At 73.3% G+C, this 55,087-nt stretch carries 52 protein-coding genes and 1 pseudogene (1 of these 53 cut by a window edge); 29 read left to right on the forward strand and 24 right to left on the reverse strand.

Annotated features, from left to right (window positions below):
* Positions 1-551, reverse strand: the 5' end (the start) of a protein-coding gene (locus tag ACFVSN_RS27880; RefSeq protein ID WP_380442121.1) for an ATP-binding protein. The gene continues 694 nt to the left of window position 1, outside the view; the window shows 551 of its 1,245 coding nt (coding positions 1-551); its start codon is at positions 549-551; its stop codon lies off the left edge, out of view.
* Between the two features lie 64 nt (positions 552-615).
* The gene (locus ACFVSN_RS27885) at positions 616-1,290 is read right to left on the reverse strand and encodes a response regulator transcription factor (RefSeq protein ID WP_030290974.1); all 675 of its coding nucleotides are present in this window, start codon (positions 1,288-1,290) and stop codon (positions 616-618) included.
* A gap of 329 nt (positions 1,291-1,619) precedes the next feature.
* Here ACFVSN_RS27885 and ACFVSN_RS27890 point away from each other — a divergent pair, with 329 nt between their 5' ends.
* Both ACFVSN_RS27890 and ACFVSN_RS27895 read left to right on the forward strand, forming a co-directional pair.
* A complete protein-coding gene (locus ACFVSN_RS27890) occupies positions 1,620-3,128 on the forward strand; it encodes a peptide MFS transporter (protein WP_380442091.1) in 1,509 nt (502 codons plus the stop codon).
* Between the two features lie 132 nt (positions 3,129-3,260).
* On the forward strand, positions 3,261-5,345 hold the full coding sequence (locus tag ACFVSN_RS27895; RefSeq protein WP_387956792.1) for a prolyl oligopeptidase family serine peptidase: 2,085 nt from the start codon (positions 3,261-3,263) through the stop codon (positions 5,343-5,345).
* A gap of 59 nt (positions 5,346-5,404) precedes the next feature.
* On the opposite strand, the gene hutI is transcribed toward ACFVSN_RS27895, so the two are convergent.
* Genes hutI through hutU form a run of 4 tightly spaced genes read right to left on the reverse strand, consistent with a single transcriptional unit; the run spans position 5,405 to position 10,836 of the window.
* A complete protein-coding gene (gene hutI, locus ACFVSN_RS27900; RefSeq protein ID WP_380442095.1) occupies positions 5,405-6,580 on the reverse strand; it encodes an imidazolonepropionase in 1,176 nt (391 codons plus the stop codon).
* A 34-nt stretch (positions 6,581-6,614) separates the two neighbouring features.
* Positions 6,615-7,976: a formimidoylglutamate deiminase gene (locus ACFVSN_RS27905; RefSeq protein ID WP_380497242.1), complete on the reverse strand. Its 1,362-nt coding sequence runs from the start codon at positions 7,974-7,976 to the stop codon at positions 6,615-6,617.
* Entirely contained in the window at positions 7,967-9,148 is a 1,182-nt protein-coding gene (locus ACFVSN_RS27910; RefSeq protein WP_387956830.1) for an allantoate amidohydrolase, read from the reverse strand. Before ACFVSN_RS27910 ends, ACFVSN_RS27905 begins: the two co-directional genes overlap by 10 nt.
* Before the next feature lie 17 nt (positions 9,149-9,165).
* Positions 9,166-10,836 carry a urocanate hydratase gene (gene hutU, locus ACFVSN_RS27915; protein WP_380442099.1) on the reverse strand — a complete coding sequence of 557 codons (1,671 nt, stop codon included), beginning with the start codon at positions 10,834-10,836 and terminating at the stop codon, positions 9,166-9,168.
* 179 nt (positions 10,837-11,015) lie between these two features.
* Between hutU and ACFVSN_RS27920 the strand changes: the two genes are divergently transcribed.
* Positions 11,016-11,588: a Uma2 family endonuclease gene (locus ACFVSN_RS27920; RefSeq protein ID WP_380502519.1), complete on the forward strand. Its 573-nt coding sequence runs from the start codon at positions 11,016-11,018 to the stop codon at positions 11,586-11,588.
* A gap of 5 nt (positions 11,589-11,593) precedes the next feature.
* On the opposite strand, the gene ACFVSN_RS27925 is transcribed toward ACFVSN_RS27920, so the two are convergent.
* Complete coding sequence (locus ACFVSN_RS27925; RefSeq protein ID WP_380442103.1) at positions 11,594-11,917, reverse strand: hypothetical protein; 324 nt, start codon at positions 11,915-11,917, stop codon at positions 11,594-11,596.
* A 102-nt stretch (positions 11,918-12,019) separates the two neighbouring features.
* Complete coding sequence (locus tag ACFVSN_RS27930) at positions 12,020-12,889, reverse strand: MurR/RpiR family transcriptional regulator (protein ID WP_380442105.1); 870 nt, start codon at positions 12,887-12,889, stop codon at positions 12,020-12,022.
* A gap of 254 nt (positions 12,890-13,143) precedes the next feature.
* Between ACFVSN_RS27930 and ACFVSN_RS27935 the strand changes: the two genes are divergently transcribed.
* A complete protein-coding gene (locus tag ACFVSN_RS27935) occupies positions 13,144-13,557 on the forward strand; it encodes a hypothetical protein (RefSeq protein ID WP_387956793.1) in 414 nt (137 codons plus the stop codon).
* Between the two features lie 29 nt (positions 13,558-13,586).
* Here the strand turns inward: ACFVSN_RS27935 and hutH are convergent, their stop codons facing one another.
* Complete coding sequence (gene hutH / locus ACFVSN_RS27940; RefSeq protein WP_380442109.1) at positions 13,587-15,170, reverse strand: histidine ammonia-lyase; 1,584 nt, start codon at positions 15,168-15,170, stop codon at positions 13,587-13,589.
* Positions 15,171-15,331: 161 nt separating this feature from the next.
* Here hutH and fdhD point away from each other — a divergent pair, with 161 nt between their 5' ends.
* Positions 15,332-16,177 (forward strand): formate dehydrogenase accessory sulfurtransferase FdhD, encoded by an 846-nt coding sequence (gene fdhD, locus ACFVSN_RS27945; protein ID WP_380497240.1) that lies wholly within the window; start codon positions 15,332-15,334, stop codon positions 16,175-16,177.
* Here fdhD and ACFVSN_RS27950 read toward each other — a convergent pair.
* Positions 16,167-17,351: a macrolide family glycosyltransferase gene (locus ACFVSN_RS27950; protein WP_387956794.1), complete on the reverse strand. Its 1,185-nt coding sequence runs from the start codon at positions 17,349-17,351 to the stop codon at positions 16,167-16,169. The two genes, fdhD and ACFVSN_RS27950, sit on opposite strands and share 11 nt — an antisense overlap.
* A gap of 99 nt (positions 17,352-17,450) precedes the next feature.
* Here ACFVSN_RS27950 and ACFVSN_RS27955 point away from each other — a divergent pair, with 99 nt between their 5' ends.
* Entirely contained in the window at positions 17,451-18,056 is a 606-nt protein-coding gene (locus ACFVSN_RS27955) for a TetR/AcrR family transcriptional regulator (protein WP_380442115.1), read from the forward strand.
* Here ACFVSN_RS27955 and ACFVSN_RS27960 read toward each other — a convergent pair.
* From ACFVSN_RS27960 to ACFVSN_RS27975, 4 genes and pseudogenes are all read right to left on the reverse strand, one after another.
* Entirely contained in the window at positions 18,034-18,357 is a 324-nt protein-coding gene (locus ACFVSN_RS27960) for a hypothetical protein (RefSeq protein WP_380442117.1), read from the reverse strand. The genes ACFVSN_RS27955 and ACFVSN_RS27960 overlap by 23 nt on opposite strands.
* Positions 18,358-19,352: 995 nt before the next feature.
* Positions 19,353-20,489: pseudogene (locus ACFVSN_RS27965) on the reverse strand (diguanylate cyclase domain-containing protein); the annotation flags it as partial.
* Between the two features lie 348 nt (positions 20,490-20,837).
* Positions 20,838-21,962 (reverse strand): adenylate/guanylate cyclase domain-containing protein, encoded by a 1,125-nt coding sequence (locus tag ACFVSN_RS27970; protein WP_380439106.1) that lies wholly within the window; start codon positions 21,960-21,962, stop codon positions 20,838-20,840.
* A 171-nt stretch (positions 21,963-22,133) separates the two neighbouring features.
* The gene (locus ACFVSN_RS27975) at positions 22,134-23,027 is read right to left on the reverse strand and encodes a biotin--[acetyl-CoA-carboxylase] ligase (RefSeq protein ID WP_380439104.1); all 894 of its coding nucleotides are present in this window, start codon (positions 23,025-23,027) and stop codon (positions 22,134-22,136) included.
* Between the two features lie 233 nt (positions 23,028-23,260).
* Between ACFVSN_RS27975 and ACFVSN_RS27980 the strand changes: the two genes are divergently transcribed.
* The 4 genes from ACFVSN_RS27980 to ACFVSN_RS27995 all read left to right on the forward strand — a co-directional run bounded on the left by ACFVSN_RS27980 (position 23,261) and on the right by ACFVSN_RS27995 (position 26,203).
* Complete coding sequence (locus ACFVSN_RS27980; protein WP_387956795.1) at positions 23,261-24,850, forward strand: acyl-CoA carboxylase subunit beta; 1,590 nt, start codon at positions 23,261-23,263, stop codon at positions 24,848-24,850.
* A 41-nt stretch (positions 24,851-24,891) separates the two neighbouring features.
* Positions 24,892-25,113: an acyl-CoA carboxylase epsilon subunit gene (locus ACFVSN_RS27985; protein ID WP_380498889.1), complete on the forward strand. Its 222-nt coding sequence runs from the start codon at positions 24,892-24,894 to the stop codon at positions 25,111-25,113.
* Positions 25,114-25,325: 212 nt separating this feature from the next.
* The gene (gene mmpB / locus ACFVSN_RS27990) at positions 25,326-25,451 is read left to right on the forward strand and encodes a morphogenic membrane protein MmpB (protein ID WP_359972850.1); all 126 of its coding nucleotides are present in this window, start codon (positions 25,326-25,328) and stop codon (positions 25,449-25,451) included.
* A gap of 152 nt (positions 25,452-25,603) precedes the next feature.
* Positions 25,604-26,203: a nucleoside triphosphate pyrophosphatase gene (locus ACFVSN_RS27995; protein WP_380439098.1), complete on the forward strand. Its 600-nt coding sequence runs from the start codon at positions 25,604-25,606 to the stop codon at positions 26,201-26,203.
* A 39-nt stretch (positions 26,204-26,242) separates the two neighbouring features.
* Here the strand turns inward: ACFVSN_RS27995 and ACFVSN_RS28000 are convergent, their stop codons facing one another.
* A complete protein-coding gene (locus tag ACFVSN_RS28000; RefSeq protein WP_387956796.1) occupies positions 26,243-26,815 on the reverse strand; it encodes an alpha/beta hydrolase in 573 nt (190 codons plus the stop codon).
* Between the two features lie 284 nt (positions 26,816-27,099).
* Between ACFVSN_RS28000 and ACFVSN_RS28005 the strand changes: the two genes are divergently transcribed.
* Both ACFVSN_RS28005 and ACFVSN_RS28010 read left to right on the forward strand, forming a co-directional pair.
* The gene (locus tag ACFVSN_RS28005; protein ID WP_380439094.1) at positions 27,100-27,849 is read left to right on the forward strand and encodes a hypothetical protein; all 750 of its coding nucleotides are present in this window, start codon (positions 27,100-27,102) and stop codon (positions 27,847-27,849) included.
* A 220-nt stretch (positions 27,850-28,069) separates the two neighbouring features.
* Complete coding sequence (locus ACFVSN_RS28010; protein WP_380439092.1) at positions 28,070-29,845, forward strand: acetyl/propionyl/methylcrotonyl-CoA carboxylase subunit alpha; 1,776 nt, start codon at positions 28,070-28,072, stop codon at positions 29,843-29,845.
* Between the two features lie 70 nt (positions 29,846-29,915).
* Here ACFVSN_RS28010 and ACFVSN_RS28015 read toward each other — a convergent pair whose 3' ends face one another.
* Both ACFVSN_RS28015 and ACFVSN_RS28020 read right to left on the reverse strand, forming a co-directional pair.
* Positions 29,916-30,872: a DeoR/GlpR family DNA-binding transcription regulator gene (locus ACFVSN_RS28015; RefSeq protein WP_380439110.1), complete on the reverse strand. Its 957-nt coding sequence runs from the start codon at positions 30,870-30,872 to the stop codon at positions 29,916-29,918.
* A gap of 236 nt (positions 30,873-31,108) precedes the next feature.
* Complete coding sequence (locus ACFVSN_RS28020; protein WP_380439090.1) at positions 31,109-32,563, reverse strand: NAD(P)H-quinone dehydrogenase; 1,455 nt, start codon at positions 32,561-32,563, stop codon at positions 31,109-31,111.
* Positions 32,564-32,641: 78 nt separating this feature from the next.
* Between ACFVSN_RS28020 and ACFVSN_RS28025 the strand changes: the two genes are divergently transcribed.
* From ACFVSN_RS28025 to ACFVSN_RS28040, 4 genes are all read left to right on the forward strand, one after another.
* Positions 32,642-33,079 (forward strand): gamma-glutamylcyclotransferase, encoded by a 438-nt coding sequence (locus ACFVSN_RS28025; RefSeq protein ID WP_359972865.1) that lies wholly within the window; start codon positions 32,642-32,644, stop codon positions 33,077-33,079.
* A 178-nt stretch (positions 33,080-33,257) separates the two neighbouring features.
* On the forward strand, positions 33,258-34,079 hold the full coding sequence (locus ACFVSN_RS28030; RefSeq protein WP_380439088.1) for a purine-nucleoside phosphorylase: 822 nt from the start codon (positions 33,258-33,260) through the stop codon (positions 34,077-34,079).
* Between the two features lie 153 nt (positions 34,080-34,232).
* Positions 34,233-35,957, forward strand: coding sequence for a phospho-sugar mutase (locus ACFVSN_RS28035; protein ID WP_387956797.1), 1,725 nt, complete (start codon positions 34,233-34,235; stop codon positions 35,955-35,957).
* Positions 35,958-36,052: 95 nt separating this feature from the next.
* Complete coding sequence (locus ACFVSN_RS28040; protein WP_380439084.1) at positions 36,053-36,331, forward strand: hypothetical protein; 279 nt, start codon at positions 36,053-36,055, stop codon at positions 36,329-36,331.
* Positions 36,332-36,454: 123 nt separating this feature from the next.
* On the opposite strand, the gene ACFVSN_RS28045 is transcribed toward ACFVSN_RS28040, so the two are convergent.
* Positions 36,455-37,144, reverse strand: coding sequence for a PH domain-containing protein (locus ACFVSN_RS28045; RefSeq protein ID WP_380439082.1), 690 nt, complete (start codon positions 37,142-37,144; stop codon positions 36,455-36,457).
* Positions 37,145-37,432: 288 nt separating this feature from the next.
* On the opposite strand from ACFVSN_RS28045, the gene deoC reads away from it, so the two are divergent.
* The 5 genes from deoC to ACFVSN_RS28070 all read left to right on the forward strand — a co-directional run bounded on the left by deoC (position 37,433) and on the right by ACFVSN_RS28070 (position 42,156).
* The gene (gene deoC / locus ACFVSN_RS28050) at positions 37,433-38,419 is read left to right on the forward strand and encodes a deoxyribose-phosphate aldolase (protein ID WP_329927569.1); all 987 of its coding nucleotides are present in this window, start codon (positions 37,433-37,435) and stop codon (positions 38,417-38,419) included.
* 5 nt (positions 38,420-38,424) lie between these two features.
* Positions 38,425-39,900, forward strand: a complete 1,476-nt coding sequence (locus ACFVSN_RS28055) for an aldehyde dehydrogenase family protein (protein ID WP_380505412.1) — start codon at positions 38,425-38,427, stop codon at positions 39,898-39,900.
* Entirely contained in the window at positions 39,893-40,795 is a 903-nt protein-coding gene (locus ACFVSN_RS28060; protein ID WP_380439078.1) for an aldehyde dehydrogenase family protein, read from the forward strand. Before ACFVSN_RS28055 ends, ACFVSN_RS28060 begins: the two co-directional genes overlap by 8 nt.
* 267 nt (positions 40,796-41,062) lie before the next feature.
* A complete protein-coding gene (locus ACFVSN_RS28065) occupies positions 41,063-41,470 on the forward strand; it encodes a hypothetical protein (protein ID WP_380439076.1) in 408 nt (135 codons plus the stop codon).
* Positions 41,471-41,517: 47 nt separating this feature from the next.
* Positions 41,518-42,156 carry an ATP-binding protein gene (locus ACFVSN_RS28070; protein WP_380439074.1) on the forward strand — a complete coding sequence of 213 codons (639 nt, stop codon included), beginning with the start codon at positions 41,518-41,520 and terminating at the stop codon, positions 42,154-42,156.
* 207 nt (positions 42,157-42,363) lie between these two features.
* Here the strand turns inward: ACFVSN_RS28070 and ACFVSN_RS28075 are convergent, their stop codons facing one another.
* Positions 42,364-43,326: a SigE family RNA polymerase sigma factor gene (locus tag ACFVSN_RS28075; RefSeq protein ID WP_380439108.1), complete on the reverse strand. Its 963-nt coding sequence runs from the start codon at positions 43,324-43,326 to the stop codon at positions 42,364-42,366.
* Positions 43,327-43,606: 280 nt separating this feature from the next.
* Here ACFVSN_RS28075 and ACFVSN_RS28080 point away from each other — a divergent pair, with 280 nt between their 5' ends.
* The 4 genes from ACFVSN_RS28080 to ACFVSN_RS28095 all read left to right on the forward strand — a co-directional run bounded on the left by ACFVSN_RS28080 (position 43,607) and on the right by ACFVSN_RS28095 (position 46,973).
* Positions 43,607-44,284 (forward strand): response regulator, encoded by a 678-nt coding sequence (locus tag ACFVSN_RS28080; protein WP_188308557.1) that lies wholly within the window; start codon positions 43,607-43,609, stop codon positions 44,282-44,284.
* Positions 44,285-44,330: 46 nt separating this feature from the next.
* The gene (locus ACFVSN_RS28085; RefSeq protein WP_387956798.1) at positions 44,331-45,875 is read left to right on the forward strand and encodes a sensor histidine kinase; all 1,545 of its coding nucleotides are present in this window, start codon (positions 44,331-44,333) and stop codon (positions 45,873-45,875) included.
* A complete protein-coding gene (locus ACFVSN_RS28090) occupies positions 45,872-46,207 on the forward strand; it encodes a hypothetical protein (RefSeq protein WP_380498883.1) in 336 nt (111 codons plus the stop codon). Before ACFVSN_RS28085 ends, ACFVSN_RS28090 begins: the two co-directional genes overlap by 4 nt.
* A gap of 94 nt (positions 46,208-46,301) precedes the next feature.
* Positions 46,302-46,973 (forward strand): VanZ family protein, encoded by a 672-nt coding sequence (locus tag ACFVSN_RS28095; protein ID WP_380505424.1) that lies wholly within the window; start codon positions 46,302-46,304, stop codon positions 46,971-46,973.
* Here the strand turns inward: ACFVSN_RS28095 and ACFVSN_RS28100 are convergent.
* Entirely contained in the window at positions 46,927-47,604 is a 678-nt protein-coding gene (locus ACFVSN_RS28100) for a PhzF family phenazine biosynthesis protein (RefSeq protein WP_387956799.1), read from the reverse strand. The genes ACFVSN_RS28095 and ACFVSN_RS28100 overlap by 47 nt on opposite strands.
* 143 nt (positions 47,605-47,747) lie before the next feature.
* Between ACFVSN_RS28100 and ACFVSN_RS28105 the strand changes: the two genes are divergently transcribed.
* Positions 47,748-48,254, forward strand: a complete 507-nt coding sequence (locus ACFVSN_RS28105) for a hypothetical protein (protein WP_387956800.1) — start codon at positions 47,748-47,750, stop codon at positions 48,252-48,254.
* A gap of 197 nt (positions 48,255-48,451) precedes the next feature.
* Positions 48,452-48,637: a PspC domain-containing protein gene (locus tag ACFVSN_RS28110; protein ID WP_359972893.1), complete on the forward strand. Its 186-nt coding sequence runs from the start codon at positions 48,452-48,454 to the stop codon at positions 48,635-48,637.
* A gap of 70 nt (positions 48,638-48,707) precedes the next feature.
* Here ACFVSN_RS28110 and ACFVSN_RS28115 read toward each other — a convergent pair whose 3' ends face one another.
* The 3 genes from ACFVSN_RS28115 to ACFVSN_RS28125 all read right to left on the reverse strand — a co-directional run bounded on the left by ACFVSN_RS28115 (position 48,708) and on the right by ACFVSN_RS28125 (position 51,628).
* Positions 48,708-49,082: an ATP-binding protein gene (locus ACFVSN_RS28115; protein WP_380439062.1), complete on the reverse strand. Its 375-nt coding sequence runs from the start codon at positions 49,080-49,082 to the stop codon at positions 48,708-48,710.
* A 225-nt stretch (positions 49,083-49,307) separates the two neighbouring features.
* Positions 49,308-50,465: an adenosine deaminase gene (locus ACFVSN_RS28120; protein ID WP_380439060.1), complete on the reverse strand. Its 1,158-nt coding sequence runs from the start codon at positions 50,463-50,465 to the stop codon at positions 49,308-49,310.
* Positions 50,466-50,656: 191 nt separating this feature from the next.
* Entirely contained in the window at positions 50,657-51,628 is a 972-nt protein-coding gene (locus ACFVSN_RS28125) for a LysR family transcriptional regulator (protein ID WP_380499139.1), read from the reverse strand.
* Positions 51,629-51,720: 92 nt separating this feature from the next.
* Here ACFVSN_RS28125 and ACFVSN_RS28130 point away from each other — a divergent pair, with 92 nt between their 5' ends.
* Complete coding sequence (locus ACFVSN_RS28130) at positions 51,721-52,998, forward strand: MFS transporter (RefSeq protein WP_387956801.1); 1,278 nt, start codon at positions 51,721-51,723, stop codon at positions 52,996-52,998.
* Positions 52,999-53,024: 26 nt separating this feature from the next.
* Positions 53,025-53,579, forward strand: coding sequence for a Uma2 family endonuclease (locus tag ACFVSN_RS28135; protein ID WP_387956802.1), 555 nt, complete (start codon positions 53,025-53,027; stop codon positions 53,577-53,579).
* Between the two features lie 168 nt (positions 53,580-53,747).
* On the opposite strand, the gene ACFVSN_RS28140 is transcribed toward ACFVSN_RS28135, so the two are convergent.
* Positions 53,748-55,025: a thymidine phosphorylase gene (locus ACFVSN_RS28140; RefSeq protein ID WP_380439052.1), complete on the reverse strand. Its 1,278-nt coding sequence runs from the start codon at positions 55,023-55,025 to the stop codon at positions 53,748-53,750.
* Between the last annotated feature and the right edge of the window lie 62 nt (positions 55,026-55,087).

Raw genomic sequence — 55,087 nt, forward strand, 5'->3', positions numbered from 1 at the left:
TCGAGCTCCGGCACGCCGTAGCGGCGGTCGCGCGGGCGGGGGTCGCCGGAGCCGAGCCGCTCGGCGGTCTCGGCGAGGTCGGTGAGCGGCCGGGCGAGCCGCTTGGCCTGCCAGACGGCGAGCGCGACGGCGGCCTGGACGGCGAGCAGGGCGACGACGCCGAGCAGCAGCAGCATGTTGGCGATCTCGTGGTCGACGTCCTCGCGGGACTGCTCGACGGTGACGCTCTCGCCGTTGACGCCGTACTCGGTGGCCTTCAGCAGGTGGCCCCCGGGCGGGCGCACGCCGACCGAGACCACCGCCTGGCCGGGCAGCTGCACCTCGACGTAGCTGCCCTCGGCGACTTGGCTGTCGAAGGAGCGCTCGTTGACCAGCTCGTGGTTCGCGAGGCGGTTCTCCACCAGCCCGAGCACCCGGACGGCGGCGGCGTCCGTCCGCTCCTGGGCCGAGTTGACGATGGTCCGCTTCTCCACCAGGGCGAGCGGCACGCAGAACACCACGACCACCACCAGGACGACGCCCAGCAGCGAGTTGATCATCCGGCGTTTCACGCTGCCGCTCCCCGAGGTGTTGCGCTTCATCGGCCGCGCTCCGGCCATGCTCTCCGTACGGGGGCTAATTCTTCTCGAACCGGAAGCCCACTCCGCGCACGGTGGCGATGTAGCGCGGGTTGGCGGCGTCATCGCCGAGCTTCTTGCGCAGCCAGGAGATGTGCATGTCCAGGGTCTTGGTGGAGGTCCACCAGGTGGTGTCCCAGACCTGGCGCATGATCTCCTCGCGGGTCACGACCCGGCCGGCGTCCCGGACGAGGACGCGCAGCAGCTCGAACTCCTTGGCGGAGAGCGTCAGCTCCTCCTCGCCGAGCCAGGCGCGGTGCGACTCGATGTCGATCTTCACGCCGTGCGCGCCGGTGGTGAGCTGGTCGACGTTGCCGCGCCGGAGCAGGGCCCGGACGCGGGCGAGCAGTTCGGCCAGCCGGAACGGCTTGGTGACGTAGTCGTCGGCGCCGGCGTCGAGGCCGACGACGGTGTCCACCTCGTCCGCGCGGGCGGTGAGCACCAGGACGGGGCAGCTCTTGCCGTCGGCGCGCAGCCGGCGGCAGACCTCAAGGCCGTCCATCTCGGGCAGGCCGAGGTCGAGGACGACGAGGTCGACCTCCTCGGTGAGGCCGGCGGCGAGCGCGGTGGGGCCGTCCTCGCGGACGAGCACCTCGTAGCCCTCGCGGCGCAGGGCCCGGGCCAGCGGTTCGGAGATCGCCGGATCGTCCTCGGCGAGCAGCACACAGGTCATGTGGTGATGGTAGTCCGCCGCACCCTGCCCGATGGACCTGTGAAGTAGTTCACAGAGCGTGATCGTTATATAAGGGCCCACGTCCGCTCAACGGACGCTTCCCGACCGCCTGTTCGGCGAAGATTCCGCCCTTGGATCTTGAAACCGAAGGAAGACATCCCCGTCTACCATGGATCGATCGGGAAGATCGGCTGCGGACTTTGCCATTGCCATACCTGATTCGAGCGTTTTGTCATCTGATACCGCCAAATATCGCCACGTACAGTGGTTCCGTCCACGTCCGCCGCCACCCCCCTAGGCGGACGCTGTCAGGCAAGGAACCACTACACATGGCGTCTACGCTCCAGGACGCCGGCGTCACGTCGGCCTCCCCCAGCGGCAAGACCTTCCTCGGCCACCCCCGAGGTCTCGCGACTCTCTTCATGAGCGAGATGTGGGAACGCTTCAGCTACTACGGCATGCGTGCCCTGCTGGTCCTCTACATGACCGCCTCCATTTCGGAGGGCGGCCTCGGCATGAAGACGGCGGTCGCCGCCGCCGTGTACAGCGTGTACACGGCGATGGTCTACCTGCTGGCCCTCCCGGGCGGCTGGATCGCCGACCGATTCCTCGGCGCTCGCAAGACCGTCGCGGTCGGCGGCACGATCATCATGATCGGCCACTTCCTGCTGGCCGTGCCGTTCAGCGGCGCGTTCTTCGCCGGTCTGGCCTTCATCGCGATCGGCTCCGGTCTGCTCAAGGCCAACATCTCGACGATGGTCGGCCACCTCTACGACGGCCCGAACGACCCGCGTCGCGACGGTGGCTTCACCGTCTTCTACATGGGCATCAACCTCGGCGCCTTCGCGGCCCCGCTGGTCATCGGCACCATCGGCCAGAGCGTCAGCTGGCACCTGGGCTTCGCGCTGGCCGGCGTCGGCATGGCGCTCGGCCTCGGCCAGTTCCTGCTGGGCACCCGCCACCTGAGCCCGAAGAGCGACATCGTCACCTCGCCGATCACCCCGGCCGAGAAGGCGTCGATCTTCAAGAAGGCCGGCGCCTGGCTGGCCGCCGCCGTGGTCATCTACGGCGCCCTGGTGGCGAGCGGCTCGTTCACCATCGACTGGGTGCTCTGGCCGCTGTCGGTCGCCGGCATCCTGATCCCGGTGCTCGTCTTCGCCAAGGTGAAGCGCGACAAGGACCTCGACGCCACCGAGCAGTCCCGGATGAGCGGCTACATCTGGTTCTTCGTCGCCGCCGCCGTGTTCTGGATGATCTACGACCAGTCCGGTTCGACGCTGAGCATCTTCGCGGACAAGCACACCGCGTCCACGCTGCTCGGCTTCAACTTCCCGTCGACGTGGTTCCAGTCGCTCAACCCGCTGTACATCATGGCGCTGGCGCCGGTCTTCGCCTGGATCTGGGTCGCCCTGGCCCGCCGGTCGAAGAACCCCAGCACCACCATGAAGTTCGCCATCGGTCTGCTGATGATCGGCGCGTCCTTCATCGTCATGATGCTGGCGATGGCCGCCGCCCACGGCGACACCAAGGTCACCCCGCTGTGGCTGGCCATGGTCTACCTGGTCCAGACCGTCGGTGAGCTCACGCTCTCCCCCGTCGGCCTGTCCGTCACCACCAAGCTGGCGCCGACCAAGTACGCCAGCCAGATGATGGGCGTCTGGTTCCTCGCCGTCACCGCCGGCGACTGCGTCGCCGCGATCTTCCAGCTCGTGCTGGGCGACGGCGTGGTCGGCAGCACCTGGTACTTCGCGGTCCAGGGCGTGATGGCGATCATCGCCGGCATCGCCCTCGCGATGTACCGCAAGAAGGTCAACGCGCTCATGGGCGACGTGCACTGACACGCGCCCGGTCCGGCCGGGGCCGGTGTGGATTCCTGGAATCCGCACCGGCCCCGGCCGCGTTTCCGGCCCCCTGCGCGAGCGCGTAAACCACTCGACCGAGTGGCGCGGGATCTGCCTATGGTGCCCGTCATGCCGACAGACGCGCTCCCCCGCCAACTCGCCCGCACCCGGCGCTTCGCGCTGGGCACCCCCACCCACCCCGTGATCACCGCCGACGGCGCCACCGTGCTGTTCGTCCGCAGCCGCGGCGGCGCCGACCCCGTCAACCGCCTCTGGGCGCTCGACACCGCCACCGGCGAGGAGCGGCTGGTCGCCGACCCGGCCGCGCTCGGCGACGACGACGGCGACCTCCCCGAGGCCGAGCGGATCCGGCGCGAGCGGGCCCGGATCGCCGCCTCCGGCATCACCGCCTTCTCCACCGACGCCACCGGCTGGCTCGCCGCCTTCGCGCTCGGCGGCCACCTGTGGCTCGCCGACACCGCCACGGGCACCGTCCGCACCGTCCCCACCGCCACCGCGGTGTACGACCCGCGCCTCGACCCGACCGGCCGCCGGATCGCCTACGCCGGCGGCGGCTCCCTGCGGGTGGTGTCCGCCGACGGCACCGGCGACCGCGCGCTCGCCGAGCCCGAGGCCGCGGACGTGACGTACGGCATCGCCGAGCACGTCGCCACCGAGGAGATGTACCGCTCCCGCGGCCACTGGTGGTCCCCCGACGGCACCGCGCTGCTCGTCACCCGGGTCGACGAGCGCGAGGTCGCCCGGCTGCACCTCGCCGACCCGGCCGACCCGGCCCGGCCCCCGCGCGCCGTCCGCTACCCGCTCGCCGGCACCGCCAACGCCGACGTGTCGCTGTGGCTGCTCGGCCTCGACGGCTCACAGATCGGAGTCCACTGGGACCGGGCCGCGTTCGAGTACGTCACGGCCGCCGGCTGGGACGCCCACGGCCCGTACGCCTGCGTCCAGAGCCGCGACCAGCGCACCGTCCGCACGCTCGCGATCGAGCCCGGCGGCGCCGTCCGGGTGCTCGACGAGCAGCGCGACGACCACTGGGTCGAGCTCGTCCCCGGGCTGCCCCTGCGCACCGCCTCCGGCGCCCTCGTCCACACCGCCGCCCACGGCGACACCCAGCACCTCACGGTGGACGGCGAGCCCGTCACCCCGCCCGGGCTCCAGCTGTGGGAGGTGCTCGGGACGGAGGGCGAGCGGGTCCTGTTCACCGCCGTCGACGAGCCCACCGAGACCCACCTCTGGAGCTACGAACCGGGCGCCGGCGTCCGCCGGCTCAGCGAGGGCCCGGGCCAGCACACCGGCGTCCGCCGGGGCGGCACGCTGGTCGTCACCACCCGCCGCGAGGGCCACCCCGCCGGACGCACCACCGTCCTGCGCGAGGGGCGCGCGGCCGTGGAGCTCACCTCGCGCGCCGAGCCGCCCGTGCTCACCGCCGCACCCGAACTGCTGCGCCTCGGCCCGCGCGAGATGCGCGCCGCGCTCTACCTGCCCACCGGGTACCGCCCCGAGGACGGCCCGCTGCCCGTCCTCGTCGACCCGTACGGCGGGCCGGCCACCCGGAAGGTCGGCACCGGCGGCGTGTGGTGGGACCTCGTCTCGCGCTGGTTCGCCGAACAGGGCTTCGCGGTGCTCGCCGTCGACGGCCGCGGGACACCCGGCCGCGGGCCCCGCTGGAGCAAGGAAATCTACGGCGACAAGGCCGGACCGGCCCTCACCGACCAGGTCGACGGCCTGCACGAGGCCGCCCGGCTGCGCCCCGGTGTGTTCGACCTCGACCGGGTCGCCATCCGCGGCTGGTCCTACGGCGGCTTCCTGGCCGCGCTCGCCGTCCTGCGCCGCCCGGACGTCTTCCACGCGGCGTCGGCCGGCGCCGCCCCCACCGACCAGCGGCTCTCCACCACCCACTGGCAGGAGCGCTTCCTCGGCCACCCGGACGAGCACCCCGGGCACTACGACTCGGCGTCGCTGATCGCCGACGCCCCGAAGCTGCGCCGCCCGCTGCTGCTGATCCAGGGCCTCGCGGACGACAACGTCCTCCCCGTCCACACCCTGCGCCTGTCCAGCGCGCTGCTCGCCGCGGGCCGCCCCCACGAGGTGCTCCCGCTGAGCAACACGACGCACTCCCCCACCGACGAGACCGTGGCGGCGAACCTGCTGCAGCACGAACTCGACTTCCTGAGGCGCTCGTTGGGCCTCAAGTGAAAACGGAGGCCCCCGCGCCCGCCACCCCGGGGACGTGGGGGCCTCCAGCTCTCGCAGGCTCAGACCTCGCGGACCCCCGACCGCCAGACCGCGGCCGTCAGCGGCACCCCCGGCCGGTAGGCCAGGTGCACGTGCGACGGCGCGTCCAGCAGCAGCAGGTCCGCCCGCGCCCCGGCCTCGACCACGCCGACGTCGCCGCGGCGCAGCGCGTGCGCCCCGCCGGCCGTCGCCGCCCAGACCGCCTCGTCCGGTGTCATCCCCATCTCCCGCACCGCGACCGCGATGCAGAACGCCATCGAACTCGTGAAGCTGGAGCCCGGGTTGCAGTCCGTGGACAGCGCCACGACCGCGCCCGCGTCGAGCAGCCGCCGCGCGTCCGGGTACTGCGCCCGGGTCGAGAACTCCGCCCCGGGCAGCAGCGTCGCCACCGTCCCCGAGCCGGCCAGCGCGGCCACGTCCTCGTCCGTCAGGTGGGTGCAGTGGTCGGCCGAGGCCGCCCCCAGCTCGACCGCGAGCTGCACGCCGGGACCGTACGTCAGCTGGTTGGCGTGCACCCGGGGCGTCAGCCCGCGCTCGATGCCGGCGGTGAGGACCGCCCGCGCCTGGTCCCCGTCGAACGCGCCCTTCTCGCAGAACACGTCCACCCACCGGGCGTGCGGGGCGCAGGCGTCCAGCATCTCCCCGGTGACGAGGTCGACGTACGCCGCGGGGTCGTCCGCGTACTCGGGCGCGACGACGTGCGCGCCCAGGTACGTGGTCTCCGGGGTGTACCGGGCGGCGATCCGCAGCGCCCGGGCCTCGTCGGCCACCGTCAGCCCGTACCCGGACTTGCACTCGATGGTCGTGGTGCCCTGGCGCAGCGCCTCCCGGACGAACCGGGCCAGGTTGGCGTCGAGTTCGGCGTCGGTCGCGGCCCTGGTGGCCGCCACCGTGGTCCGGATCCCGCCGGCGGTGTAGGACTGGCCGGACATCCGGGCGTTGAACTCGGCGGTGCGGTCGCCCGCGAACACCAGGTGGGCGTGCGAGTCGACGAAGCCGGGCAGCAGGGCCCGCCCCTCCGCGTCGAAGCGCACGTCGGCGGCGGGCGCGTCGGCGGCCGGGCCGACCCAGGCGACGGTGTCGCCGTCCAGCACCACGGCCGCGTCGGTCAGCAGGCCGAGCGGTCCGGCGCCCTGGCCGGGGTCGTTGGTGACCAGACTGCCGATGCCGGTGATCAGGGTGGTCGGGTTGCTCAAGACGACGCCTTCCGAACGGAGTTGTAGGAACGGATCAGCAGCTCAGCGCGCCGATCGAGGCCCGCAGCGCGCCCGGGACGTCCGGGACGAGCCGGTGCACGCCGTCCGCGACGACGTGCCGGCCGCCGACCACCACGTGCCGGACGTCCGCCGCCGAGGCCGCGAAGACTGCGGTCTCGGCGCCCAGTGCGGGCGGCGGCCCGGCGGTGCGCACCGAGTCGAGGGCGAGCACGGTGAAGTCGGCGAGCGCCCCGGCCTCGATCCGGCCGGCCTCCGGCCAGCCGAGCGAGGCGTGCCCGTCCTCCGTCCCGGCCCGCAGGAGCGCGTTGGCCGTCCAGTGCCCGCGGGTCCGCGTCCGCAGCCGTTCGTCGAGCTCCAGGGCGCGCGCCTCCTCGAACGGGTCGATGACGGCGTGGCTGTCGCTGCCGAGGGTGACCGGGCACCCGGCCGAGGCGAGCCGGCGGGCCGGGCCGATGCCGTCCGCGAGGTCCCGCTCGGTGGTGGGGCACATGCAGATCGTGGTGGAGCTGTCGGCGAGGAGGCGGACGTCCTCGTCGGTGAGGTGGGTCGCGTGGACGGCCGAGGTGCGCGGCCCGAGCGCGCCGTGGTCGGCGAGCAGCCGGGTCGGGGTGACGCCGTGCGCGGCGAGGCAGGCGTCGTTCTCGGCGGTCTGCTCGGACAGGTGGACGTGCAGCGGGGCTCCGCGCAGCTCGGACCACCGCGCGACGGTGCCCAGCTGCCCGGCGGGCACGGCCCGCACCGAGTGGATGGCGGCGCCGATCCGGGCGTGCTCGCGCGGCTTGAGCGCGTCCGCCCGGACCGCCCACGCCTCGGCGTCGCCGTCGCTGAACCGCTGCTGCGGCCCGGTCGGCTCGGCGCCGAAGCCCGAGGACAGGTAGCAGGTGTCGAGCAGGGTGATCCGGATGCCGGCCCGGGCGGCGGCCTCGATCAGCGCCTCGCCCATCGCGTTGGGGTCGTCGTAGCGGGCGCCGCCGGGGGCGTGGTGCAGGTAGTGGAACTCGCCGACGGCGGTGATCCCGGCGAGCGCCATCTCGGCGTAGACCGCGGTGGCGAGCTCCAGGTAGCGGTCCGGGTCGAGCGCCCCGGCGAACCTGTACATGGTGTCGCGCCAGGTCCAGAACGTCCCGGAGCCGACCTGGACGTGGCCGCGCAGCGCCCGGTGGAAGGCGTGCGAGTGGGCGTTGGCCTGGCCGGGCACGAGGAGCCCAACGAGGCGGACGGCGCCGGCCGGGCACGGGCCGCTATCCGGCGTCACGGCGGTGATCCGGCCGCCGGGGCCGGTGGCGATCAGGACGTCCCGCTCGACCACCGGGCCGTTGGCGTGCGGCAGCCAGGCGTACTGCGCCCAGTAGGCCACCGGTTCGGTCACTGACACGCCAGGTCCTCCAGTACGTCGGCCAGGCCGGTGACCCCGGCGAGGCAGTCGGGTGTCTCGGCGTGCTCGGCCGGGGAGTGCGAGACACCGGTCGGATTGCGCACGAACAGCATGGCGGTCGGGATCGCGGACGCCAGGATCCCGGCGTCGTGTCCCGCGCCGGTGGGCAGCACCGGGGCGTTCAGCAGCTTGCCGAGGCGGTCGCGCAGCGGACCGTCGAACTCCACCACCGGCGTGTAGGACTCCCTGGTGAGCTCGACCCGGACGCCGTCGCGCCCGCCGCGCTCGGCGGCGGCCCGCTCGATCTCGGCGACCAGCGCGGTGAGGGTGCGCTCGTCGGCCGCCCTGGAGTCGAGCCAGCCGCGGACCAGGGAGGCGATCGCGTTGGTGCCGTTGGGCTCGACCGCGACCTTGCCGAAGGTGGCGAGGGCGCCCGCCTCCCGCGCCTTCTTCCGGGCGGAGAGCACGGTGTTGGCGTAGGTGAGCATCGGGTCGCGGCGGTCCTCGATGCGGGTGGTGCCGGCGTGGTTGGCCTCGCCGTGGAAGTCGAAGCGCCAGCGGCCGTGCGGCCAGATCGCCCCGGCCACGCCGACCGGCTGGTCCTCGGCGAGGTAGCGGCCCTGCTCGACGTGGAGCTCGACGAAGGCGCCGATCCGGGCGAGCCGGCCGTCGTCCGCGCCGATCGCGGTGGGGTCGTAGCCGGCCCGCTCCATCGCGTCGGGCAGCCGGACGCCGTCGGCGTCGCGCAGCGCGTACGCGGCGTCGCGGTCCAGCAGGCCGGCCGTCAGCCGGGAGCCGATGCAGGCGACGCCGAACCGGGCGCCCTCCTCGTCACCGAAGTTGACGATCGCCAGCGGACGCGTGAACTCGGCTCCCCGGGCCCGGAGTTCGTCCAGGGCGGCGAAGGAGGAGACGACGCCGAGCGGGCCGTCGAAGGCCCCGCCGTCGGGGACGGAGTCCAGGTGCGAGCCGGTGACGACGGCGCCGTCCCCGGCCGGGTCGCCCAGCCAGGCCCACTGGTTGCCGTTGCGGTCCAGCTCGTACGTCAGGCCGCGGTCGCGGGCCTGCTGCTCGAACCAGGCCCGGCACTCGGCGTCGGCGGAGTTCCACGCGAAGCGGCGGTAGCCGCCGGAGGCGGCGGAGCGGCCCACGGGGAGCAGCTCCGCCCACATCGCTTCGAACGAACTCGTCACAGCTCACCCATGGGAACGCGGACGCCACGCTCGGCGGCGACCTCGTCGGCGCGGTCGTACCCGGCGTCCACGTGCCGGATGACGCCCATGCCCGGGTCGTTGGTGAGCACCCGGCGGATCTTCTCCCCGGCCAGCGGGGTGCCGTCGGCGACGGTGACCTGGCCGGCGTGGATCGAGCGGCCGATGCCGACGCCGCCGCCGTGGTGGATGGACACCCAGGACGCGCCTGAGGCGACGTTGACCATGGCGTTGAGCAGCGGCCAGTCGGCGATCGCGTCCGAGCCGTCGAGCATCGCCTCGGTCTCGCGGTACGGCGAGGCGACCGAACCGCAGTCCAGGTGGTCACGGCCGATGACGATCGGCGCGGACAGCTCGCCGGAGGCGACCATGTCGTTGAAACGCTCGCCGGCCTTGTCGCGCTCGCCGTAGCCGAGCCAGCAGATGCGCGCCGGGAGGCCCTGGAAGTGCACCTTCTCCTGGGCCATCTTGATCCAGCGGGCCAGCGACTCGTTCTCCGGGAAGAGGTCGAGGACGGCCTTGTCGGTCTTGTGGATGTCCTGCGGGTCGCCGGACAGCGCCGCCCAGCGGAACGGGCCCTTGCCCTCGCAGAACAGCGGGCGGATGTACGCGGGGACGAAGCCGGGGAAGGCGAACGCCCGGTCGTAGCCGGCCAGCTGGGCCTCGCCGCGGATCGAGTTGCCGTAGTCGAAGACCTCGGCGCCGCGGTCCTGGAAGCCGACCATGGCCTCGACGTGCCGGGCCATCGACTCGCGGGCCCGCTGGGTGAACTCGGCGGGCTTCTCGGCCGCGTAGGTGGCCATGTCGTCGAAGGCGACGCCGACCGGCAGGTAGCTCAGCGGGTCGTGGGCGCTGGTCTGGTCGGTGACGATGTCGATCGGCGCGTCCATCGCGAGCAGCTGCGGGACGAGCTCGGCGGCGTTGCCCAGCACGCCGATGGACAGCGGCTGCCTCTTGTCGCGGGCGGCGGTGGCGAGCTCCAGCGCGTGGGCGAGGTCCTTGGCCTCGACGTCCAGGTAGCGGTGCTCGATGCGGCGGGAGATGCGGGACGGGTCGCAGTCGATGCAGATCGCGACGCCGCCGTTCATGGTGACGGCCAGCGGCTGGGCGCCGCCCATCCCGCCGAGGCCGGCGGTGAGGGTGATGGTGCCCTCCAGCGTGCCGTCGTACCGCTTGTTGGCGACGGCCGCGAAGGTCTCGTAGGTGCCCTGGAGGATGCCCTGGGTGCCGATGTAGATCCACGAGCCGGCGGTCATCTGGCCGTACATGGTGAGCCCGAGGCTCTCCAGGCGGCGGAACTCCTCCCAGTTGGCCCAGTCGCCGACCAGGTTGGAGTTGGCGATCAGCACGCGCGGCGCCCACTCGTGGGTCTGCATGACGCCGACCGGGCGGCCGGACTGGACCAGCATGGTCTCGTCCTGCTTCAGGCCCTGGAGGGTCTTCACCATGGCGTCGAAGGAGCGCCAGTCGCGCGCGGCCTTGCCGGTGCCGCCGTAGACCACCAGCTTCGACGGGTGCTCGGCGACCTCCGGGTCGAGGTTGTTCATGAGCATCCGCAGGGCGGCCTCCTGCTGCCAGCCCTGCGTCGTGAGCCCCGTGCCACGCGCCGCGCGTACCTCGCGCGGCCCGCTCGTCTGCTGCTGCACCATGTCCCGGCCTCCTGCGGATGGATTCATTCAGGCTTGGTTCAGTTGAATATAACTAAACAGTCGACGTTCGACCAGACCCCTGAACAATCCGATCAGCAACAGCACCGCCCGACTTGGCGCGCTAGCCTGAACCCGGCGAACACCAGCCACTCGGCCCAGCGACGAGAGCGGAGGACACGATGACAGCGATCACCGTGCGGCCAGGAAGGCTCCGGGATGTGGCGGAGGAGATCGAGCAGAGCACGGGACTTCGCGTCCAGATCATCGGAGGAACCCTGGTGATGTCCCCGACTCCTCGCGGCAAGCACGCGGGAACGATCCGGCGGCTGCGCATCCAGCTGGACCCCCAGCTGCCGGCCGACCTCGGCTCCTATGAGGTGTCGTCCATCTGCATGCCTGGCAATGAGGAGGATTACGTCACCCCCGACCTGATCGTCCTCCCCGTCGAGTGGGACGAGGACGACGAGTGGCTGGCCGAGCCCCACGAGGTCGTCCTCGCCGTCGAAGTGATCTCCAACTCGGAGGGAGTCAAGAGCGTCGCCACCAAGACCGACTGGTACGCGACCGCCGGCGTGGCGCTCCTGCTCGCCCTCGATCCCCGCAACGGCAGTTGGACCCTGTACACCCATCCCCGCGACGGCGAGTACCAAGGCGTGCTGCACGGCAAGTACGGTGAGCCCATTCCGCTCACCGCCCCACTGCCCGCCGAACTGCAGACCACCGGCCTACTGCTCTACGCCCCACGGCGCTGAGGTCCTCAGGCCGCCGCGTCGCCGTCCCAGTCGATGCCGATCTCGGCCAGCCAGCGGCGGTCGGCGGCGTCGGGTGCGGCAGGGGCGGGCGGACGGGGGATGCTCTGGACGGGGCCGAGGCCGTACTTCTCGGCGGCCTCGGCGGCGGCCCGCGCGTGCGGTTCGATGACGCCGACGTGCACGGCGGACTCGTCGCCCGGGTCGAGGACGGTCAGTTCGGGTTCGGGCAGGCGCCGCAGGGTGACCCGGCGTCCGCAGGTGGGGCAGGACCATTCGTCGGCACCCGATGCCAGCCGGGCGACGAACTTCATCTCGTGGATCACGCGCATGGGCGGCACCCCCTGCACTAGGGGATGCCCCGGTTCACGGCCGGCCACGCCCACGACGCCGCGGCTTTGTCCAGTCCAAGTCGCGTCTATTCCAGGCCGCGTCTACTCCAAGAACAGGCCACGCGCCGCGGCCGACTGCTCGATGGCCTCCAACCTGGCCTCCGCGCCCGGGATCTCGTCGCACATGCTCTGCAGGAGCACCCGGCCCAGCATCATCGGCGCACACGCGGTGTCGAAGACCAGACCGGTGCCGACGGCCGCCGGCAGCATCAGGTCGGACAGCTTGGCGACCGGCGCGAACGCGCTGTCGGCCACCGTCAGCACCGTCAGACCGCACTCCCTGGCCACCGCCAGGGCGTCCATCAGCTCCCGCGGGTAGCGCGGCAGCGCGAAGCAGAGCAGCGCCGTCGCGCCGGCCGCGGTGGCCTGCTCCAGCCGGTCGGCGAGCATGCTGCCGCCCTCGTCGAGCAGCCGGATGTCCGGGTGCACCTTGGCCGCGAAGTACGCGAAGCCGCGCGCCTGCGCGGACGCGGCCCGCAGGCCCAGCACCGGCAGCGGGCGGGAGGCGGCGAGCAGCCGGGCGGCGCGGATGATCGGCTCGGGGTCGGCGAGCAGGTCGGCGAGGTGGCGCAGGTGCTCGATCTCGGCGAGCACGGCCTGCTGGTGCTCGTTGCGCACCGCCTCGTGCGGGCCCTCGGGCGCGGCCGCCTCGCCCGCGCCGAGCTCGCGCAGCTGCCGGCGCAGCGCCGGGTAGCCGTCGTAGCCGAGGGCCACCGCGAAGCGGGTGACGGACGGCTGGCTCACCCCGGCGAGCTCGGCGACCTCGACGCTGGACAGGAAGGGCGCCTCGGTGGCGTGCCGGACCAGCGAGTGCGCGATCCGCCGCTGGGTCGGCGTCAGCCGGTGCCCCTCGAAGAGCTGGAGCAGCCGCGCGGAGGGACCGACCGTGCCGGTCTCGTCGGTGGCGGTCATCGGCGGTACCTCCGGGTGCGAGCGGTTCGGACGACGACTGTGCAGCAGCGCGCGGCGCCTGGCAAAGACGTCTCGTACGACGGGACGGCCGCTGAGACGTCCCGGTGGGCGGACAGTCTGGCGGACGACCGGCGGACCCTACTCCCCGGGAGCCGGGCACGGGGCTCGGGGTAACCCTGATTTGACCCTGAGCCCGCCCGGATTCCCCCGCGAACGGATGGACCGGGCCCCGGCGAGCCCCCACGCTGGTGGCCATGGACACTCGCCAGGACGAACTGCGGCGCGACCTCGACGCCACCCTGCAGGCCCGCAAGGAACTCGGCAAGGAGTACGAGTCGGAGCTGGTCGACTCGTTCCTGAAGCGGCTGGACGCCCGCATGGACGCCCGGGCCGAACGCCCCGCGCCCCAGCAGTCCGAGGGCTACGAGCCCGGCTACCGCCACCGTCCGCGCCGCTCCGGCTGGTCGGCCAGCCGCCCCGGCTCCCGGCTCGCCGTGATCTCGCTGGTGCTCGGCATCCCGCTCACCGCGATCGCCGGCGACGCCCAGAACGGCGAGCTGCTCGGCCTGATCACCTGCTGGGCCGGCATCGTCGGCGTCAACTTCGCCGCCGCGCGCGCCGACCGCCGGGACCGCGAGGACCGCCGCCCGCGGAGCGACTGGGACTGACGCCCCGGCCGCTCCGCGCGGGCGACGGATCAGGCCAGCGGGCCGGTGACCTGCTCGACCGCCCGCACCAGCGCGCCGGAGGCGACCAGTTCGGCGGCGGCCTCCAGGTCCGGCGAGAGGAAGCGGTCGCGGCCGGCGCCGCCGACCCCCGCCTCGCGGGCGGCGGCCACCGCGGCCGCGGTGGCCGGGGCGATCCGGCCGGCCGAGTCGGCCTGCTGGCGGATCTCCAGCGCGCGGGCGGCGGCGGTGAGCTCGACGGCGAGGATGCGGCCCAGGTTCTCGACCGCCTGGCGCAGCTTGCGGGCCGCGGACCAGCCCATCGACACGTGGTCCTCCTGCATCGCGGAGGACGGGATCGAGTCGACCGAGGCCGGGACGGCGAGCCGCTTGTTCTCGCTGACCAGCGCCGCCTGGGTGTACTGGGCGATCATCAGACCGGAGTCCACGCCCGGGTCGTCGGCCAGGAAGGCCGGCAGGCCGTGCGAACGCGCCTTGTCCAGCAGCCGGTCGGTGCGCCGCTCGGAGATCGAGCCGAGGTCGGCGGTCGCGATGGCGAGGAAGTCCAGCACGTACGCGACCGGCGCGCCGTGGAAGTTGCCGTTCGACTCCACCCGGCCGTCGGGCAGCACGACCGGGTTGTCCACCGAGGCGGCGAGCTCGCGCGAGGCGACCAGCTGGGCGTGCGCGACGGTGTCGCGGCCCGCGCCGGCCACCTGCGGGGCGCAGCGGATCGAGTAGGCGTCCTGGACGCGCGGCGCGTCGTCCTGGTGGTGGCCGGTGAGGCCCGAGCCCTTGAGGACGGCGAGCATGTTGGCCGCGCTCAGCGCCTGGCCCGGGTGCGGGCGGATCGGGGCGTGCAGCTCGGGGGCGAGCACCTTGTCGGTGCCGAGCAGCGCCTCCAGGCTCATCGCGGCGGTGATGTCGGCGGTGGTGAACAGGCGGCTCAGGTCGGAGATGGCCATGACGAGCATGCCGAGCATGCCGTCGGTGCCGTTGATGAGGGCGAGGCCCTCCTTCTCCAGCAGCTCCACCGGCTCGATGCCGGCCGCGGCCAGCAGCTCGGCGGCGGGCTTCTCCACGCCGTCCGGGCCGGTGGCCACGCCCTCGCCCATGAGCACCAGCGCGCAGTGCGAGAGCGGGGCGAGGTCGCCGGAGCAGCCGAGCGAGCCGAACTCCCGCACCACGGGGGTGATGCCCGCGTTCAGCAGCGCGGCCATGGTCTGGGCGACCAGCGGACGGACGCCGGTGCGGCCGGAGGCCAGCGTCTTCATCCGCAGGAACATCAGCGCCCGGACCACCTCGCGCTCGACGGCCGGGCCCATCCCGGCCGCGTGCGAGCGCACCAGCGAGCGCTGCAGCTGGGCACGCAGCTCGGGGCTGATGTGCCGGACGGCGAGCGCACCGAAGCCGGTGGACACGCCGTAGACGGGACGCGGCTCGGCCGCGAGAGCATCGATGCGGGCCCGGGCGGCCGCCATCTCGGCGAGCGCGTCCGGACCGATCTCGACCCGGGCGTTGCCCCGGGCGACGGCCAGCACGTCGTCGGCGCTGACGTCGGCCTTGCCGACCTGGACGAGCGGCGAGTCGGAGGCCGCAGCACTGTGCATATCCATATTCACCATCACATCAGGCGAATGAAGATATGACAACAGGTGCTCGCCATTCGGATTTTCCGCCGTCCCGCCCGCGACCGCACGCCGACCCCCTCCCCCCGTGGATATCCGCCTCCCCCATGCCGCACGCTGGTGGGGCAGGAACACGTACGGAGGTGGCGATGACGCGGGCGACGGCGCGGCGGCGAGTGGTGCGGCTGCGGGGGGACGAGCGCGGGGTGCGGCCGGACGCGCTGGCGGCGGAGGAGCCGCTGGAGATCCGGGTCGGCGGCGAGCCGCTGACCGTCACCATGCGCACGCCCGGGCAGGACTTCGACCTGGTGGCGGGCTTCCTGGTCGGCGAGGGCCTGGTGCACGCCACCGAGGACCTCGCCGCCCTGCGGTACTGCGCGGGCACCGACGACGAGGGCGCCAACACGTACAACGTCGTCGACGCCACCCTGCGCGGCGCCCGCACCCTGCCGCTGTCCGCGCACCGCAACCTGCTCACCACCAGCGCCTGCGGCCTGTGCGGCCGGGACACCGTCGACGCCGTCCGCACCCACGTGCGGCACCCGGTCGCCGAGGACCGGCTCAGCATCGAGCCGTCCGCCCTCTACGCCCTCCCCGACAAGCTCCGCGCCGCCCAGCGCACCTTCGACTCCACCGGCGGCCTGCACGCCGCCGGCCTGTTCGACGCCGCGACCGGCGAGCTGCTGTGCGCCCGCGAGGACGTCGGGCGGCACAACGCCGTGGACAAGGTGGTCGGCTGGGCCCTGCGCGAGGGCCGGCTGCCGCTGACCGGGCACGTCCTGCTGGTCAGCGGGCGGGCCTCGTTCGAGCTGACCCAGAAGGCCGCGCTGGCGGGCGTCCCGCTGCTCGCGGCCGTCTCGGCGCCGTCCTCGCTCGCGGTGGACCTCGCCGAGGAACTCGGCCTGACCCTGGTGGGCTTCCTGCGCGGAGAGGGCGCGAACGTCTACACCCGGCCCGACCGGATCGCCGCGCCCTCCCCCGCCGTCACACCCTGATCTCCGCCTCGATCAGATCGACAGCCCGCGCGGTGCCACCCTCGGCCCGTCCGGCAGCCGCGAGCACCGCCAGCCGCTCGGCCACCGCCGGATCCCCGACGAGCTCCAGCAACGCACCGCGCAGCGCCTCCGCGGTGGCCGCCGCGGTGTCGATCCGGCGGGCGACACCGAGCCCCACCAGCGCGTCCGCGTTGCCGAACTGGTCGGCCGCCTGCGGCACCGCGATCATCGGCACCCCGTGGAACAGCCCCTCGCTGGAGCCGCCCATGCCCGCGTGGGTCACGAAGGCGTCCGCCTGCGAGAGCACCGACAGCTGCGGCGCCCAGCGGTGCACCTCGACGGTGGCGGGCACCTCGCCCAGCTCGGCCAGGTCGGTGTGGGCGCCGACCTGGAGCACGGTGTGCCAGCCCGGCAGGTCGCCGAAGGCCTCGACGCAGGCCCGGTAGAACGCCGGCCGGTGCGTGAACGCCGAACCGAGCGAGACCAGCAGCACCTTCTCCGCCCCCTCCGGCCGGTGCCACTCGCCCTGGTGGGCGCGGTCGCCGAAACAGGGCCCGACGAACGAGACCCGCTGCTCGTCGACCCGGTCCGCGTTGGGCTGCATCGCACGGGGGATGAGCGCGACGGCCCGCGACGGGCGGTTCTTGAAGGCGTCCACGTCGCGCTCCACCGCACCGGCCTCGGCGAGCCAGCCGGCGAACCGCCGGTAGTGCTCGGCGCCGCCGGCACCCTCACGGACGGCCGCCAACGCCTCGGCCAGATCCTCCTCGAAGCCCTCCCAGCCGACCGTCGAGGGCGACAGCTGCACCACCGGCACGCCCAGCCGCTCGCCGAACGCGCGCCCGGCGAAGCCCGCGATGTCGCAGAGCACCAGGTCGGGCACGTCGTCCGCGAAGACGTCCAGCAGAACCGCGTGCATCGCGAGGGCGTCGTCGAGGAACAGCTCCTGGATCGCCACCGGGTCCTCCACCCACCCCTCCGGATCATCGGCGAGCGGCAGCTTCGTCGGATACGGGACGAACCGCGCACCCGTCGACTCGACGACCTCGCGGAACGACGGATCGTTGACGTAGCTGACCCGGTGCCCCCGGGCGACCAGCCCGGAGATCACCGCCAGGCTGGGATTGACGTGCCCGTGGGCCGGCACGGACGCCATGAGGATGTGCGCGGTCATGGGAAGACACCTCCGAAGTCAACGACAGAGACGAGACGTATCGTCTCGCCACGACAAGACGATACGTCTCGTCTTGCCGTTCCGCATAGAATTTCCGGCATGACCGCCAGACCCGCCCCCGACCCCGCGCGACGCAGCGAGCGCTCCCGCGCCGCCGTGCTCGCCGCCGCCTCCGAACTCGTCGCCGAGGTCGGCTACGGCAAGCTGACCATCGAGGCGATCGCCGCCCGGGCCGGCGTCGGGAAGCAGACCATCTACCGCTGGTGGCCGTCGAAGGGCGCGGTCGTCTTCGACGCGTTCCTCGCCGACAGCGAGCACGAGGGCGGCATCGAACTCCCCGACACCGGCGACCTGCGGGCCGACCTGCGGGCCGTCCTGCGCCCGTCCTCGGACCAGCTCACGGACCCGGCCTTCGACCCGACCGCCCGCGTCCTGATCGCCGAGATCGTCACCGACCCGGCGCTGCACGGCGAGTACCGCACCCGCCTGCTGGACCCCCTCCTGGAGGTCACCCGCCGACGCTTCCGCAGCGCCCGCGAGGCCGGCCAGATCGCCCCCGACACGGACCTCGACCTCGCCGTGGAGCTGTTCTACGGCCCGCTCCACTACCGCTGGATGTTCCGCCTCGGCCCGCTCACCCACGACCACGCCGACCAGCTGGTCGAAGCCGTGCTGCGGGCGCTCAGCGCCGGCCGCGGCGACTGACCAGGACCAGGATCACGACCAGCAGGACGACGAACAGCAGCACCCAGACGAAGCCGAAGCTCCGGCCGACCGTCCGGGAGACGAAACCCCGGTTCCTGCGCTTGGACTTGTGACGGGTGACCGCCACGTCGGTGACGTGGTGCCCCCCGACGGAGGCACGCGCCGGGACGGGCGCCCGGTCCCCGGACACCACAGCCGCCGTCCGCACCACCGGCACCGCCTCCGCGGGCCCGGCCACCGCCACGGCACCCCCGAACGCGACCACCCCGGCCACCGCCGCACCCACCAAGCGTCTGCCCACGGCCCCGCTTCCCCCGTCCTCGCCGCCCACCGGCCTCCGGCCCACGATGGCACCGCGCCACACCCCCGGGACACCCCTCGTCCACCAACCGGAACGGACCCAGGACGGGCCAGTCACGAAACCGACACATGCGAGGCCCCCGCACCAGCGCACCCACCCCAACCACCCACCTTCCCCCTCCCCCACAGGCGAGAGGGAGCGCTGCGGGAGGGGGTGGCGGAGGGGGTGGCCGCGGAGAGGGGCGTGACGGGTGATTTTCAGACTGCCAACGATCCAAGCCCCCCACCCACAGAGTCGGCAGTCGGAAAATCATCCAGCCCCCGGAGCGGCCACCCCCGCAGCCACCCCCGGCACCCCCCACCCACCCGAAAGCCCACCCCGCACCCAAGCCCCGCGCAGCGGAACCCTCAAACCCCCGGCGGCGAAGCCGGCCCCGAAAGCGCCACCGCCACCAACGCCCGCATCACACAAGCCGCCTGCCCCAGAGGAAGCGTCGCATCATCCGCGAACAGCTCCACGAGCCAGCCACCCGCCGGATTCTGCCCACCCGCCGCGACCATCCCGCGGTAGCCGGAGACGACGAGCATCGCCTCCTCCGCCGGGTCGTTGCCGGCCGCCCCCGCCCGGAGGGCAAACGCACCGCCCCGGACGGCCCGTCGAGTCATCGGGTAGTGCCGGAGATCGAAGACCGCGTCCGGGGCCTCGATCTGGGCGCGCTGGGTCTCGGCGCGGGTGCTGCTGGGCCCGCTGGTCATCCGGTAGACGGCGTGCTGGGCGGTCCGCATGAGCTGGGACCCCGGCGGCACGTACGACACCCACCACCCCACCGCGTCCAGCAGCCGGGCGGCGGCCTCGGCGACGACCGCGAGTTTGCCGAGGGTGTCGGCGCTGTGGACGGCGCGGGCGGCGCCGTGCTGGTCGAGGGCGGACAGGACGGCGGTGAGCAGTTGCCCGGGGTCGGCGCTGTGCGCGGCACCCCGGAACCGCCGCCGGTCGCCGTTGCCGATCCGCCCGCCGGGCCGCCCGCGCCCGTCCGCCCGGTGGTGGGGGTCGGCGGCGTCGGCCAGCAGCACCGTGGGGTCGGGCGAGAAGCCGGGCCCGTGGCTGCGCCCGGCGACGACGGGGTGGGCGGCGCGGGCGGCCTTGGCCCGGTACTGGGCGGCGTCGGCGAGCCGGAAGAGTCGGTCGGGGGTGGTGACGGGCCCGATGGAATCCCCCGTCGAGGCGACCCCGCACGCCACCCCCTCGCCCTCGGACAGCGCCAGCGCCCGCGCGCACAGCTCCTCGGCGACGGCCACGACCTCGTCGGCCTTCTGGCCCTCCGCGAGCAGGCAGAACTCGTCGCCGCCGAGCCGGGCCGCGAGGCTGCCGGGCAGTTTGGCGGCGGCGAGCGACAGCTGGTGGGCGAATCGTTCCAGCAGGCGGTCGCCCATTTCGTGGCCGAGCTGGTCGTTGACCCGCTTGAGGCCGTTGACGTCGCACACGACCAGCGACACGACGGTGTTGTCCCGGTTGTGCGCCTCCAGGGCGCTCTCCAGCCGGGCGTCCACCGCGCGCCGGTTGGCGAGACCGGTGAGCGGGTCGGAGAAGGCGAGTTTGCGCAGGTCGGCGAGGCGCTCGGTCTGGGCGAGCCCGGCCGAGACCTGGGCGGCCAGCAGGGTGGCGTAGTCGGCGTCGGCCTCGGTGAACTCGGGCATCCCGGTGGCCCGGGCCAGGTAGAGCTCGCCCCAGGCCTGCCCGTGCAGGACGATCGGCGCGACGACGCAGCAGCCCCGCCCGCGCCGGCGCAGTGCCGCGGCGCGTTCCTGGCAGTACGCGCCGGCGGTGGGATGCACGTGACCGGCGTGGGGTTCGCTGTTCTCGGCGGTCTGCAGCCAGGCGCGCGGCAGCCGTCCGGTGGTCCAGCGTTCCTCCAGATAGGTGACGATCTCCGGGAAGTCGGCGACGGGGTAGGACTCGTCCTCGGGCTGTTCCTCCTCGCCGGGGGCGAGGTCGCCGTGGTTGACGAGGACCCGCAGCCGCCCGGACTCGCGGTCCCAGACGGAGACGGCGGCCATGGTGGCGCCGAGCGCCTCGGTGGCGCGGGCGGCGGCGGCGCGGACGGCCTCCAGGGGGGTGAGCGCCCCGGCCATGTCCTGGGCGAGCTCGACCACGGACTGCAGTCGCAGGTCGGGCAGGGCGGCGGGCCGCCCGGAGGCGTCGCAGTCGCAGCCGCGGTCCGTCATGGTCGCCTCACTGCTCACCGGCTCGCCCCGCTCCCTGTGCCCGGTCCTACCGAGGGCAGCCGCACGCGTACCGGCCGCTGCACCAAGACTATGGCGACTTCACCCGGTTATGCCCCGTTTCGACCCACACACCGGTCGCCCGTTCGACGGCAAGCCCCCGGCCCCGGCCGCAGCCCAAGCCCCCAGCCCGGCCCCAAGCCCGAAACCCCAGCCCGGCCCCCGGCCACCCCGGCCGGACGCCCCGACTCCCGTCGGCTACTCCGGCTTGAGCCGCCGCGACAGCAGCCACGGCTCGACCAGCCCGAGCCCCCGGACCGGCCGCCGCCACATCGGCTGCAGGTGGAAGCGGTGCCCGGAGTCCGGCGAGGGCAGCGGAAGCCCGGAGGCGGGCATCCCGGCGGCGGCCGAGAGCGCCTCGGCGAGGCCGGGCCCGTCCGCGTCGGGCGGGGCGACACTGCCGTTCTGCTCCAGCGCGGCGGCGAACTCGCCGTCGATCAGCACGGCGTCCTTGGGCGCGATGGAGGTGAGCCGGCTGGCCAGGTTGACGGTGGTGCCGAAGACGTCGCCCATCCGGGAGGTCACGGTGCCGAAGGCCATGCCGACCCGCAGCGCGGGGATGGTCTCGTCCTCGGCGAGCGCGTCGATCAGGCCGAGCGCGATCTCGGCGGCGGTCACCGGGTCCTCGGAGACGTAGAGGATCTCGTCGCCGAGGGTCTTGATGACCCGGCCGCCCTGCCCGGCGATCAGGTCGGAGCAGGTGTTCTCGAAGGTCTCGACGAGCTCGCCGAGTTCCTCCTCCTCCAGCCGCCGGGAGAGGCGGGTGAAGCCGACCAGGTCGGCGAAGCCGACGGCGAGCCGGCCGCTGGTGATCTCGTGGTCCTCGGCGGCCTGCACGACCCGCCCGGTGACGGCGGCCAGCTGGCGCCGCCAGACGTAGACGAGGAACTGCTCCAGCTCGGGCAGTAGCAATTCGACCAGGGGGTAGGCGACCTCGGCGCGGGTGAGCCCGGGCTCGACGGACTGGGTGAGGTTCTCCAGGAAGGTGTCCATCTGCCAGCCGGCCAGCCGTGCCGTGGTCTGCCCGGTGGAGCGGGCCACCTGGATCGCCATCGACTCGCTGAGCAGGCCGGACTCGACCAGTCCGGCCAGCCGGCGCAGCGCGATCACGTCACCGTCGGTGAGGGCCCGGGACTGTCCGATGTCGGGGAAGCCCATCGCCCGCCAGAAGCGGGTGGCCAGCTCCATCGGGACGTCGGCGGCCCTCGCGGCCTGGTAGGGGGTGTAGCGGCGCGGTGCGTCCAGGATCAGGCGTTCGAGTTCGAGCGCGACCGTCTGGTCGTGGCTGTCCGCCGTCCCGCCGTTGCTGCCGTCCTCTGCCACCGGTCCGTCCCCGTGCGGTCGCCGCACTTGCCTCGTGTCCTACCTGTCCGGGCGCCCGCCCGCCACCCGGGCGGACAGTGGCGCGCCTCACACCGCTGCCAGGTGGAATGTTCGCACGGAATCGCGTGATCCGGGGCATCCGCCCGGGTCAAGGAGAGGTGAAGATGCCGTTCAGCGGGGTTCGGGGCGCACGTGGACGACGTCCCCCGCGCCCACCGCACGGCGCGCGCCCTCCGGCGTACGAACCACCAGCCGCCCGTCGCCGTCGATCGCCACGGCCTCCCCGGTGAGCTCGGTGTCGCCCGGCAGGTGCACCTTGACCTGGCGGCCGAGCGTGGTGCAGCGGTCGACGTAGGCGCGGAGCAGGTCGCTCGCGTGCGGGTCGCCGGCGGCGGCCGTCCAGTCGCCGTAGAGCTCGGCGAACTCGCGCAGCAGGGCGCGCAGCAGGGTGGAGCGGTCGGTGACGGCGGCGCCGGCCAGGGCGAGCGAGGCGGCGGTGGGGACGGGCAGCTCCTCCTCGCGCAGCGTGACGTTGAGGCCGACCCCGGCGACGACGGCGCCGCCGCTCAGTTCGGTCAGGATGCCGCCGAGCTTGCGCTCGGCGCCGTCGACCTCGACCTGGAGGTCGTTGGGCCACTTCAGCCCGACCTCGACGCCGGCGACCCGGTCCAGGGTGCTGGCCACGGCGACGCCGACCAGGATCGGCAGCCAGCCGTACCGCTCGACCGGCACCTCCTCGGGGCGCAGCAGGACGGAGAGGAACAGCCCCGAGCGAGGCGGCGCCGTCCACTGCCGGTCCAGCCGCCCGCGTGCGGCGCTCTGCGCCTCGGCGACCAGGACGGCGCCCTGCGGCGCACCGGCCAGGGCGCGGGCGGCGAGGTCGGTGTTGGTGGAGCCGGTCTCGGTGACGACGTCGAGCGAGGTCCACAGCCCTCCCGGGAGCACCAGGTCCCGGCGCAGCGCGTCCTCGTCCAGCGGCGGGCGGTCCAGGTCGGTCCACGGTGACGGCCCGGCGTGGCCGAAGCCGCGGAGTCCACTGCGGCGGGGGGTCTCGGGTGCGCTCATGGGAACGACCCTAGACGGGCCCGACGGCCCACGCCGTCCCATCGTGCCGCAGAACGGCCGTCAACAAAACTGTGTCGCTGACCATAACGGCCGGGCGTTACGTCTGGCCCTCCGTGCTGGCTACGCTACCCAACGGTAGTTCGCAGCGCCGCCCTGCCCTCCTGTGCGGGCCCCCGTTCCGGTCCGCGCGCACTCGAACAGGTCGCGGCCCAGGATCAGGGAGAGCCACCGGAATGACCGAGGCCCCGTACGACCCCCACACCACCGCGGGCAAGCTCGCCGACCTGCGGCGCAGGATCGACGAGGCGGTGCACTCCGGCTCCGCCAAGGCGGTGGAGAAGCAGCACGCCAAGGGCAAGCTGACGGCCCGGGAGCGGGTCGCGGAGCTGCTGGACGAGGACTCCTTCGTCGAGTTCGACGAGTTCGCCCGGCACCGCTCGACCAACTTCGGGCAGGAGAAGAACCGCCCGTACGGCGACGGCGTGGTCACCGGCTACGGCACCGTCGACGGCCGCCAGGTCGCCGTGTTCGCCCAGGACTTCACCGTCTTCGGCGGCTCCCTCGGCGAGGTCTTCGGCGAGAAGATCGTCAAGGTCATGGACTTCGCGCTGAAGACCGGCTGCCCGGTCATCGGCATCAACGACTCCGGCGGCGCCCGGATCCAGGAGGGCGTGGTCTCGCTCGGCCTGTACGGCGAGATCTTCCGCCGCAACGTGCACGCCTCCGGCGTGATCCCGCAGATCTCGCTGATCATGGGCCCCTGCGCCGGCGGCGCGGTGTACTCCCCCGCGATCACCGACTTCGTCGTGATGGCCGACCGGACCTCGCACATGTTCATCACCGGCCCGGACGTCATCAAGACCGTCACCGGCGAGGACGTCGGCATGGAGGAGCTGGGCGGCGCGCGCACCCACAACAGCAAGTCGGGCAACGCGCACTACCTGGCCACGGACGAGAAGGAGGCGATCGAGTACGTCAAGAGCCTGCTCTCGTACCTGCCCTCCAACAACCTCTCGGACCCGCCGTCCTACCCCGAGCAGGCGGACCTCGACATCACCGACGAGGACCTCGAACTCGACACGATCGTGCCGGACTCGGCGAACCAGCCGTACGACATGCGCAAGGTGATCGAGCACATCGTCGACGACGGCGAGTTCCTGGAGACCCAGCCGCTGTTCGCCGGCAACATCATCACCGGCTTCGCCCGGGTCGAGGGCCAGTCGGTGGGCATCGTCGGCAGCCAGCCGATGGACCTGGCCGGCTGCCTGGACATCAACGCCAGCGAGAAGGCCGCCCGCTTCATCCGCACCTGCGACAGCTTCAACGTCCCGGTGCTGACCTTCGTCGACGTGCCCGGCTTCCTGCCCGGCACCGAGCAGGAGTGGGACGGCATCATCCGCCGCGGCGCCAAGCTGATCTACGCCTACGCCGAGGCCACCGTGCCGCTGATCACCGTGATCACCCGCAAGGCCTTCGGCGGCGCCTACGACGTCATGGGCTCCAAGCACCTCGGCGCCGACCTCAACCTGGCCTGGCCGACCGCCCAGATCGCGGTCATGGGCGCGCAGGGCGCGGTCAACATCCTGCACCGCCGCGAGATCGCCGAGGCCGAGGCCGCCAGCACCGCCGAGGAGAAGCGGGCCGAGCTCATCGCCTCGTACGAGGACACCCTGCTCAACCCGTACCTCGCGGCCGAGCGCGGCTACGTGGACGCGGTGATCGCGCCGAGCGAGACCCGCCGCCACATCGTCCGCGGCCTGCGGGCGCTGCGCGGCAAGCGCGAGGTGCTCCCGCCGAAGAAGCACGGCAACATCCCCCTGTAGGTCCACTGCCCAGAACAAGGCCGTAGCGAGAGGATTGAGCCATGGCCCCGATCCACGTGCTGCACGGGCAGCCGACCCCCGAGGAGCTAGCCACCGTCCTGGCGGTGGTCCAGGCCCGGGCCGCCGCCGCGCAGGCCGCCGCCGAGGCGGCGCGCCGGGCGGGCGTCGGCCCGGCCTCCCCGTGGAACGACCGCGCCCGTCTGCACCGCCCCGCGGTCCGTCCCGGCGTCAACGCCTGGCGGACCTCCGGCTGGGCGGGCTGAGCACGCGCAGCACACCCTGAGGAGTGGGAAGTCGGCCGGGCCGACTTCCCACTCCTTTCCTTGTCGCGAGCACTCCGCCCCTTGCCACAGGCGCTCCGTTCCGGCCCGAAGGACCGGCTCGAGGTTCCGGCCCGGAGTTCCGGCCCGAATCGCCCGGAACCTGAGTACGGATACTCAGGCGCCCCGCCCGGCCCGCGGCGCACCCTGGAAGGGTGCTCTGGTCAGACCCCCGCGACGAGCCCTCCCCCGAGGCCCGCCGGGTGCAGGAGAAACTGCACCGCGCCGGCCGTGTGCTCGCCGCCTACCTCCTCGTGATCGCCGTGCTGCTCCTGCTGTGACCACCGCGGCGCCCCGCGAAGACCTCCCGCGAAGACCTCGCGCGAACCCTCGCGGAGAGCCTCGCGGAGAGCCCGCGGGCAGCCCCCGGAGACCCTGCGGAGACCACCGTTCACCCGAACGGCCGACACCACGACCCCCTACCCTGGTGGGCATGACCGACCAGCGCGCCCTCGTCCTCGCCTCCGCCTCCCCCGCCCGCCTCGGGCTGCTGCGCCAGGCGGGCCTCGACCCGCGCGTGGTGGTCAGCGGCGTCGACGAGGACGCCATCACCGCCGCCACCCCGGCCGAACTCGCCCTCGTCCTCGCCGAGGCCAAGGCCAAGGCGGTCGCCGCCGAACTCACCGGCGGCGAGCTCGTGATCGGCTGCGACTCCGTCCTGGAGCTCGACGGACGGGCCCTCGGCAAGCCCACCGACGCCGCCGACGCGCTCGCCCGCTGGCAGTCGATGCGCGGCCGCTCCGGCGTGCTGCGCACCGGCCACTGCGTCATCGACACCGTGACCGGCGAGCAGGCCTCGGCCACCGCCTCCACCACCGTCCGCTTCGGCACCCCGGACGACGCCGAGGTCGCCGCCTACGTCGCCTCCGGCGAACCGCTGCACGTGGCCGGGGCGTTCACCCTGGACGGCCGCTCCGCACCGTTCATCGAGGGCATCGACGGCGACCCGGGCAACGTCATCGGCCTCTCGCTGCCGCTGCTGCGCACCCTGCTGGCCGACCTCGGCGTCCGGCTGGTCGACCTCTGGGTCTGACGGCCCGGGCGGACCTCCGGGCCACCGGCCGGTCCGCACTCACTGTGCCGGGACGTTCTGCGCCAGGAAGGCCAGGACGTCGTTCAGGGCGCCGTCGGCGAGCAGGTCGGCGCCGTGCCGGGAGCCCGGGTAGATCTTGAGGGTCTTCGCGGGCGACACCGAGGTCGCGTACAGGTCCTTGGCGTCGCCCGCGAACGGCGAGTCGTCCTGCTCCGCCGCGAAGAACACCGGGGCCTTGATCTTCGCCACCGCGACGAGCGCGCGGTCCCCCTCGTAGTTGGTCGGGCCGCTCAGAGAGACCACCGCCGCCACCGGCAGCGGGGTCGACCGCTCGGCCGCGGCCTCCAGCGAGCCGGTGCCGCCCTTGGAGGCGCCGATCAGGACCGCCTTGGTGATGCCCTTCCCGCCCAGCCAGGTCAGCGCCGCCGGGACGTCCCGCGCCGGGCTGCCCGGCTCCTCGGTGGCGAGCACGGCGTACCCGGCCGCGGTGAAGGCCTTCAGGTAGGGCACCCAGTCGCAGATCGAACCGCCGAGCTGGTGCGAGAAGAACAGCGCGACCTTGGCCGTTCCGGCGTCCGACTGCTGGAAGTACCCGGGCCGCACCCCGGACACGGCCGGCACGTTGATGCTGCCCGTCCGGTTCTGTTCCTCGGTGAGGCACCCGAATCTTCGCGCCGGATCCGCCGTCGAGGTCGGCGCACTGGGCGACACCCTCGATCCCACGCTCTGGCACCCCGCCGCCACGAGCACCGCCAGTACGGCCGCCGCGACACCCAACTTCCCCGTCTTTACCGTCATTTGGCGAACGCTAGGGACCTCCCGCTGCACCGTCAATGGTCCGGACGGGCGCCCCCGGCTAGGCTGTCCGCCGTTTCGAACGGGGAGGGACGGCGCCGATGACCGACAACGTGCTCAACGTCGTACTGGGCCTGGTGGCGAGCGCCATCAGCGCCGGGCTCGGCTGGCTCGCCCAGGCCCTGCGGCGACGCCGCAGGGTGGAGCGGGTGCGGGCCTTCTTCGGCCTTCCCGCCGGCGGCGAGTGCCTGATCGTGGTGAACCGGCACGCCTCCGCGCCCAGTTCGAGGAGCGTCGCGCGCAACGACGTGTACGCCCTGATGGAGCTGGCCGCGCTGGTCAAGGAGTGCGGCGCACGGGCCGAGCTGGTGGCGCACGACGAGGTCCGCCAGGGCCTCGGGGATAAGGGCGAGTTCTGCATCGGCGGCCCGAGCAGCAACGAACGGACGGCGGCCCACCTGGCGTCCTGGCTGCCGGGGGTCGAGTACGTCCCGGCCCCGGGCGGCCACGTGCCGGTGCTGACCGTGGGCAGCACGGAGTTCCGGCACGAGGACGAGACCGAGCCCGGCGGCGGCCATTCCTTCGCCCTGCTCGCCCGGCTGCACCCGACGGCCGGCGACCGGCCGACCTTCCTGGTCGCGGGCCAGACCGCCGTCTCCAACCACGCCGCCGTCCGCCACCTGGTCGCCAACCACCGCAAGCTCGCCCGGCGGCACACCGAGGACGGCTCCTTCGTGCTGGTCCTCAAGGTCGTCAACCCCAAGGCCTACGGCCCCGATGTCGTCGAAGTCGCCGCCGACGTCACCGCCGACGCCCTGCGCCGGAGCGCCCGGACCCCGGCCACCGCGTGAGTGTGGCCAAGCCCACCGGCCCGCCACGCCGCCGCGCCACGACCGCGCCGTCACCGGGCCGCGCCCGCCCCGGCCGCCCCACCTGCGCGGACGTCCGGGAGGCCGTCCACCGGCCCGCGAAACAGATCACCGTCCGTGTGGGATAGTTCACAACCTGGGGCTACTCGCCGGTACTGCCCAGGAATCCATAAACTCAACGAGGTTCAAGAAGGGAGCCACAGTGCGCAAGGTGCTCATCGCCAACCGCGGGGAAATCGCCGTCCGCGTCGCCCGGGCCTGCTCGGACGCCGGTATCGCCAGCGTCGCCGTCTACGCCGAGCCGGACCGGGATGCGCTGCACGTGCGCGCGGCCGACGAGGCTTACGCGCTGGGCGGTGACACCCCGGCCACCAGCTACCTGGACATCGCGAAGGTCCTGAAGGCCGCCGAGGACTCGGGCGCGGACGCGGTCCACCCCGGTTACGGCTTCCTGTCGGAGAACGCGGAGTTCGCCCAGGCCGTCCTCGACGCGGGTCTGACCTGGATCGGCCCGCCCCCGCAGGCCATCCGCGACCTCGGTGACAAGGTCACCGCCCGTCACGTCGCGCAGCGCGCCGGTGCCCCGCTGGTCGCCGGCACCCCCGACCCGGTCTCCGGGGCGGACGAGGTCGTCACGTTCGCCCGGGAGCACGGTCTCCCGGTCGCGATCAAGGCGGCCTTCGGCGGCGGCGGCCGCGGCCTCAAGGTCGCCCGTACGCTGGAGGAGATCCCCGAGCTGTACGAATCGGCCGTGCGCGAGGCCGTCGCGGCGTTCGGCCGCGGCGAGTGCTTCGTCGAGCGCTACCTCGACAACCCGCGTCACGTCGAGACCCAGTGCCTGGCGGACAAGCACGGCAACGTCGTGGTGGTCTCCACCCGCGACTGCTCGCTGCAGCGCCGCCACCAGAAGCTCGTCGAGGAGGCCCCCGCGCCGTTCCTCACCCCCGAGCAGAACGCCGAGCTGTACCGCGCGTCCAAGGCCATCCTCAAGGAGGCCGGCTACGTCGGCGCCGGCACCTGCGAGTTCCTCGTCGCGCTGGACGGCACGATCTCCTTCCTGGAGGTCAACACCCGTCTGCAGGTCGAGCACCCGGTGACCGAGGAGGTCACCGGCATCGACCTGGTCCGCGAGATGTTCCGCATCGCCGACGGCGAGGAGCTCGGCTACGGCGACCCCGAGGTGCGCGGCCACTCCTTCGAGTTCCGCATCAACGGCGAGGACCCGGGCCGCGGCTTCCTGCCCGCCCCCGGCACGGTGACGCTGTTCGCCCCGCCGTCCGGCCCGGGCGTGCGCCTGGACTCGGGCGTCGAGACCGGCTCGGTCATCGGCCCCGCCTGGGACTCGCTGCTGGCCAAGCTGATCGTCTCCGGCCGCGACCGCAAGCAGGCCCTGGAGCGCGCCCGGCGCGCGCTGAACGAGTTCAAGGTGGAGGGCATGGCCACCGCCATCCCGTTCCACCAGGCCGTCGTCACCGACCCGGCGTTCGCGCCCGAGGTGCACGGCAGCGAGGGCCCGTTCACGATCTACACCCGCTGGATCGAGACCGAGTTCGACAACACCATCCCCCCGTTCGCCGGCGCGCCCGGCGAGGGCGAGGAGGCCGAGGGCCGCGAGACCGTCGTCGTCGAGGTCGGCGGCAAGCGGATCGAGGTCTCCCTGCCGTCCTCCCTCGGCGTCTCGGCGGCCCCCGCCGCGGGCGCGACGGGTGCGGCCAAGGCCAAGCGCCGGGTGGGCGCGAAGAAGGCCGGCTCGGCCGTCAGCGGTGACACGCTGGCCTCGCCGATGCAGGGCACGATCGTCAAGGTCGCCGTCGAGGAGGGCCAGGTCGTCGCCGAGGGCGAACTCATCGTCGTCCTGGAGGCGATGAAGATGGAGCAGCCCCTCAACGCCCACAAGGCCGGCACCGTCGTCGGTCTCAAGGCCGAGGTCGGCGCGAGCGTCAGCAGCGGCGCCGCGCTCTGCGAGATCAAGGACTGACACTCCGTCAACCGACCGGTCCGTACGCCCCCCGCGGGTGTGCGGACCGGTCGCGTTTCACCCGCAGGTGTCACCGCCCGCGCGGGACGCCCAGTTCGGCCAGCCGGACCTGCATCCCGCCCGGCCCGGCCGGGCCGCCGTGCGCCCCGGGCCGGCGCTGGCCGGGCAGCGGGGCGCCACCGGGCGGCGGGGCGGCCCGGCGCGGCAGCGGGCCGGGCTGGGTCTGGTGGACGGGCCCGCTGCCGGTGCCGTGCACCGGGGCGTCCCCGCTGGGGGCGGCGCCGAGCGGCGCCAGGTCGATCTGCACCCCGCAGTCGGCGAGGGCGTCCAGCTCGCGCGCCGAGGCGTCGTCCGAGGTCGCGTGCTCGTCGGTGACCAGCCGGGTGATGGTCTCGGTGGGCACGGTCTGGAACATGGTGTCCGCGCCGAGCTTGGTGTGGTCGGCGAGGACGATGACCTCGGCGGCCGACTGCACCAGCGCCCGGTCCACGCTCGCGGACAGCATGTTGGTGGTGGACAGCCCGCGGTCGGCGGTGAGCCCGCTACCGGAGATGAAGGCCTTGGACACCCGCAGCCCGTGCAACGACTGCTCGGCACCGCTGCCGACCAGCGCGTAGTTGGAGCCCCGCAGGGTGCCGCCGGTCATCACCACCTCCACCCGGTTGGCGTGCGCCAGCGCCTGGGCGACGAGCAGCGAGTTGGTGACCACGGTCAGGCCGGGCACCCGGGCGAGCCGGCGGGCCAGCTCCTGGGTGGTGGTGCCGGCGCCGACGACGACCGCGTCGCCCTCCTCCACCAGCCCGGCGGCGAGGTCCGCGATGGCGCTCTTCTCGGCCGCGGAGAGGTGGGTCTTCTGCGGGTAACCGGGTTCGCGGCTGAAGCCGCCGGGGAGCACCGCGCCGCCGTGCCGGCGGTCGAGGAGCCCTTCTGCCTCCAGCGCCCGTACGTCCCGGCGCACGGTCACTTCGGAGGTCTGGACGACGCGGGCCAACTCCCGGAGCGAGACCGCTCCGTTGGCGCGCACCATTTCGAGGATCAACTGGCGACGTTCTGCTGCAAACACAGAACCGACGGTAACCTGCGTGACCGTCTGCTTTCAGGCGTTTGCAGCTAGTAGCGGGAAATGCTCACGCACGAGCGGCGCGTGACCGTACAATACGCGCCGTCAATGACCCGGGACTGCGCCCGCCGTCCGGGTGAGGGCCGCGCGCGCGAAAAGGGCGGCCACCGATCGGTGACCGCCCCCAACTGTGCGCCGGATGCTCAGGATTCGCCCTCGGCCCGCTTGCGGATGTGCAGCTGCCGGGCGGCCTCGGCGGTCGAGCCGGACACCGACGGGTAGACGGTGAAGGCGCTGGCCACCTGTTCGACGGTCAGATTGGCGTCCACCGCGAGGGAGATCGAGTGGATCAGCTCGCTCGCGCGCGGGGCGACCACGACGCCGCCGACCACGATGCCGGTGCCCGGACGGCAGAACAGCTTCACGAAGCCGTCCCGGATGCCCTGCATCTTCGCCCGCGGGTTGCCGCGCAGCGGCAGCTTGACCTCGACCGCGTCCATCTTGCCGCACTGCACGTCGGCGGCGGTGTAGCCGACGGTGGCGATCTCCGGGTCGGTGAAGACGTTGGAGGCGACGGTCTTCAGGTTGAGCGGCTGCACCGCGTCGCCGAGCGCGTGGTACATCGCGATCCGGCCCTGCATGGCCGCCACCGAGGCGAGCATGAAGACGCCGGTGCAGTCGCCGGCCGCGTAGACGCCCGGGGCGCTGGTGCGCGAGACCCGGTCGACCTGGATCTGGCCCCAGTCGTTGAGCTTGACCCCGGCCTCCTCCAGGCCCATCTCGGCCGTGTTGGGGATCGAGCCGACCGCCATCAGGCAGTGCGTGCCCTCGATCACCTTGCCGTCGGCGAGGGTGACCTCGACCCGGTCGCCGATCCTCTTGGCGCTCTCGGCCCGCGAGCGGCCCATGACGTTCATGCCGCGGCGGCGGAAGACGTCCTCCAGCACCTCGGCGGCGTCCGGGTCCTCGCCCGGCAGCACCCGGTCGCGGCTGGACACGAGGGTCACCTTGGAGCCCAGCGCCTGGTAGGCACCGGCGAACTCGGCGCCGGTGACACCGGAGCCGACCACGATCAGCTCGCGCGGCAGCTCCTCCAGGTCGTACACCTGGGTCCAGGTCAGGATCCGCTCACCGTCCGGCTGTGCGTCCGGCAGCTCGCGCGGGTGGGCGCCGGTCGCGATCAGCACCGCGTCGGCGCGCAGCGAGTGCACGGTGCCGTCGGGGGCGTCCACGAGCACCTCGCGGGAGCCGTCCACGGCCTGCCCGCCGGCGCCGAGCCGGCCCCGGCCGCGCAGCACGGTGACACCGGCGCGGGTGACCGACTGGGTGATGTCGTGGGACTGGGCGATCGCCAGTCGCTTCACACGGCGGTTGACCTTGCCCAGGTCCACGCCGACGACCTTGTCGCCGTGCTCGCGCGCGGCCCCGTCCCGGGCGACGGTGATCCCGAGCTCGTCGTAGGAGCTGTCGAAGGTGGTCATCACCTCCGCGGTCGCGATCAGCGTCTTCGACGGAACGCAGTCCGTGAGCACCGCCGATCCGCCCAGACCGTCGCGGTCGACGACGGTCACCTCCGCGCCGAGCTGAGCGGCGACGAGAGCCGCCTCATAGCCGCCGGGTCCGCCACCGATGATCACGATCCGAGTCACGCTCACCATTGTCCCGCACGCCCAGAGCACTGCCACGCCGGGGTACGGGCTTCTGTGCGATCCCCCAGTCGCCGTAGTCTGGCCCGCATGCCCCTTTACGCCGCGTATGCCACGAACCTCGATGCCCGGCAGATGACCCGCCGCGCCCCGCACTCCCCGCTGCGCGGAACCGGCTGGCTGGACGGCTGGCGGCTCACCTTCGGCGGCGAACAGCTCGGCTGGGAGGGCTCGCTGGCCACCGTCGTCGAGGACGAGAAGGACCAGGTCTTCGTCTCCCTCTACGAGATCGCGCCGATGGACGAGGAGGGCCTGGACCGCTGGGAGGGCGTCCAGCTCGGCATCTACCGCAAGATCCGGCTGCGCGCGCACACCCTGGACGGCGACATCCCGGTCTGGACGTACGTCCTCAACGACTACGAGGGCGGCCTGCCCGCGGCCCGCTACCTCGGCCTGATCGCCGACGCGGCGGAGAGCGCCGGCGCCCCGGACGACTACGTGATGGACCTCCGCCGCCGGCCCTGCTGACCCGCCGCGCGGGACACCCCGGGGACCACCGGAGGGCGGTGCGGAACTGTCGATACCGACGAGGCCGGTCACCCGAAAAGCGGCACCGAGCTGTGCTTTCGGGTCAACCGGGTAACGATCCGGCAAGCCGCGCCGGATTTTCTACGCGCGTAGCCGATTCCCGTCTATCCTCGGATCCGTGAACGCTACTCCTCAGTCGGTCGTCTCCGCCGACCCCTACGCCGCCGCCCAGGCCGCCGCCGCGCGCCTGCGCGAGCTGACCGGTGCCGAGCGCCACGACGTCGCCCTGGTGATGGGCTCCGGCTGGGTGCCGGCCGCCGACGCCCTCGGCGAGACCGTGGCCGAGTTCCCGGTCACCGAGCTCCCGGGCTTCCCCGCCCCCGCCGTCGCCGGCCACGCCGGCAAGATCCGCTCGGTGAAGATCGGCGACAAGCGCGCCCTGATCTTCCTCGGCCGCAACCACTACTACGAGGGCCACGGCGTGGCCACCGTGGTCCACGGCGTGCGCACCGCCGCCGCGGCCGGCTGCGGGACCATCGTCCTGACCAACGGCTGCGGCGGTCTCCGCGAGGGCTGGGTCCCCGGTCAGCCGGTGCTGATCAGCGACCACATCAACCTGACCGCGGACTCCCCGATCGTCGGCGCCAACTTCGTCGACCTCACCGACCTGTACTCCAAGCGCCTGCGCGCCCTGTGCCGCGAGGTCGACCCGTCCCTGGACGAGGCCGTCTACGTGCAGTTCCGCGGCCCGCACTACGAGACCCCGGCCGAGGTCAACATGGCCCGGGTGATCGGCGGCGAGCTGGTCGGCATGTCCACCACCCTGGAGGCCATCGCCGCCCGCGAGGCCGGCGCCGAGGTGCTCGGCATCTCGCTGGTCACCAACCTGGCCGCGGGCATCACCGGCGAGCCGCTCAACCACGAAGAGGTCCTGGAGGCCGGCAAGGCCTCGGCCGAGCGCATGGGCGAGCTGCTGAGCAAGGTCCTGGAGCGGATCTGACCCCGCACGGCGCACAATCATGAACGACGGGGCCCGCGGGCGGCCGTGATCCCGCTGATCACACCCGCCCGCGGGCCCCGTCCGCATGCGCACACCTTCTTTGCGGAACCCTCCGGCCGACACACCGACGTACTTCCCGATGGAGCAGCCGCCATGACGCAGGCACCCAACCCCGACCTCATCGCCCGGACCCGGGCCTGGCTGGCCGAGGACCCCGACCCGCAGACCCGCGAGGAGCTCACCGCGCTGCTGGCGCGCGCCGAGGACCCGGCGGCCGACGAGGACGGCAAGCTCGCCTGGGCCGAGCTCACCGAGCGCTTCGCCGACCGGCTCCAGTTCGGCACCGCCGGCCTGCGCGGCGAACTCGGCGCCGGCCCGATGCGGATGAACCGCGCCGTCGTCATCCGGGCCGCCGCCGGCCTGGTCGCGTACGTGAAGGCACAGGGCCTCGGCGACCTCGTCGTCATCGGCTACGACGCCCGCCACAAGTCGTACGACTTCGCCCGCGACACCGCCGCCGTCGTGGTCGGCGCCGGCCTGCGCGCCGCGCTGCTGCCCCGCCCGCTGCCCACCCCGGTGCTCGCCTTCGCGATCCGCCACCTGGGCGCCGCCGCCGGCGTCACCGTCACCGCGAGCCACAACCCGCCGCAGGACAACGGCTACAAGGTCTACCTGGGCGACGGCTCGCAGATCGTCCCGCCGGCCGACGCCGGCATCGCCGCCGAGATCGACGCGATCGGCTCGCTGGACGACGTCCCGCGCGCCGAGGACGGCTGGGAGGTGCTCGGCGAGGACGTCATCGAGGCGTACCTGGCCCGTGCCGCGTCGATCGTCGACCAGCACGGCCCGCGCGACCTCGACGTCGTCTACACCCCGATGCACGGCGTCGGCCGCGACACCCTGCTCGCCGCCTTCCGCGAGGCCGGCTTCGCCGCGCCCACCGTGGTCGCCGAACAGGCCGAGCCGGACCCGGACTTCCCGACCGTGGCGTTCCCCAACCCGGAGGAGCCGGGGGCGATGGACCTCGCCTTCCGCACCGCCGCCCAGGTCGGCCCGGACATCGTCATCGCCAACGACCCGGACGCCGACCGCTGCGCGGTGGCCGTCCCGGTCAACGCCAACGCGGCCGGCAGCGGCAACGGCACCTCCGGCTGGCGCATGCTGCGCGGCGACGAGGTCGGCGCGCTGCTCGGCTCGGCCCTGGTCGCCAAGAAGGCCGAAGGCACCTTCGCCACCACGATCGTCTCCGCCACCCTGCTGGGCCGGATCGCCGAGGCGGCCGGTCTCGGGTACGCCGAGACGCTCACCGGCTTCAAGTGGATCGCCCGCGCCGACGGCCTGCGCTACGGCTACGAGGAGGCGCTCGGCTACTGCGTCGACCCCGAGGGCGTCCGCGACAAGGACGGCATCACCGCCGCCCTGCTGGTCGCCGAGCTGGCCGCGACCCTCAAGAAGTCCGGCCGCACCCTGAGCGACCTGCTGGACGACCTGGCGCTGGAGCACGGCCTGCACGCCACCGACCAGCTCTCCGTCCGCGTGCAGGACCTGTCGCTGATCGGCGCCGCGATGGCCCGCCTGCGCGAGCAGCCGCCGACCGTCCTGGCCGGCCTGCGCGTCGCCCGGGCCGACGACCTGACCGCCGGCTCGGCCGAGCTGCCGCCCACCGACGGGCTGCGCTACTACCTGGCCGGCGACGCCGTCCGCTCCGCGCGGATCGTGGTCCGGCCGTCCGGCACCGAGCCCAAGCTGAAGTGCTACCTGGAGGTCGTCCTCCCGGTCGCCTCGGCCGCCGACCTGGCCGGCGCCCGGGTGCGGGCCGCCGAGCTGCTCGACGCCGTCAAGCGCGACCTGGCCGTGGCCGCGGGCATCGACGGCTGACACCGTCCCGGATACCGCACGAGCGCCTCCTGCCGGGGGCGCTCGTGCGGTATCCGGCCTCCGCCGGGGCCGACCGGCTGCCATAGGCTCCACGCATGGACACATCCGACGCGGTGAGCACCGAGCAGCGACTCGCGGCCATCGAGGCCAAACTCGACGCCATCATCGGCCACTTCGGCATCCGCTACCCCCGCCCGGAGGGCCTGCCCCCGGCCGTGGCGTCCCGCGACCCCCGGACGATGCCGGAGGTGGTCGCGTACGTGCAGCGCGGCAAGCTGATCAACGCGATCAAGGTCTACCGCGAACGGACGGGCGCCGGGCTCGCCGAGTCGAAGAAGGCCATCGACGTCCTGGCCGCCCAGTTGGGCCGCTGACCGGCACACCCGTGGTCGCGCTCCGGCCCCCCGACCCGCTCGCGGGAAGCCGGACGGGCCGACTTCCCCGTGCCGGAGCGGCCCGCCGGGGAGTCCGGCGGGCCGCTCGACGAACCACAGGGCTCAGACGACGATCACCGTGATCAGCGCGGCCAGGCCGAGCAGCGTCGGCGCGATCACCCACCAGCACCACCGCACGACGATCGGCCCGGCGGCGTCCGGACGGGAGGCGTTGCGTTCGGCCATCTCCTGGAGCACCGAGGTCACCTGGTCGGACCAGGCCCGGGTCGGGTCGGAGGAGCCCGCCACCGGCGAGCCGGCGGACGCGCCGCCACCGCCGCCGAAGACCATCCCCATCCGGGAGGTGTGCTCGGGGGCGCCGCCGCGGGCCCGGACCCGGTTGGCGCGCTTGCGCTGGCGCAGCGACACCGGAACGGCCCACACCTGGAACTTCCTGCCCTCGGCGAGCAGCTCGACCGAGTACCCGGCGCGCAGCGCGTCCACCGCGGCCCACGGCGCGGTGATCGTGCGCCACGGGTTGCGCACCACCAGCCGCCGGTCGTTGGCCAGCACCGCCGGGCGCAGCGTGTAGGCGATCACCGGGAAGGCGAACACCGGCACGGCCGCGAGCGACACGGCGGGCGTCTTCCCGGTCCCGTTCAGGGCGGCGTCGCCGATCAGCCACGCGGCGACGGCCAGCAGCAGCACGCCGGAGATCACACCGGGAACCGAGCGGTACACGCGGTCCGCGTACCCGGGTTCCCCGTCGGGGGCGGCGGGGCCCTGGTGGGGCTTGCCGTCGGAATCGGTCATGCCGACGATTCTGCCCCATGCCTCCCGGGAAGAGGTCTCGGTAGGGCATCGGTTGCCGGGGAGGCTCCCGGCCCGCCCGCCGGCGGCTGCGCGCCCCCGAACGGCCCCGCGCGCCCCTCTCTCGCCCACGACTCTCGCCCGGGCCGTGCCCTCCCCCCGCCCAAGCCGCCCCCATCCGCTCCCACCGCCACCGCGCGCCCCTCCCCCGCCCCCGAGATCTCGGTCCGGCCACGAAAGCAAGGCCCTCTAGCGGTCGGCTACGCGCGTAGATATGCTGGTCTGGTGACTATGTCCACTGTTGCAGCCAATGCCCCCGGCGTTGCGGGCAGCGGCCTCGCGGACGTTGCGGCGTCCGAGGCCTCGCTCCGCCGCTTCCTGCACGGCCTGCCCGGCGTCGACCAGGTCGGCCTGGAGGCGCGTGCCGCCACCCTCGGTACCCGCTCGATCAAGACCACGGCGAAGGCCTACGCCATCGACCTGGCGATCTCGATGATCGACCTGACCACGCTGGAGGGCGCGGACACGGTCGGCAAGGTGCGCGCACTGTGCGCCAAGGGCAGGACCCCCGACCCCTCCGACCCGTCCACCCCCCGCGTGGCCGCCATCTGTGTCTACCCGGACATGGTCGCCACCGCGAAGGACGCCCTGCGGGGCACCGACATCCAGGTCGCCTCCGTCGCCACCGCCTTCCCGGCCGGCCGCGCGGCCCTCCCGGTGAAGCTCGCCGACACCGCCGACGCGGTCGCCGCCGGTGCCGACGAGATCGACATGGTGATCGACCGGGGCGCCTTCCTCTCCGGCCGCTACCTCGACGTCTTCAACGAGATCGTCGCCGTCAAGGAGGCGTGCAAGCGCGCCGACGGCAGCTACGCCCACCTCAAGGTCATCTTCGAGACCGGCGAGCTCCAGACGTACGACAACGTGCGCCGCGTCTCCTGGCTCGCGATGCTGGCCGGTGCCGACTTCATCAAGACCTCCACCGGCAAGGTCGCCGTCAACGCGACCCCGCCGGTCACCCTGCTGATGCTGGAGGCCGTGCGCGACTTCCGCGCGCAGACCGGCGTCCAGGTCGGCGTGAAGCCCGCCGGTGGCATCAAGACCACCAAGGACGCCATGAAGTACCTGGTGATGGTCAACGAGACCCTCGGCGACGACTGGCTGAGCCCGCACTGGTTCCGCTTCGGCGCCTCCAGCCTGCTCAACGACCTGCTGATGCAGCGCCAGAAGCTCGCCACCGGCCGCTACTCCGGCCCCGACTACGTGACGGTGGACTGATCACCATGGCCAAGAAGAAGAACATCGAGGAGCCGGTGAAGGCCTCCGGCCTCTTCGCCTACGCCCCGGCCCCCGAGTCCCCCGCCGCCGCGGGCGACATCGCCACCTCCTACGGCCACTTCATCGGCGGCGAGTTCGTCGACTCCTCCGGCAGCGAGGCGCTGAAGACGGTCAACCCGGCCACCGAGCAGGTGCTCGCCGAGTTCGCCCAGGGCACCGACGAGGACGTCGACCGCGCGGTCGCCGCCGCCCGCAAGGCGTTCGCCGACTGGTCGGCGCTGCCGGGCAGCGAGCGCGCCAAGTACCTGTTCCGGATCGCCCGGATCATCCAGGAGCGCAGCCGCGAGCTGGCCGTGCTGGAGTCGATCGACAACGGCAAGCCGATCCGCGAGACCCGCGACGTCGACCTGCCGCTGGTCGCCGCGCACTTCTTCTACTACGCGGGCTGGGCCGACAAGCTCGACTTCGCCGGCTACGGCCCGAACCCGAAGCCGCTGGGCGTGGCCGGCCAGGTCATCCCGTGGAACTTCCCGCTGCTGATGCTGGCGTGGAAGATCGCGCCCGCCCTGGCGACCGGCAACACGGTCGTCCTGAAGCCGGCCGAGACCACCCCGCTGACCGCGCTGCGCTTCGCCGAGATCTGCCGCCAGGCCGGTCTGCCGAAGGGCGTCGTCAACATCGTCACCGGTGACGGCCGCACCGGCGCCGCGCTCACCGCGCACCCGGACGTCAACAAGGTCGCCTTCACCGGCTCGACCCCGGTCGGCCGGGCGATCGCCAAGCAGCTGGCCGGCACCCGCAAGAAGCTCTCGCTGGAGCTGGGCGGCAAGGCGGCCAACATCGTCTTCGACGACGCGCCGATCGACCAGGCCGTCGAGGGCATCGTCAACGGCATCTTCTTCAACCAGGGCCACGTCTGCTGCGCGGGTTCGCGCCTGCTGGTCCAGGAGTCGGTCCAGGACGAGCTGCTGGACGCCCTGAAGCGCCGGATGGGCACCCTGCGGGTCGGTGACCCGCTGGACAAGAACACCGACATCGGCGCCATCAACTCGGCCGAGCAGCTGGCCCGGATCACCGCGCTGACCGAGGCCGGCGAGGCCGAGGGCGCCGAGCGCTGGTCGCCGGCCTGCGAACTCCCGGGCACCGGCTTCTGGTTCAAGCCGACCCTGTTCACCGGCGTCAGCCAGGCCCACCGGATCGCCCAGGAGGAGATCTTCGGCCCGGTCCTGTCGGTGCTGACCTTCCGCACCCCCGAGGAGGCGGTCGCGAAGGCCAACAACACCCCGTACGGCCTCTCCGCCGGCATCTGGACGGAGAAGGGCTCGCGCATCCTCTGGATGGCCAACAGGCTCAAGGCCGGTGTGGTCTGGGCCAACACCTTCAACAAGTTCGACCCGACCTCGCCGTTCGGCGGCTTCAAGGAGTCGGGTTACGGCCGCGAGGGTGGCCGCCACGGTCTGGAGGCCTACCTCGATGTCTGATGTCGTTGCGCGTCTTGACGTCCTCAAGACCTACAAGCTGTACGTCGGCGGGAAGTTCCCGCGCTCCGAGAGCGGGCGGGTGTACGAGGTGACCGACGCAAAGGGCGAGTGGCTCGCCAACGCCCCGCTGGGCACCCGCAAGGACACCCGGGACGCCGTCCTGGCCGCCCGCGCGGCGGTCAAGGGCTGGGCCGGCACCACCGCGTACAACCGCGGCCAGGTGCTGTACCGGGTGGCCGAGATGCTGCAGGGCCGGCGCGAGCAGTTCGCCGCCGAGGTGGCCGTCTCCGAGGGCGTCGGCCCGAAGAAGGCCGCCGCGCTGGTGGACGCCGCGATCGACCGCTGGGTCTGGTACGCGGGCTGGACGGACAAGGTCGCCCAGATCGCGGGCGGCGCCAACCCGGTCGCCGGACCGTTCTTCAACCTGTCGACCCCCGAGCCGACCGGCGTGGTCGGGATCGTCGCCCCGCAGGCCGGGTACGGGCACTCGCTGCTCGGCCTGGTCTCGGTGATCGCCCCGGCGATCGCCACCGGCAACACGGTCGTGGTCGCCGCCGCCGCGGACGCCCCGCTGCCGGCCCTGTCGCTGGGCGAGGTGCTCGCCACCTCGGACGTCCCGGGCGGCGTGGTCAACATCATCTCGGGCCGCACCGCGGACATCGCGCCGACCCTGGCCTCGCACCAGGACGTCAACGCCGTGGACCTCACCGGCGCCATCGCGGCCGACGGTCCCGGCGCGGCGCCCGCCCTGGAGGCCGCCGCCGCGGATACCCTGAAGCGGGTGGTCCGTCCGGAGCTGGACCCGTTCGCCCAGGACTGGACCAATGCTCCCGGTACCGACCGGCTACTCTCCTTCCTGGAGACGAAGACGGTCTGGCACCCGATGGGGATCTGACTCTCCGTCGACATCGAGTAACAACTCCACAGACTGGCCGTCCCCAGTGCCCTCTCCCCCCCAGGGCCCGGACGGTCATAGGACGGACCCGCACCTCTCCCCCCCTGGTGCGGGTCCGTCGGCGTTCGCGGCCGTGCCGGGGCCGGCCCCCGCCGTCCGCCCGGCCGACGACTTTGGTCGCACCGGGACGATCCCTTCGGCGCTCCCGGCCCGGCCGGCCCGTCCGGACACTGGGAAGGGACGGCAGGACGGGAGAGGAGAGACCCGATGGGCGAGGTCCTGGGCGAGCTCATGGCGCTGTTCGCGGACGGTTTCGTCCGCCGGCTGCGGCTCGCCCGCACCCGGCGCCGGCTGGCCGCCGGACGGCCCGCCCGGATCCCCTGCTCGGCGCGCGTCGACCGCCCCGGCGAGGACGCGGGCTACGTCAACGGCCGGCTGCTGATCACCCCCGCCTCCGCGACCGTGACCTTCGCCTCATCCGCCCTGCGCCTGGAGCTCGCGGCCGGCGGCGAGTTCCACGAGCCCGAGCCCGAGGTCTGGCACGACCAGGACTGGGCGGCCACCGCCTACCGGCCGCCCGGGCCCGGCCCGTTGGTCTACCTCCAGACCGACACCGCCCACCTCCCGCTGCTGCACGCCGCGTTGGCCGCGCCGGCCGCGGCGGAACCGGTGTAGTCCGACCGGTTTCGGCATCGGGCCCGGATGCGTCAGACTGGTGTCCCGTGAGTGACGAGCCGCTGAACCCTGTGCCGACGACCCGCGCCCGGGTGGTCCTGCTGTCCGGCCCCTCCGGATCCGGGAAGTCCTCGCTCGCCGGCCGCAGCGGCCTGCCGGTGCTCCAGCTCGACGACTTCTACAAGGACGGCGACGACCCCACCCTGCCACTGCTGCCCGACGGCGCGGTCGACTGGGACTCGCCGCTCGCCTGGCACCGCGACCAGGCCGTCGCCGCCATCCGCGACCTCCACGAGACCGGCCGCACCGAGGTGCCGGTGTACTCGATCCCGGACAACGGCCGCGTCGGCACCCGCACGCTCGACCTGGCCGGCGCCCCCGCGTTCATCGCCGAGGGCATCTTCGCCGCCGAGATCGCCGTCCGGTGCGCCGACGAGGGCCTGCTCGGCGACGCGCTGTGCCTGCGCAACGGCGCGCTCACCACGGCCTGGCGCCGGCTGCGCCGGGACGTCCGCGAGGGCCGCAAGTCGCTGCCGGTGCTGCTGCGCCGCGGCTGGCGGCTGATGCGCGCCGAGCGGTCCATCGTCGGCCGCCAGGTCGCCCTGGGCGCCCACCCGTGCGCCGGCCCGGAGGCCGTCCGCCGGATCACCGCGGCGGCCGGACAGCCGCAGCTCTCGTCCGTGTGACACCCGGGGTCGCCCTCGGACGACAGAACGACGGGCCCGGTGCGTCTCCCCCGCACCGGGCCCGTCGCGTTCGGACGGTCGTCGGGCTCCCCCGTGGACATCGCTCCCCCGAGCCGACGTCCGCAGTCCGTGACCGTCCTCTTCCCGTCCCCCGACGGGAGTCCCCTGTTACTCAGACGCTTCGAGCGTCCCTTCCCGTTACAGCCGTCACGCGACCAGTTCGCCGAACGCCCGCATGGTGTCGCCGGACTTGTTCAGGTGCTCGTCGTCGCGCAGGCGGCGCAGGGCGCGCCAGATGCTGCTCTTGACCGTGCCGACGCTGATCCCCAGCACGTCGGCGATCTCCGGGTCGGTCTTGCCCTCGTAGTACCGCAGCACCAGCATGGTCCGCTGGTTCTCCGGCAGCTTCGCCAGCGCCTGCCAGAGCACGGTGCGCAGCTCGGTGCCGCCCATCGCGTCGGTGTCGCCGGCCGTCTCCGGCAGCTCCTCGGTCGGGTACTCGTTGACCTTGCGGCGCCGCCAGGCGGAGATGTGCAGGTTGGTCATGGTGCGGCGGAGGTAGCCCCCGACCGCGGCCTTGTCGGTGATCCGGCCCCAGGCGCGGTAGGTGCTGAAGAGCGCGCTCTGCAGCAGGTCCTCGGCCTCGTAGCGGTCACCGGTCAGGTGGTACGCCGTGGCGTACAGGGAGGCGCGGCGCTCGCGCACGTACGCGGTGAACTCCGTGATGTGGTCCTCCGCGACGGCCGGGTGCTCCCCCTGCGCGTCTCCCTGTCCCGCCTCGGTGGTGCGCGCGGCGGCGGGGTTCAGCCGCAGCAGCGTCGCACCGGCGGCCTCACGGCCGGTCGGCTCCCCCGAGCCGACCTTCCGCAGGCCGTTCCCCCCGTTGCCCCCCAGGGCGTCCTTGCCCTCGACGCGGACGGGGAGGATCCCCCGCAGCGTGAGGGTGTTGGCGGAGTCGACCGCACTCCCCATCCGGCCGATCCCGTACAGCTCCCCCGCCCTGCCCGCGCCGCTCACCCGGCGAGTGGCAGGATTCCCGGTGCTGTGTGCGCACCCCCGTACGGTGACGGCACCGGAGTTCTCGTCGGTCCTGATCTCGTACCGGGTCCGGTGGGTGGTCGCTGAGGAACGCGCGGTGCGGACAGCCGGGTTGGTCCGGGTCTGAAGCATGGCGTTCATCGTGCGCCCCCTTGGTTCGGTACGAGCGGGTTCCGGTTGCCGCCCTCCAGCGGCCCGGTTGGCCCGCTGTCCTGCGGCGACATGGAAAATCCTGCCCGGCGGTTGTGATGGCGCTGTCCGCCGACTGTCACAGGGGTGTCACAGGGGACGGGCCGAACGCCTCGGTCCGCCTCCCTCCTACCGGACGCCGGTGGCGCTCCTTCCGGTTCCCGAACGGACGGTGACCGGTCCGGGGGGTGATTCGCGGCTTCCGGTGGGCCAAAATGGGGCCGTGCCTTTCCTCCTACTGATCGAGGACGACGACGCCATCCGGACCGGCCTCGAACTCGCCCTCACCCGCCAGGGCCACCGTGTGGCCACCGCCGCCTCCGGCGAGGACGGTCTGAGGCTCTTCAAGGAGCAGCGGCCCGATCTGATCGTGCTGGACGTGATGCTGCCCGGAATCGACGGCTTCGAGGTCTGCCGCCGGATCCGCCGCACCGACCAGCTGCCGATCATCCTGCTGACCGCCCGGTCCGACGACATCGACGTCGTGGTCGGCCTGGAGTCCGGCGCCGACGACTACGTGGTCAAGCCGGTGCAGCCGCGCGTCCTGGACGCCCGGATCCGGGCCGTGCTGCGGCGCGGCGAACGGGAGAGCTCGGACTCCTCCGCGTACGGCAGCGTCGTGATCGACCGCGCCGCCATGACCGTCACCAAGGACGGGCAGGACCTCCAGCTCACCCCGACCGAGCTGCGGCTGCTGCTGGAACTCAGCCGCCGTCCCGGCCAGGCGCTCTCCCGCCAGCAGCTGCTGCGGCTGGTGTGGGAGCACGACTACCTGGGCGACTCCCGCCTGGTGGACGCGTGCGTGCAGCGCCTGCGGGCCAAGGTCGAGGACGTGCCGTCCGCGCCGACCCTGATCCGGACGGTGCGCGGGGTCGGCTACCGGCTGGACCCGCCGTCCTGAGCCGCGCCCTCCGTGCCCGCAAACTCCCGTACGACGACAGGCTCCTGTGACTGACCAACAGACGACGACCCGGCGCTTCGCCACGGGCAAGTGGCGCAGCCTGCGCTCGCTGCGGGTCCGGCTGATCGCGGTGTTCGCGGCGGTCGCGCTGCTCGCCGCCGTATCGGCCTCCGGCATCGCCTACTGGCTGAACCGCGACGCGGTGCTCAAGCGCGCCCAGGACACGGCCCTCAACGACTTCCGGGTCTCGCTCACCCGGAACGTCTCCGACCTGCCCATGGGCGCGAGCTGCCCGGAACTGGCCGCGCTCGCCACGAACGTCGCCAGCTCCGGGCTGAGTTACGACGTCGTCGTGGTCGACCCGGCGCACCCGGAGTGCCCGGCCTCCTCCGACCCGGCGCACTTCACGCTCGCCGACGTGCCGGCCGCGCTGCAGTCCACCGTGGCCCGCCCGCGCGAGATCACCGAGAGCAACCCGTACCCGTACCACCTGTACTGGCAGCGGCAGAACCTGGAGGGCCGGCCGTTCGTGATCGGCGGCACCAAGGTGGTGCCGAACGGGCCGACGGCGTACATGTTCAAGTCGCTGGAGAACGAGCGGGCCGACCTCAACACCCTGGGCTGGTCGCTGGCCATCGCCACCCTGCTGGCGCTGATCGGCTCGGCGCTGCTCGCGCAGGCCGCCTCGGCGACGGTGCTGCGGCCGGTCAAGCGGCTCGGCGACGCCGCCCTGGCGCTCGGCGAGGGCCGTCTGGACACCCGCCTCGAAGTCGAGGGCTCGGACGAACTCGCGGACCTCGCGCGGACGTTCAACCGCGCCGCGGAGTCGCTGCACGAGCAGGTCGAGGAGCTGAGCGCGCGCGAGGCGCAGAGCCGGCGGTTCGTCGCCGACATGTCGCACGAGCTGCGCACGCCGCTGACCGCGATGACGGCCGTCACCGACATCCTGGAGGACGAGGCCGAGTCGCTCGACCCGATGATCGAGCCGGCCGTCCGGCTCGTCGTCAGCGAGACCCGGCGGCTGTCCGACCTGGTGGAGAACCTGATGGAGGTGACCCGCTTCGACGCCGGCACCGCCAAGCTCGTCGCCGACGAGGTGGACGTCGCCGACCTGATCATGTCCTGCATCGACGGCCGGGCCTGGTACGACGCGGTCGAACTGGACGCCCCGCGCGGCATCCTCGCCGTCGTGGACCCGCGGCGCCTCGACGTCGTCTTCGCCAACCTGATCGGCAACGCGCTCAAGCACGGCGGCTCGCCGGTGCGGGTCAAGGTCCGGGAGACCAATGGCTCGGTGGTCGTCGAGGTCTCGGACAGCGGCCCCGGCATCCCCGAGGACGTGCTGCCGCACGTCTTCGACCGCTTCTACAAGGCCGACCGCGGCCGGGCCCGCTCCGAGGGCAGCGGCCTCGGCCTGTCCATCGCGATGGCCAACGCACAGATCCACGGGGGAACGATCACGGCGGCGAACGGGGAGGTCGGGGCGGTGTTCACGCTGACGCTGCCGCTGGCGCCGCCACCGCCGCCGTCCGCGGACGGGGCCGGCGACGGCACCGTCCGGGACGCCGTCGAGCACGAGGACGCCCAGTGAACCCCCCTGCCCCCGCCGCCGTCCGGCCTCCCACCGCCCGACGGGCCGCCGGCGTACTGCTCCTGCTCGCGCTGGCCTCCGGCTGCGGGATCCGCCCGACCGCCGTCCCGGTGGACGCGGGCGCCCCCGCCAGCCGGACGGCCTGTCCGACCGCCCCGCACATACCGACCGCGCCGGCCACCCCGACCCCGGTCGCACCGAGCCCGCCCGCGGCCCGGAGCACCGCCAAGGCGGGCCCCGGCCCGTCGCCCAGCCCGGCCGGGCCGACCACCCCGCCGCAGGACAACGTGTTCAGCGCCGTGCCGACGGCGGCGGCGAACGCCTGCAAGTGACGGGTCCCGCCTGCTCGGGGCGGATCGGGGCGCGTGTCGGAATGTTCACGCCCGGCGTGGAACCGTCGCGCCACCGGCTCACGTCCTTCCCCCCGTGCAGCGAGATGGCACCAGGACACGCGACGAGCGTTCCGGCGCACGGACCGACACCGGGCCGGCGCCGGCCGTCCACCGTCCCCTGCGACAGGTCGGACTGGCGGGCCTCGCCCTCCACCTGTCGCTGGTCCTGTGGCTGGTCGTGCTCAGACCACTGCCGGTGGCCTGGGTCTACGACGCCAACCTCACGCCGCTGGCCTCCCTGCGCTCCTCCTCGGCCTGGCAGGTGGTCGGCGAGCTCGTCCTGCTGGCCCCGCTCGGCGTCCTGCTCCCGCTGGCCGGCGGACGGCCGCGCGCCCCGTGGCTGCCGTCCTTCCTGCGCACCACCGGCGTCTCCGCCCTGCTGGCCACCGGCCTGGAGTTCCTCTCCTCCTGGACGCCCGGGCACGTCCTCAACGTCGACCACATACTGCTCGCGGTGATCGGCGTCGCCGTGACGCACGTGGCCCTCGTCCCGGCGCTGCGGCGGCTGGTGCGGGAGCGGCGGCCCCGGGCCCGCGGGCCCGAGGGGGCGACGGAGGGCGTTCCTCAGGCCGCGAAGGCTGCGAAGGCGGCAAAGGCTGCGAAGGCCCCGAAGACCTCGAAGATGACCAGCCTGGTGAGCCCCCCGGTCGCCGCCGCGATCACTCCGGTCCCGGCCGCCCGGGCGTCGGCCGAGCCGGCTCCCTGAGCACCAGGCCGCCGACCTCGATCAGCCCGGCCCCGCGCAGCGCGGTCACGATCCGCGAGCCCCGGCCCTGCGTGACGGTCAGCGCCCGCCCGAGCCGCGCGGTCAGCAGCAGCGCCGCCGCGCCCGTCGCCTCGTCCTCGTCGATCCCGTCGTCGCGCCCGGGGAAGCCGCGCGCCCGGACCGTCCCTTCCGCCTCGTCCTGCCAGGCCCACGCGTAGACCCACTCGCCCGGCGGCGGCACCTCCAGCGCGTCCACCTCCGCCGCCGACCCGTACTGCCGCAGGGTGCGCGGCGGCGCCCAGTCGGCGCGCGCCTCGATCAGCGTCAGCCCGTCCTCCCGCCGGACGCCCACCTCGCCGGCGGGCGTCACGAGGCGGTCCACCCCGAGCAGCCAGCCCGTCCCGACGCACGGGTGCCCGGCGAACGGCAGCCGCAGCGTGGGCGTGTAGATGTCGATCACGCCCCGCACCGGGTCGTCGACGAACACCGTCTCGCTGAACCCGAGCTCCCGGGCCACCGCCTGCCGCTCGTCGCGGCCCGGCACCGACGCCCCGTCCCGCACCACGCCGAGAGCGTTCCCGCACTCCCCGCCGGGCCCGCAAAAGACCCGCAGCACCTCATAGTCAGTCATTTCCCCACCCTCTCAGCTGGATTACAGCAGACCACGACGACTCCGTGACGAAAGGCCCGAGACGGATGCCGGACGCCTCAAGTACCGTGCGCTCTCGTCCCCGACGGTTCACCGTTTCTCATTCCAGCCCACAGGATCCCGCGTTGAACAACCTCGACTTCGGCAACCACCCCCTGTTCTCCTGGTACGTCGCCCTGATGGCCGTCAGCGGCATCGCCATGGTGATCCTGGGGGCCATCAACGTCGGCGGCCAGAAGGGCGGTTGGCGGGTCCTCAACATCCTCGCCGGTGCCGCGTTCGCCGGCTACGCCTACTACCTGGGCTTCGTCTTCGACGAGGACGTCTACCACATCTACTTCCAGGCCTTCATCCTGCCGGTCCTGCTGATCGCCGGCTCCGTGAAGGCCGTGGTCAACCGCCGCACCGCCCCGGCGGCCCCACAGCCGGCCCAGCCGCCGGCGCCGCCGGCCCACGACCCGAACGCCCAGCCGCTCCAGCCCTCCCCCGTCGCCCCGGCACCCCAGCCCTCCCCCGTCGCCCCGGCGCCCCAGCCCGCCCAGCCCGCCCCGACCATCCCGACCATCCCGCCCGCCCGGCCCGTCGCGGACAACCCCTACGCCCAGCCCCAGCGGCCCCCACACACGAACTGACCCCCGCACCGGGGGTACCCGCCCGCGGGGACTCGGGGTGGACCCTGAGGGGGCCCCGACTCGCGGGTACGCCTCGCCGGTGAGACGCGGGGCGGGCGAATCGCCTGGTGGGCGGAGGATTCCGGGCCGGCGGCGGCGGAGCATGGAAGTACGCCCGCCGGAGAGGCCGGACCGGGCACGACTCCACGGAGAGCACCATGAGCCCGCGCCTCGCCCGTCCCCGTCACAACCGCGTCATCGCCGGCGTCTGCGCCGGGATCGCCGAGCGCTTCGGCCTGTCGGCCTGGACGGTCCGGCTGATCTTCCTGGCCTCGTGCCTGCTGCCCGGCCCGCAGTTCCTGATCTACCTGGCGCTCTGGGTGCTGCTCCCCCAGGAGCCGTGACGCACGGCGACGGGCCGCGCACCACCGGGATCACCGGGGTGCGCGGCCCGTCGCCGTGCGGGTGGAACGGTCAGCCCAGGCCGCCCGGCAGGGCGCCGGTCAGCCCGCCGATGGGGGTCTTGTCGAGGCCGGGGATGCTCGGCACCGCGGCGCGCGTCTGGGTGACGCCGGCGACCGGAGCGGCCTCCGCGGGCGCGGCCGGAGCGGGGGCGGCCTGCCCGGCGCTCGGGGCCAGCGGGCCGAGGGTGCCGGTGACCTTGTCGCCGCCGGGCAGCTTGTTGGCGGTGTCGGTGACCGCGCCGGTGACCGCGGGGTTCTGCAGCGCCGTGGTGGGCAGCCCGACGCCGCCGGGCGCGGGGGCGTCCGCGGACGCGGTGCCGACGCCGACCGCTGCGATGGCGATGCCGAGCGCCGCGGTGCCGGCGGCCTTGAGAGCCTGCTTCATGAATTCGTCCCCTTGAGTCCTCGTCGGTGGCCGACGCGACACGCGGGAACGGACGGCCGAGCGTCCGCCACGGCCTGTCGGCGATGACTGGCACACCGTAGTGAGCCGGTCGCGCGAGGACCAAAAGGCGTTCACTCACCCGAGTGAGTAGTCGGATGAACGCCAACTGCCCTGCGAGGCAGCGGCGTTCATCCGGGACTCACCCCCAGGCCGCTCCGGACCCGATCAGCCCTGGCCGCCGCCCGTGCTGAACAGCCACTCGGCCTTGAGCTCGGCGTAGCCCGGCTTGATCACGTCGCTGATCATCGCGAGCCGCTCGTCGAACGGCAGGAACGCCGACTTCATCGCGTTCACCGTGAACCACTCCATGTCGCCCAGCGTGTAGCCGAAGGCGTCCACCAGGTGGCCGAACTCCTGGCTCATGCTGGTGCCGCTCATGAGGCGGTTGTCGGTGTTCACGGTGACCCGGAACTTCAGCCGGCTGAGCAGCCCGATCGGGTGCTCGGCGTACGAGACCGCGGCGGCCGTCTGGAGGTTGGAGGTCGGGCACATCTCCAGCGGGATGCGCTTGTCGCGCACGTACGCGGCCAGGCGGCCGAGCTCGACGCTGCCGTCCTCGTTCACCGTGATGTCGTCGACGATCCGCACGCCGTGGCCGAGCCGGTCGGCGCCGCAGCACTGCAGGGCCTCCCAGATCGACGGCAGGCCGAAGGCCTCGCCCGCGTGGATGGTGAAGTGGTTGTTCTCGCCCTTGAGGTAGTCGAAGGCGGCCTGGTGGCGGGTGGGGGGGTAGCCGGCCTCGGCGCCCGCGATGTCGAAGCCGACGACGCCCGAGTCCCGGTGGCGGTTGGCCAGCTCGGCGATCTCCTGCGAGCGGGCGGCGTGCCGCATCGCGGTGATCAGGGTGCCGATGCGGATGCGGTGGCCGGCCGCGCGGGCGTTGGCCTCGCCGAGGCGGAAGCCCTCCTGGACGGCCTCGACGACCTCGTCCAGGCTCAGGCCGGCCTCCAGGTGCTGCTCGGGGGCGTAGCGGACCTCGGCGTAGACGACGCCGTCGGCGGCCAGGTCCTCGGCGCAGTCCGCGGCGACCTTGATCAGGGCGTCCCGGGTCTGCATGACGGCGCAGGTGTGCGCGAACGTCTCCAGGTAGCGGACGAGCGAGCCGGAGTCGGCGGCCTCGCGGAACCACTCGCCGAGTTCCTTGGGGTCGGTGGTGGGAAGGCCCGCGTAGCCGACGGCGGCGGCCAGCTCGACGATGGTCTCCGGGCGCAGCCCGCCGTCGAGGTGGTCGTGCAGGAGCACCTTCGGCGCGCGGCGGATCTGGTCGGGGGTGGGGATGCGCGGGCCGGTGCCCGCGGTGGTGACAGGGATCTGCTTCTCCATTGCGGAAATATAGACCCTACGCGCGTAGACCCACCACTCCCCACACGGCCGGTTCGCCGAAAGTCCACCGGGAATTCCACCGCTCGGGTCAGTCCCGTCCCATATCCCGGGACAAAGCGAGATCGGCAACCCCCCCTCCCGCGGAGTTCGCCGCACCCCGCCCCGCGGTTCAGCGCGGGAATCCGCGGGTTTCAGTCGTGTTCGAGCAGCCGCCCGCGCCGCGACAGCACGAAGTCCCGGAACGCCCGCACCGGCGGCGTCAGCGGCCGCCCCGCCGCCCAGGCCAGCCCGATCGCCCGCCGGGTCCGCGGCGCCGTCACCTCCAGCTCCACCACCCCCGGCCGCGGCACCAGCGCCGGCGGCAGCAGCGCCACCCCGAGCCCGGCCGCCACCAGCCCGCGCAGCGTCTCCGCCTCCTCCCCCTCGAAGGCCAGCCGCGGCACGAACCCGGCCTCCGCGCAGAACCCGTCCGTGATCGCCCGCAGCCCGTACCCCTCCTCCAGCCCGACGAACGTCTCCTCCGCCACCTCCGCGAGCCGGATCCGCCGCCGCCCGGCCAGCCGGTGGTCCGCCGGGACGACCAGGTGCAGCCGCTGCTCGTCCAACGGGCGGGCGGCGAAGGCCGGGTCGTCGGGCAGCGGTGCCACCAGGCACAGGTCCAGCTCACCGTCCAGCAGCCGCTCCAGCATCGCGCCGACGTAGTCCTGCACCAGCTGGAACCGCACCTGCGGGTGCGCCACCCGGAAGTCCCGCAGCAGCGCGGGGACGGCGTCCGTCCCCATCGTGTGCAGGAAGCCGAACGCCACCCGCCCGACCGACGGGTCCGCCTCCGCCCGGGCCGCCTCGGCGCCGCGCTCGACCTCGGCCAGCGCCCGCTCCACCGAGGCCAGCAGCAGCCGCCCCGCCCTGGTCAGCCGGACCGTCCGGCCCTGACGGGCCAGCAGCTCCACCCCCAGCTCCTCCTCCAGCCGCGCCACCGACCGCGACAGCGTCGGCTGCGGCATGCCGAGCACCGCCGCCGCCTGCGTCACGTGCTCCAGCCGGGCCACGGCCGCGAACTGGGCCAGCCGCGGCGCCAGTTGAACGGCCGGCAGGCCGGGCCCCAGCTCGGCCGGCCGGTACCGGGGCTGCTCCGTGCCGTTCGCCGCTTCCTCCGCGGTCATCCCGCCACCATCCTCGACTCATGCGCTAGTGCATCGATCATCCAGTGTTCATGCATTGGACGCATCAACCCGGCAGGCCTAACGTCGACGTCATGCAGCCCGCCGATACCAGGGCATCCGTGCCCGCCCCGGATGCCTCCGCCGCCCGCGTCCCGACCCACGACGACCGCCACCGCCCCGGCCAGCGCGCGTTCCGCCGCGCCAACCTCGCCCTGTTCGCCGCCGGGGTCGCCACGTTCGTCCTGCTCTACTCCACCCAGGGCCTGCTGCCGGTCCTCTCCGCCGACCTCGACCTCACGCCCGGTCAGGCCAGCTGGACCGCCTCCGCCGCCACCCTCGGACTCGCCCTCGGACTCCTGCCCGCGAGCGCGCTGTCCGACCGGTACGGCCGCACCGCCGTGATGACGGCCTCCACGCTCGCCGCCTCCGCCCTCGCCCTCGCCCTGCCGTTCGCGCCCGACCTCACCACGCTCGTCGTCCTGCGCGTCCTCCAGGGCGCCGCCCTCGCCGGGCTCCCCGCCACGGCGATGGCCTACCTCGCCGAGGAGGTCCACCCGAGCGCGCTGGCCTCCGCGATGGGCCTGTACGTGGCCGGCAACAGCATCGGCGGCATGGGCGGCCGACTGCTGTCCGGCTGGACCGCCGCCGCGTTCGGCTGGCGCTGGGGCCTCGCCGCCTCCGCCGTCCTCGCGCTGCTCGCGGTGCTCGCGTTCCGGCTGCTCATCCCCGCCGCCCGGCACTTCACCCCGGCCCCGGTGGACCCGCGCGCCCTCGCCCGGACCGTCGGACGGCACCTGCGCAACCCGCTGCTGGTCCGGCTGTACGCGCTCGGGCTGCTGTTCATGGCCGTGTTCGGCGCGGTCTACAACACCGTGGGCTACCGGCTGATCGGCGCCCCCTTCCACCTGCCGGAGTCGGTCGCCGCCTCGATCTTCGTCGTCTACCTGGTCGGCACCGGCACCTCGGCCGCCGCCGGCCGGCTCTCCGGCCGCCTGGGCCGGCGCGGCGCCCTCTACGTCTCCATCGGCGTGACGGCCGCCGGGCTCCTGCTGTCCCTGGCCGACTCCCTGGTCTGCGCCCTGCTCGGCCTGGTCCTGATCACCGCCGGCTTCTTCGCCGGCCACGCCACCGCCTCGTCCGCCGTCGGCCGCACCGCGACGGAGGGCCGCGCCCAGGCCTCCGCCCTCTACCTGATCGCCTACTACCTGGGCAACAGCCTCGGCGGCACGATCGGCGCCGACGCCTACCACGCCACCGGCTGGCCCGGCGCCGCCACCGTGGGCCTCACCGCGATGACCCTCGCCGCCACCGTCACCCTCTACGCCACCCGGCAGGCATGTACCACCCGCCGAGCAGTCCCGAGCTCTTGACAGTCGGCGCCGATAGACTCCGGAACATGAGCATCGATCCGGCTACGTACGCCCGGCTGCGGGAGATCGCCGACCAACTGCCCCAGATTCCGGGAATAGGGAAGATCGAAATCGCCAACGGCGCGATCGTGATGATGATGTCGCCGGTGAAGCGCCACGAACTCGCCGTGCTGCGCATCTCCCGACAGCTCAATGCCCAGTTGCCGGACACGAATCCCGGCCACATCGCCTACCACGGCGCGGATCTTGAGGACGCGGGGCTCGGCCAGCTACGCAACCCGGACGTGATGGTCTTCCCCGAAGCGACCCTGGAGGGGGAGCAGCCGGCAGTTCTCCCGCACGAGGTGCTGCTCGTCGTGGAGATCGTCTCCAAGTCCAACCCCGACAACGACTACCACAACAAAGTCCGCGACTACTCGGCCATGGGCATCCCGCTCTACCTGATCATCGATCCCCGCGACGGCACCGGCATCGTGCACTCGGAGCCCGGCTACGAGTCCCGCGAGAAGTTCAACTTCGGAGACAAGATCACCGTCGGCCCCTGGACCCTCGACACCAGCGGTCTGCTCACCTACGGCTGACACCCGCCCGACCTGCCGTAGGTTCCTTCGGTCAGTTCGTACAAACAGCAGCGGAATCCGCCACGGCCACCTTCCTCAAGACCGTCCTCGCCGCGGCCGAACAGTCGCCGCACAGCGGAGAACGAGAAGGGCCCTGGCGGCACCGCTCCGCCAGGGCCCTCCGCACGACTACGCGATGCGGTCGAGGACGATCGGGTTCGCGGTGAACGCGGTGCCCTCGGGGGCGACCTCGATGCCGCCGGCGAGGGCCTCGATGGCGTACTCGAAGCGCTCGGGGGTGTCGGTGTGCAGGGTCAGCAGCGGCTGGCCGGCCACGACGGTGTCACCGGGCTTGGCGTGCATCTCGATGCCCGCGCCGGCCTGCACCGGGTCCTCCTTGCGGGCGCGGCCGGCGCCCAGGCGCCAGGCGCTGACGCCGACGGCGTACGCGTCGAGCGTGGTGAGCACGCCGGAGGCGGGGGCCGGGATGACGTGCTGCTCGCGGGCGACCGGCAGCGGCGCGTCGACGTCGCCGCCCTGGGCGGTGATCATGCGGCGCCAGTGGTCCATCGCCGAGCCGTCGCGCAGCGCGTCCGCCGGGTCCTTGCCGTGCACGCCGGCCGCGGCGAGCATCTCGCGGGCGAGCGCGAGGGTGAGCTCGACGACGTCGGCCGGGCCGCCGCCCGCCAGCACCTCGACCGACTCGCGGACCTCCAGCGCGTTGCCGGCGGTGAGGCCGAGCGGGGTCGACATGTCGGTGAGCAGGGCGACGGTGTTGACGCCGGCGGTGGTGCCGAGGCCGACCATGGTGCGGGCGAGCTCGCGGGCGTCGTCGAGGTTCTTCATGAACGCGCCGGAGCCGACCTTGACGTCGAGGACGAGCGCGCCGGTGCCCTCGGCGATCTTCTTGGACATGATCGAGGAGGCGATCAGCGGGATGGCCTCGACCGTGCCGGTGACGTCGCGCAGCGCGTACAGCTTCTTGTCGGCGGGCGCGAGGCCGTCGCCGGCGGCGCAGATGACGGCGCCGGCGCCGCGCAGGACGTCCATCATCTCGTCGTTGGAGAGCAGCGCGCGCCAGCCGGGGATGGACTCCAGCTTGTCGAGGGTGCCGCCGGTGTGGCCGAGGCCGCGGCCGGAGAGCTGCGGGACGGCGGCGCCGCAGGCGGCGACGAGCGGGGCGAGCGGGAGGGTGATCTTGTCGCCGACGCCGCCGGTGGAGTGCTTGTCGCTGGTGGGCAGCGGGAGCGAGGAGAAGTCCATCCGGACGCCGGAACGGATCATGGCCTCGGTCCAGCGGCTGATCTCGCGCGGCTTCATGCCGTTCAGCAGGATGGCCATGGCCAGGGCGGACATCTGCTCGTCGGCGACCTCGCCGCGGGTGTAGGCGTCGATGACCCAGTCGATCTGAGCGTCGCTCAGCTCTCCGCGGTCGCGCTTGGTCCTGATGACGGAGATGGCGTCCATGCGTGCTCCAAGAGGGGATTCAAAAAGCGAAGAGTGTCGCGAGATGACCGGGTTGCGGCCCA

The sequence above is a fragment of the Kitasatospora sp. NPDC057904 genome (assembly GCF_042887925.1).
GTDB lineage: Bacteria > Actinomycetota > Actinomycetes > Streptomycetales > Streptomycetaceae > Kitasatospora.

What these genes read in the sequence shown, in the direction of transcription:
- ACFVSN_RS27885 (WP_030290974.1), bottom strand. Translation starts at nt 1,290, where the DNA reads ATGACCTGTGTGCTGCTCGCCGAGGACGATCCGGCGATCTCCGAACCG.
- ACFVSN_RS27890 (WP_380442091.1), top strand. Translation starts at nt 1,620, where the DNA reads ATGGCGTCTACGCTCCAGGACGCCGGCGTCACGTCGGCCTCCCCCAGC.
- ACFVSN_RS27895 (WP_387956792.1), top strand. Translation starts at nt 3,261, where the DNA reads ATGCCGACAGACGCGCTCCCCCGCCAACTCGCCCGCACCCGGCGCTTC.
- ACFVSN_RS27910 (WP_387956830.1), bottom strand. Translation starts at nt 9,148, where the DNA reads ATGTGGGCGGAGCTGCTCCCCGTGGGCCGCTCCGCCGCCTCCGGCGGC.
- hutU (WP_380442099.1), bottom strand. Translation starts at nt 10,836, where the DNA reads ATGGTGCAGCAGCAGACGAGCGGGCCGCGCGAGGTACGCGCGGCGCGT.
- ACFVSN_RS27920 (WP_380502519.1), top strand. Translation starts at nt 11,016, where the DNA reads ATGACAGCGATCACCGTGCGGCCAGGAAGGCTCCGGGATGTGGCGGAG.
- ACFVSN_RS27925 (WP_380442103.1), bottom strand. Translation starts at nt 11,917, where the DNA reads ATGCGCGTGATCCACGAGATGAAGTTCGTCGCCCGGCTGGCATCGGGT.
- ACFVSN_RS27930 (WP_380442105.1), bottom strand. Translation starts at nt 12,889, where the DNA reads ATGACCGCCACCGACGAGACCGGCACGGTCGGTCCCTCCGCGCGGCTG.
- ACFVSN_RS27935 (WP_387956793.1), top strand. Translation starts at nt 13,144, where the DNA reads ATGGACACTCGCCAGGACGAACTGCGGCGCGACCTCGACGCCACCCTG.
- hutH (WP_380442109.1), bottom strand. Translation starts at nt 15,170, where the DNA reads ATGGATATGCACAGTGCTGCGGCCTCCGACTCGCCGCTCGTCCAGGTC.
- fdhD (WP_380497240.1), top strand. Translation starts at nt 15,332, where the DNA reads ATGACGCGGGCGACGGCGCGGCGGCGAGTGGTGCGGCTGCGGGGGGAC.
- ACFVSN_RS27950 (WP_387956794.1), bottom strand. Translation starts at nt 17,351, where the DNA reads ATGACCGCGCACATCCTCATGGCGTCCGTGCCGGCCCACGGGCACGTC.
- ACFVSN_RS27955 (WP_380442115.1), top strand. Translation starts at nt 17,451, where the DNA reads ATGACCGCCAGACCCGCCCCCGACCCCGCGCGACGCAGCGAGCGCTCC.
- ACFVSN_RS27975 (WP_380439104.1), bottom strand. Translation starts at nt 23,027, where the DNA reads ATGAGCGCACCCGAGACCCCCCGCCGCAGTGGACTCCGCGGCTTCGGC.
- ACFVSN_RS27980 (WP_387956795.1), top strand. Translation starts at nt 23,261, where the DNA reads ATGACCGAGGCCCCGTACGACCCCCACACCACCGCGGGCAAGCTCGCC.
- ACFVSN_RS27985 (WP_380498889.1), top strand. Translation starts at nt 24,892, where the DNA reads ATGGCCCCGATCCACGTGCTGCACGGGCAGCCGACCCCCGAGGAGCTA.
- ACFVSN_RS27995 (WP_380439098.1), top strand. Translation starts at nt 25,604, where the DNA reads ATGACCGACCAGCGCGCCCTCGTCCTCGCCTCCGCCTCCCCCGCCCGC.
- ACFVSN_RS28005 (WP_380439094.1), top strand. Translation starts at nt 27,100, where the DNA reads ATGACCGACAACGTGCTCAACGTCGTACTGGGCCTGGTGGCGAGCGCC.
- ACFVSN_RS28015 (WP_380439110.1), bottom strand. Translation starts at nt 30,872, where the DNA reads ATGGTGCGCGCCAACGGAGCGGTCTCGCTCCGGGAGTTGGCCCGCGTC.
- ACFVSN_RS28020 (WP_380439090.1), bottom strand. Translation starts at nt 32,563, where the DNA reads ATGGTGAGCGTGACTCGGATCGTGATCATCGGTGGCGGACCCGGCGGC.
- ACFVSN_RS28025 (WP_359972865.1), top strand. Translation starts at nt 32,642, where the DNA reads ATGCCCCTTTACGCCGCGTATGCCACGAACCTCGATGCCCGGCAGATG.
- ACFVSN_RS28035 (WP_387956797.1), top strand. Translation starts at nt 34,233, where the DNA reads ATGACGCAGGCACCCAACCCCGACCTCATCGCCCGGACCCGGGCCTGG.
- ACFVSN_RS28040 (WP_380439084.1), top strand. Translation starts at nt 36,053, where the DNA reads ATGGACACATCCGACGCGGTGAGCACCGAGCAGCGACTCGCGGCCATC.
- ACFVSN_RS28045 (WP_380439082.1), bottom strand. Translation starts at nt 37,144, where the DNA reads ATGACCGATTCCGACGGCAAGCCCCACCAGGGCCCCGCCGCCCCCGAC.
- deoC (WP_329927569.1), top strand. Translation starts at nt 37,433, where the DNA reads ATGTCCACTGTTGCAGCCAATGCCCCCGGCGTTGCGGGCAGCGGCCTC.
- ACFVSN_RS28055 (WP_380505412.1), top strand. Translation starts at nt 38,425, where the DNA reads ATGGCCAAGAAGAAGAACATCGAGGAGCCGGTGAAGGCCTCCGGCCTC.
- ACFVSN_RS28060 (WP_380439078.1), top strand. Translation starts at nt 39,893, where the DNA reads ATGTCTGATGTCGTTGCGCGTCTTGACGTCCTCAAGACCTACAAGCTG.
- ACFVSN_RS28065 (WP_380439076.1), top strand. Translation starts at nt 41,063, where the DNA reads ATGGGCGAGGTCCTGGGCGAGCTCATGGCGCTGTTCGCGGACGGTTTC.
- ACFVSN_RS28075 (WP_380439108.1), bottom strand. Translation starts at nt 43,326, where the DNA reads ATGCTTCAGACCCGGACCAACCCGGCTGTCCGCACCGCGCGTTCCTCA.
- ACFVSN_RS28100 (WP_387956799.1), bottom strand. Translation starts at nt 47,604, where the DNA reads ATGACTGACTATGAGGTGCTGCGGGTCTTTTGCGGGCCCGGCGGGGAG.
- ACFVSN_RS28110 (WP_359972893.1), top strand. Translation starts at nt 48,452, where the DNA reads ATGAGCCCGCGCCTCGCCCGTCCCCGTCACAACCGCGTCATCGCCGGC.
- ACFVSN_RS28115 (WP_380439062.1), bottom strand. Translation starts at nt 49,082, where the DNA reads ATGAAGCAGGCTCTCAAGGCCGCCGGCACCGCGGCGCTCGGCATCGCC.
- ACFVSN_RS28120 (WP_380439060.1), bottom strand. Translation starts at nt 50,465, where the DNA reads ATGGAGAAGCAGATCCCTGTCACCACCGCGGGCACCGGCCCGCGCATC.
- ACFVSN_RS28125 (WP_380499139.1), bottom strand. Translation starts at nt 51,628, where the DNA reads ATGACCGCGGAGGAAGCGGCGAACGGCACGGAGCAGCCCCGGTACCGG.
- ACFVSN_RS28130 (WP_387956801.1), top strand. Translation starts at nt 51,721, where the DNA reads ATGCAGCCCGCCGATACCAGGGCATCCGTGCCCGCCCCGGATGCCTCC.
- ACFVSN_RS28135 (WP_387956802.1), top strand. Translation starts at nt 53,025, where the DNA reads ATGAGCATCGATCCGGCTACGTACGCCCGGCTGCGGGAGATCGCCGAC.
- ACFVSN_RS28140 (WP_380439052.1), bottom strand. Translation starts at nt 55,025, where the DNA reads ATGGACGCCATCTCCGTCATCAGGACCAAGCGCGACCGCGGAGAGCTG.